The following is a 56,674-nucleotide window of genomic DNA, read 5'->3' as shown; positions in this document are numbered from 1 at the left end:
TGGGGCTGGAATAATAGAGTCTATAGAAGAAAAACAGGTATTAGGAGAAAGAAAAAAATACTATATTATAAACATGATTATATCTCAGATAGAGATAAGTATTCCTATTGACAATATATGTAAATTAGGGATAAGATATATTATAGACGAAAATCAAGTTGACGAAATAATATCTATATTAAAACATGAAAATATAGACATAGAAGAAAAGTGGAACAAAAGATATAGAGATAACATGGATAAAATAAAAACAGGAGACATATATGAAATTGCTATAGTTGTAAGAGATTTGATAGCTCAGGATAGAAAAAAGGGTTTATCAGCAGGGGAAAAGAAAATGCTAAGTGAGGCAAAAGACATGATATCTAGTGAGTTATCATTAGTTTTAGATAAAGATACTCAAGAGATTAAGAATTTAATAGAAATGTGGGTAAATATTGATTAAATAAAAAAATATGGATAATAATACTATTAGAGGGGGTGAAATAATGATAAATAAAATGATTAAAGCGTTAATGTCTTTGGTGGGAATAACTATTGGTGTTGCAATATATTTTTATTCGCTTAATATATTCCCGCAGTTATTGTTATGGCCAGGTATATACAAAGTTTTAGCTGCAGCACTTTCAGGTATTATAACAGGACTTATATTTTATTTAATTTCTCCATGGATTTTGCAGGAGGGTAGGAACTTAGCAAATTGGGTAGATGGTGAATTATCAAAAATACCACCTATAGAGATACTTATAGGATCTATAGGACTTACGATAGGGTTAATTATAGCATATTTGATAAGTCAGCTTCTTATTCAGATTCCAGTTCCAATAGTTGGATCGATTATTTCTATAATAGTATATATCTTTATGGGATATATAGGAGTTCATGTAGCTTTGAAAAACAGAGAAGAACTATTTAATATAGGTTCACTTCTCAAAATATCAAATCCAAAAGATAAGTCATCAAAGAAAGTAACTAAACCATCACCAAAAGTTTTAGATACAAGTGTAATAATAGATGGAAGAATAGCTGACATATGTAAAACGGGATTTGTTGAAGGAAAACTTGTAATTCCTAATTTCGTGCTAGAAGAATTAAGACATATAGCAGATTCGGCAGATGATTTAAAGAGAGTTAGAGGAAGAAGAGGACTTGATATTTTAAATAAAATACAAAAAGAAATAGATATTGAGGTAGAGATATACGAAAAAGACTTTGAGGATATCGCTGAAGTTGATAGTAAGCTTCTTAAATTAGCACAATTAATAGAAGGTAAAGTAGTAACAAATGATTATAATCTAAACAAAGTAGCTCAGTTCCATGGAGTAGAAGTTTTAAACATAAACGAGCTTGCTAATGCGATAAAACCAGTAGTTATACCTGGAGAAGAAATGATAGTTCAAATAATAAAAGACGGTAAAGAGTTAGGTCAGGGAGTAGCTTACCTAGATGATGGAACTATGATTGTAGTAGATGGTGGAAGAAAATATATAGGAGATACTATAGATGTATTAGTAACTTCTGTTCTTCAAACTGCTGCAGGAAGAATGATATTTGCAAGACCTAAGATGGCCACAGAAAAATCTATCTAAGAACTGTTGATATTTTTATCAACAGTTCTTTTTTTATAATGAATAGGAAATTATAAACTTTTTGAGTTGGGGATAATTTATAATTTCCGTTATGAATTTCAAAAAAGTCTACCTTTAAAATCTTTCAAAGAAAGACTTTTTTGAAAATTTTCAGTATAATATTAAATAAAAATTGAAATAAGTAACATTATGGTGTAAAATTACACTATAATGTTAATAGGTACTGGAGTGATTAGATGAATAAAGAGGAAGTAATAAATATAATATCTAGGAAACTAAAGTTAATAAGAGCAGAGTATGATTATTCTCAAGATAAATTATCAGAACTTCTAGGAATATCAAAAAAGACACTAATACAGGTAGAGAAAGAAAGAAGTGAGCTATCTTGGACAGCGTGTATAGCTGTATGCACTTTGTTTAGGGATAGTGAAATACTGAAGATGAGTTTTGGAGAAGATCCTGTAAAATTCATACAAATAGTAGCACTAGGAAAGTTATATTTTCCTAAAAATAAAACTATGGGAGGTAAAGTATGGTGGAAAGAAATAAAATCTATGAATGGATTTAAGATTCAACAGAACATAATAAGTTCTCACTACAGAATAGTAGATGATAAAAACAACAGATGGTACAGCTCTTTTGACAAAGACTATATAGATAAGAAATTCGAAATTCTTATAAATGAAAATTAAAAGGGGTGAAATTATGAAAAAAAGAATAGTAAGTAAAAGTCAGTTTAATTTTTTAGAAGATGAACTTGAGTTTCATAAGAAACAAAATATAATAACTTCAGATCAAAAAAATGAAATACTTAGCCAGTATGCACTAGCACGCATTAATTTTGTAAAGATAGTACTTGTTATAGGAGCTATACTTGTAGGTCTTGGAGTTCTTAGTTTTATAGCTAGTAACTGGGATAAAATAAATAAAATAAGCAAATTCCTGATAATAATAGGAATGTATATAGGAGTTAATGGAGCTAGCTTTAAACTGCTAAAAGAATATCCTAAAACAAGCAAAAGTTTATTGTACTTAGGAATAATGATATATGGTGCTGGTATATTCTTAGTGGGTCAAATTTTTAATTATGGTGGAGATTTTCCAAATGCATTTTTATTGTGGGGAATAGGTATACTTCCATGTGCACTGCTTTTTAAAGAAGAGATCATATTTATATTCTCTCACATATTATTCTTAGTGTATTTAAATGGACATTTTAATTTTTATGATATACCGTATTTGATAATTCTAATAATTCCTTTGATGTATTATCTAAATATATACTTTGACAATTTCAAAATAGGTACGTTTTTTAATAACCTTATACTATTAAACTCAATCCTATACTTTTTGAAAAAATACAATGTAGATGATTTGTATGTAACATGGATATTTTTCGGAGTTGGAACATACATGTACTATGGCAATATAAGATTAAATAGATTTATATTTAAACTACAAGGAATTATAGTACTTGGAATAAGTGGTCTTGCTCTAACTAGTCCATATATATGGTCAAGATTTGATATATTTTCGAATGGAAAAGCTATAAGTATAGCATTTGCTATTGTATTTGTAGGATTTATGCTAACACTAGCTAAAAGTGGAAGTTTACTATCTATAGTATTTATATGTGCTACAATACTTAGATACTATTTTGATACATTATACGACTTTTTACCTAAATCCATATTCTTCATAATTGGAGGGGTTATTCTTTTAGCTTTTGGAAATTATTTTGAGAGAATGAGAAAAAAGGGAGGAGATTTAGTTGAGTAATATTAAAAGATATATTTTAGTGGGTATTTTACCTATAATAATACTAGTTTCCATGACTATAACTCCTCTTAATACGTATCTAAATGGAGTAGAAATAGTAATAGAAACTATGCCTTATGATCCTAGAGATGTGTTTAGAGGGGATCATGTTGTACTAAATTATAAAATAAATGAAGTAGATTTAGATAAGCTTCCAGCAGAATTTAGAAATATAGATGACATTAACTGGCATACGATGAGAAATAAAAAACTTTATACTGTCTTAGTAAAAAAAGGTGATTTTTATGAAGTTGATTATGTAACATTCGAAAAGCCCAAGAATAAGTTATTTTTAAATGCTAGATATCAATATCCTATATGGAATTATGAAGATACAAAGGATAAACCTGAGCTTAAAGGTGCTTTTCTAAGTTATAATCTAGATAAATATTTTGTTCCAGAAAATACTGGGAGAAGACTTGAAGATTTATCTGTTAGAGGCAAATTGAAAGCAAAAGTGAAAGTATTAAATGGATATTCTCTTTTGGTTGATATATTTTAGTAGTATAATTACAAAGAGGTGGTTATATGAATAGTGCTATAATAGTTGCAGCAGGAAAAGGAAAAAGAATGAATAAAGATATAAATAAGCAGTATATAAAGCTAATGGATAAGGAGATAATCTATTACACTATATCAGCCTTTGACAACAATACTAATATAAATGAGATAATAGTTGTTATATCAAAAGATGAAGAAGAATATTTTAAAAGTAATATCCTGAATAAATATAAATTTAGTAAAAATATAAAGATAGCTTACGGTGGAAAAGAAAGGCAAGATTCTGTATATAATGGACTAAAACTCTTAAGTGATAACTCTGAGATTGTATTAATTCATGATGGTGCAAGGCCATTTATAAGTGATAATATAATAAATGATGTTATACGAGAAACAAAAGATAAAAAAGCAGTAGTTGTTGGAGTTCCTGTCAAAGATACTATAAAGATAGTAGATGAAAATGAGTACGTAAAAGACACTCCTCATAGAAATCTTTTGTGGTCTGTTCAAACTCCGCAGTCATTTCATGTCAATATAATAAAAGAAGCATATAACAATGCATATAAGGATAATTACTACGGAACAGATGATTCTATGATTGTAGAAAGATATGGATATAAAGTTAAGATGTTGTTTGGAAGTTACGAAAATATAAAAATAACTACAGGGGAAGATTTATATATTGGAGAAGAGATACTAAGGAGAAGGTGATAAAGTGAGAGTAGGAATCGGATATGATGTTCATAAATTAGTTGAAGGAAGAGAGTTATATATAGGTGGAGTTAAAATTCCTTATGAGAAAGGACTTCTAGGACATTCAGATGCAGATGTATTACTTCACGCTATAAAAGATGCACTACTTGGAGCTGCATCTTTAGGAGATATAGGCAGGCATTTTCCTGATACTGATATGAAATATAAAGGTGTTAGTAGTTTATTTTTGCTAGAAGAAGTTAATAATAAGTTGAAGAATAAAGGATATAAATGCAACAATATAGACTGTATAATAGTTGCGCAAGAGCCTAAAATGGCACCTCATATAGAACAAATGAGAAAGAATATAGCTAAAGCATTGGAAATACATGTAGATGATGTAAATGTTAAAGCAACCACTACGGAAAAGTTAGGGTTTGAGGGAAGAAAAGAAGGGATATCAGCACATGCAATAGTTTCTATTGACAAAATATAGTTTTTGATTTAAAATATGTTAAAAATTTATAAATAAAATGCTATGAAGAGAAATAGTAAAAATGTAAGGCTTTACAGAGAGGAAACTAATGGTGGGAGGTTTCTAAGTTGAGCATTTTGAACCAGTCTCGGAGCTTAAAGACTGAAATTGTAGTATGTCTTTACGGTTAAAGCCGTTATATTTTTGAGTGAGCAGTTTGCTTATTAGAGTGGTACCGCGGAAGTTTAGCCTTTCGTCTCTAGATATAGAGATGAAAGGCTTTTTATATTATATAAAGCAAATATTAAGGAGATGAAAGTATGGGAAAAAAGGAAAAGCAATTTGTTGAAGAAATTACGCCTATGGAAGTAGACTTTCCACAATGGTATACAGATGTAATACTAAAAACTGATTTAGTTGACTATTCTCCAGTTAAAGGATTTATGGTAATAAAGCCATATGGATACGCTATATGGGAAAATATACAATCTTATCTAGATGCTAAGTTTAAAGAAACTGGACACAAGAACTGTTATTTCCCTCTTTTAATTCCAGAAAGCTTATTAAATAAAGAAGCGGAGCATGTTGAAGGGTTCGCACCTGAAGTTGCTTGGGTAACTCATGGTGGAAAAAATGAACTTTCTGAAAGGCTTTGCGTAAGACCTACTTCAGAAACAATAATATGCTCTATGTATTCTAAATGGCTAAAATCTTACAGAGATTTACCTTATTTATATAATCAATGGTGTTCAGTTGTAAGATGGGAAAAAAGTACAAGACCGTTTTTGAGAACGTCAGAGTTTTTATGGCAAGAAGGTCATACTCTTCATGAAACTTATGAAGAAGCTCAAGAGGAAACTCTACAAATGCTTAATATATACAAAGAAATGTGTGAAAACTTACTAGCTATTCCAGTAGTTACTGGAAGAAAGAGCGATAGAGAAAAGTTCGCTGGGGCTGAAGCGACGTACACAATAGAAGCTTTAATGCATGATGGTAAAGCACTGCAATCAGGAACTAGTCATTTCTTAGGACAGCATTTTACTAAAGCATTTGAAATACAATACTCAGACAGAGAAGGAAACTTAGCTAATCCATATCATACATCTTGGGGAGTATCAACAAGACTTATAGGTGGACTTATAATGGTTCATGGAGATAACAGAGGATTAGTTCTTCCACCAAGAGTTGCTCCAACTCAAGTTGTAATAGTTCCGATAGCAGCTCATAAAGGAAATGTTATGGATAAAGTTGATGAAATATATAAAGATCTAAAAACTTCAATAAGAGTGGAAGTTGACGATAGACCTAACTATTCTCCAGGATGGAAGTTTAATGAATGGGAAATGAAAGGTGTTCCTCTAAGAATAGAAATAGGTCCTAAAGATATAGAAAATAATCAAGTAGTAATATTTAGAAGAGATACATTAGAAAAACAACAAGTTTCTATGGATAACTTAAAAGAAACTATAGAAGATTTATTAAATAATATCCACAATACACTATTTACGAAAGCTCTTGAAATGAGAGAAAAGAAAACATATGCAGTAAGCAATTTAGATGAATTTAAAAAGATATTAGATGAAACACCAGGATTTATAAAAGCTATGTGGTGTGGAGATGAAAAATGTGAAGAAAAAATAAAAGAAGAAACAGGAGCTACAATAAGATGTATGCCATTTGAGCAAGAAAATATTTCAGATAAATGCTTATGCTGTGATAAAGAAGCAGGTAAAATGGTTTATTTCGCTAGAGCTTACTAAAAAATAAAGGCAGTTCATTAGAACTGCCTTAATTATAAGGTGATAAATATGAAATTAAGTGATATATATTTAAAAACTTATAAAGAGTGTCCTTTAAGTACTGATTTTGATAGTTTAAAGCTATTATATAGAAGTGGAATACTTAAATATTTAGAAGATGGAGGTTATTTATACACAATAATTGGGAATCTATTCTTTGATAAGTTAAAGGAGTTTATTAAAGGAGAATTTAAAGAGTTTAGCAACATAAGTATAAGTGGAAATTATGAAAAAGCTCAAAACTCACTAAACAACGAAATAAAGTCGTATAAAGAACTACCTCTAAATATAGGCTATAGATACACACAGGAAAATGAATACTACAAATTCAAAGATGGATTATTAAATCCTAAGATAGATAATATAATCAAATTTATAAAAATAAGTAGTAGTGAAGATGTGTATAAAGAAAAACAAAATATAGACCATAGAATAGAAAGCATTTTGAATAGTCTTAATATAAATTACTTAAACAATAAAGAAGATAATGGCAACAAATACTTTTATCAAACTAATTATCCACTAAAAGATATACTTTTATGTGAAAACTGTGGATATAATAACTATAAACATGAAGCAAAAACTCAATCAGAGAAGGACTTATCCACAGATGAGATTAAAGATATTGAATATATATATACTCCTAATGTAAGTAGTATAGAGGATTTGGAGAGTTTTTTAGAAATATCACCTAAGAAGTTGATAAAGACTTTAATCTTTAAATGTGAAGATAAAATTGTAGCTGTACTTCTAAGAGGAGATAGAACTATAAACATAAATTCACTATCGAAGTTCCTGAAAGTACCAAAAGAAAAAATAAGTATGGCAAGTGAAGAAGATGTGAAAGCTGCAACTAATGCAGAAGTTGGATTTGCAGGGCCTATAGGTATTAAAGTAGATAATGTACTTGCCGATGAAGAAGTTTTGTATATAAAAAATGGAGTTGTAGGAGCAAACAAAACTGATTACCACATAAAGAATGTAAACTACAATAAAGATTTTAAAGTAGATAATGTGGATAATTTTAAATTATCATGTGAAAATGATAAGTGCATTAAATGTGAAGGAAAGCTCAAAACTGTAAATGGAACTAATTTTATAGATGTACAGATTACACCTACAGATTATACTTATTTGAATTCTCAAGGAAAAGAAGAAAAAATATATAATTTAGAAATTAAATTTTATATAGACAGATTAATTTCTATAATTGTTGAAGAAAATAAAGATGAAAAAGGTATAAAATGGCCTAAAACAGTATCTCCATTTGATTATGAAATAATAATAGGAAATATTAAAAGTGAAAATGAATATAAATGGGGAATGAATATATACGAAATCTTAAAAAACAAAGGATACAATGTATTGATAGATGATAGAAAAGAAAGAATAGGATTTAAGTTTAAAGATTGTGAACTTATAGGTATTCCTGATGTAATAGTAGTAGGAAAAGATATAGAAAATGAAATGGTAGAAATAAGAAGTAGAATAGATGATAGTAATATAAAAGAAAATATAAGGGCATTGACATCTGTTGAATAAACAAGCTGTTTGTAATATAATCATAAAGATAAATTTACACTAGGAGGTTATTTGATGAGCGTTAGAGTTAGATTTGCACCAAGTCCTACTGGATTTGTACATATCGGTAGTTTAAGAACGGCTTTATACAATTACCTATTTGCTAAAAAAATGGGTGGAAAATACATACTAAGAGTTGAAGATACTGATCAAAGCAGATTAGTAGAGGGAGCTATAGAAGGAATGCTTGAAGCTATGGAATGGGCAGGTATCAAGCATGATGAAGGAGTATTCCTAGATGAGAATAAAAATGTATACCAAGGTGGAGAATATGGACCTTATATACAATCTCAAAGGTTAGATATATATAAAAGATACATGGAAGATTTATTAGAGAAAGGACATGCATATCACTGCTTCTGTTCTAAAGAGAGATTAGATAAGGTTAGAGAAATACAAAAATCAGAAGGAAAAATACCTAGATATGATGGATTTTGTAAAGGACTTTCAAAAGAAGAAGTACAAGAAAAAATACAGTCTGGAGAATCTTATGTAATAAGACTTAAGCTTCCTACTAATACTGAAATAAAATTTAATGATATTGTAAGAGGACTTGTTTCAATGAATACAGATGATTTAGATGATCAAGTTCTTATGAAATCAGATGGATTCCCTACATATCACTTTGCAGTTGTAGTAGATGATCACCTAATGGGAATAACTCATGTAATAAGAGGAGAAGAATGGCTACCATCAACTCCTAAACATGTATATCTATACGAAGCATTCGGATGGGAAGCTCCTACATTTGTCCATCTTCCTAACATACTTAATGCTGAAAGAAAGAAATTAAGTAAAAGACATGGAGATGTAGCTGTAGAAGACTTTAAGAAAAAAGGATATTTACCGGAAGGACTTGTAAACTATGTATCTCTTGTAGGATGGTCTCCTGAAAGTAATGAAGAAATATTTACATTAAAAGAACTAGAAGAAGCATTTTCTCTTGAGAGAGTATCAAAAAGTGGAGGAGTATTTGATACTGATAAACTAAACTGGGTAAACCAACACTATATAAAAGAGTGTGATAATGATGTTTTAACAGATCTTGCTATACCGTTTTTAATAGAAGCTGGATATATAAAACAAGATGATGCTAAAGAAAAATATGAATGGATAAAAGAAATGGTATCTATTCTAAAAGAAGGACTTCAGTATGTTAAGCAAATTACAGAAAAAGTTAATATATTCTTTGGAGATACTGTAGAACTTGAAGACGATGAATGTAGAGAATTCTTAAAGCTTGAGCATATACCAACTTTAATAGACGCTCTAGAAGAAAAGATATCTAAAGAAGAAATAACTGTAGATGGAATAAAGAAAATATTTAAGGAAATACAAAAAGAACATGGAATAAAAGGAAAGAACTTATTCATGGGAACTAGAATAATTTTAACAGGTCAAATGCATGGACCTGAAATTCCTCAAGTAATGCAATTACTAGGAAAAGAAGTAGTATTAAAGAGAATAAGATATGTAAAAGAGAATATATTATAAAAGCCTGCTTAAAGCAGGCTTTTATAATATATACTTGAGAAACTCCTATTCTTAATAGGATTTTTATCATTTTGATAAAAAAACATTGACAAAATAGAATTAAAATATTATTCTATATAATATAATTCTGATAAGAATACTATGATATGGAGGTTTTGTCATGATATATAAAAATATAGGAGAACTTATAGGAAATACACCTATTGTAAAACTTAATAATATAGTTAATGAAAATATGGCTAATATATACGTAAAACTTGAGTTTTTTAATCCTGGAGGATCAGTAAAGGACAGAATAGCCTTAAATATGATAGAAAAAATGGAAGCAAGAGGAGAATTAAAGCCTGGAGATACGATAGTAGAACCTACTAGTGGAAATACAGGTATAGGAATTTCTATGGTTGCATCTTACAAAGGATATAATGTTATACTTGTAATGCCAGAAACTATGAGCATAGAGAGAAGAAAAATATTAGCTGGATATGGAGCTAAGTTAGTATTAACAGATGGAGCTAAGGGTATGAAAGGAGCTATAGATAAAGCTAACGAATTAGTTAGAGAAAATGAAACTTATGTAATGTTAAGTCAATTTGAAAATATCGATAACCCTGATGCTCACAGAAATACAACTGCAAAGGAGATTTTAAGCGACTTTGGAAGTGATATAGATGTATTTGTAGCAGGAGTTGGAACAGGAGGAACGATAACGGGAGTTGGAGAAGTCTTAAAAAGAGAAATACCAAATCTAAAGGTAGTAGCTGTTGAGCCATCTTTATCACCTGTTTTATCAGGAGGATCTCCTGGACCTCATAAAATACAAGGGATAGGGGCAGGATTTATTCCGAATATCCTAAACAAAGAAATAATAGATGAAATTGTTCAGATTACAAATGAAGAAGCATTCCAAACATCAAGAGAAGTAGCTATAAAAGAGGGTTTATTCTTAGGAATTTCATCAGGAGCTGCTATAACAGCTGCAATTAAGCTTGCAAAGCAAATAGGTAAAGATAAGCATATAGTTGTTATTGCACCTGATAATGGAGAAAGATATTTGAGTATGGATTTATATTAAAAAGAAACTCCTGTGCAGAATAAAAATTTTTAGGAAAAAAAGGAATTTTCTGAAAAGTGTATAATAATATATATTATAGCTAAAATGATTAGAAATAACATGAATATTGAATGGACACAAAGGGTATAATATATATCGGTTTTATTTTGCAGAGGAGGTCCAATAAGGTGAATAAAGAGTTAGAAGAAATCAAATTAGAACTAAAATCTATATGCGAAGACTTCACGAACATTCTAAAGAAATTAGAATCAGAAAATATAATAACGCCAGAAGAATATCAAATTTATTCTTCAAAGAAAATAGAATTTTTGAGTAATTAAAGTTGAGGCCCTGAACTATAATATTATAGTTCGGGGCTTTAAATTTTATTATCATTATGATATATTAAATCATATAATCCATATAAATATACTAGGATTTTAAAAAGGAGATGGAATGTATGAGAATAATGGATGATATTAATACTATCAAAAAAAATGATCCAGCAGCTAGAAATACTCTTGAAATTATACTAAATTACCCTGGACTTCATGCTATAATAATGCATAGAATAGCTCATTTTCTTTTCACTTACTTCTATTCTAGCTCCTAGTTCTAGCTCTTCTATGTTTTGCTTTGAAAGTTTTCCATAGTCATCAAATTTTTTAGTATCAAAGTATACATCTCCATTTACTTCATATGCAATTCCTTTGCTTTCTAAGTCTTTTATGAATTCAATTATTTCATTTATGTTTTCTGTAACTCTTGGAGGTACTGGAAAAGATACAGGAAAAAGACATCCGACAATAGGAAATAATGTTATAATATCAGCAGGTACGAAAATATTAGGCCCTATATATATAGGTGATAATTCTAAAATAGGGGCTAATGCAGTGGTACTTAAAGATATAGATGCTAACTGCACGGCTGTTGGAATTCCAGCTAGGATAGTCAAAAGGGATGGTATCAAAGTAGACGAAAAAATATAAAGAGGTGATACTGTGAAGCTTTACAACACTTTAACTAGACAAAAAGAAGAATTTATACCAATAGAAGAAGGAAAAGTAAAAATGTACGTATGTGGACCTACTGTATATAATTACTTTCACATAGGTAATGCAAGACCTTTTATAATGTTTGATACACTAAGAAGATATCTTGAGTATAGAGGATATGAAGTAACATACGTTCAAAATTTCACTGATGTTGATGATAAAATAATAAATAAAGCAAATGAAGAAGGCATTACTTCTCAAGAAGTTGCTGACAAATATATAAAAGAATATTTTGTAGATGCAGATGCTTTAGGAATAAAAAGAGCTACTGTACATCCAAGGGTTACAGAAAACATAAATGAAATAATTGAATTCATAAAAGACTTAGAAAGCAAAGGAATTGCATATGAAGTAAATGGAGATGTATACTTTGATACTAAAAAATTTGATGACTATGGAAAACTTTCAAAGCAAAACATAGAAGAGCTAGAACTAGGAGCTAGAATAGAAGTAAGTGAAAAGAAAAATAATCCTATGGACTTTGTGCTTTGGAAATCAAAAAAGGAAGGAGAACCTGGTTGGGATAGCCCTTGGGGAGAAGGAAGACCAGGATGGCACATTGAATGTTCTGTTATGGCATCAAGATACTTAGGAGAAACTATAGATATTCATGCAGGAGGCCAGGACTTAACTTTCCCACACCACGAAAATGAAATAGCTCAAAGTGAAGCTAAAAGTGGAAAACCATTTGCAAGATATTGGATCCATAATGGGTATATAAATATAAATAATGAGAAAATGTCAAAATCTAAAGGTAATTTCTTTACTGTTAGAGATATATCTAAAGAGTTTGATTTAGAAGTTGTAAGATTCTTTATGCTTTCTGCACACTACAAAAATCCAGTCAACTTTAGTGATGAAATGCTTAAGCAGTCAGAATCTGGACTTGAAAGGCTTTACAATGCAAAAGATAGATTAGAATTTTTAATTCAAAACGGAAATGGAAGCTTGAAAGAAGAAGAAAAACAATTAAAAGAAAAATTAAATGAATTTAAACAAAAATTCATAGAAAATATGGATGATGACTTAAACACTGCTGATGCTATAAGTGTTATATTTGAACTTGTTAGATTCATAAACACTAATATAGATGAAAATAGCTCTTTAGAAATAGCACAAAGTGCATATGAAATGTTTAAAGAGTTAACAGGGGTTTTAAACATAGTTAATAAAGTGAAGAATAACATAATAGATGAAGAGATAGAAAAAATGATAGAGCAAAGGCAAATAGCTAAGAAGGAAAAGAACTTCAAATTAGCTGATGAAATAAGAGATAAGCTAAAAGAAATGGGAATAATTCTAGAAGATACAAGACAGGGAGTTAAATGGAGAAGAATATAGATGGAAATTAATAACGCAGGGATGAGACAGCCTTTAGTATTAGCTTATATGGGAGATTGCATATATGAACTTTATGTAAGAGAATATTTAATAAATAAATATCAAAATATAAAAGTTAATGATCTTCATAAGAAAGCCATAAATTTTGTAAAAGCAAAATCTCAGGCTATGGCTATAATTAATATTGAAAGTGAATTAACTGAAAAAGAAAAGTCTATAGTGAAAAGAGCTAGAAATCAAAAATCCAATACAGTGCCTAAAAATGCAGATATAATAGATTATAAATATGCTACTGCCTTTGAGGCACTTATAGGATATTTACACTTAAATAAAGAAAATGAAAGAATGGAACATATAATTAATAAAGCTATAGAAATAATAGATAATGGGATGTAATAAGTACATCCTATTTTTTTGTGGTATAATTAAAGAATAATAAAATTTTAGGAGGATATAAGATGAAAGTTGAATTAATTGAATATACACCAAACCCTGAGAAAGTAATAGCTATGGCTGCAAAACTTTGCTACTCTCCCGTTGGCGTTGATGAGATAGAAAAAAACCTGACAGATGAAAAAATAGAAAAGTTCTTGAATATGCTAATAGGGATAGGTCATGAAAGTCCTATAGAACATATAAACTTTACATTTGCTGTAGAAGGAATATCAAGAAGCTGTTCACATCAAATAGTAAGACATAGAATAGCCTCTTATTCTCAGCAAAGTCAAAGATATGTAAAACTTGATCAGTTTGAGTACATAATACCACCTGAAATACAGTGTATACCTGAAGCTAAAGAAAAATTTATACAAGCTATGGAAAACGATCAAAAGGTATACGATGATTTAGTCAAAGTACTTTCTCAAAAGCACTATGATAATTTCATAAAAGAAGGGAAAACTGAAAAAGAAGCCAAGCTTCTTTCACAAAAAAAAGCAATAGAAGATGCAAGATATGTATTTCCTAATGCTTGTGAAACTAAAATGGTATTTACAATGAATGCAAGAAGTTTATTTAACTTCTTTAAACATAGATGCTGTCAAAGGGCTCAGTGGGAGATAAGAGAATTATCTATAGAAATGCTAAGAAAAGTAAGGCAAGTTGCACCAGTGATTTTCAAAAATATAGGACCAAACTGCATCAATGGTTCATGTCCTGAAGGAAATATGACTTGTGGAAAAATAAAAGAAGTAAGAGAAATCTTCAAAAACATATAAGAGGTGATTTTGTGATTAAAATAGAAGGAAGAAATCCTGTTATAGAAGCATTAAAAAGTGACAGATATATAGATAAAATAATGATAGCTAGTGGAGCTAAGGAAGGATCTATAAATAAAATAATAAGAATGGCAAAAGATAAAGGAATAATAGTCCAAGAAGTAGACAGAAAAAAGCTAGATGAAATTAGTGAAAGTCATTCTCATCAAGGTGTTATAGCAATAGGGAGTGACTACAAATATTATGAGCTTGACGAATTGCTAGAAATACCAAGACAAAAAGGTGAAGACCCATTTTTTATAATACTAGACGAAATAACAGATCCTCACAACCTAGGATCTATAATGAGAAGTGCTGATGCTGTAGGAGCCCATGGAATAATAGTACCTAAAAGAAGATCTGCATCAATTACACCTGTAGTTGCCAAGGCTTCAGCAGGAGCAGTTGAATATATGCCTATATGCAAAGTAACTAATATAGTAAATGCAATAAATAAACTAAAAGAAAATGGGATATGGACAGTTGCTTCTGACATGGATGGAGACACTTATTACGAAAAGAATCTAAAGGGACCTTTAGCACTTGTTGTAGGAAGCGAAGGATTCGGAATATCAAGACTTGTTAAAGAAAATTGCGACTTTACAGTAAAGATACCCATGGTAGGGAATGTATCTTCTTTAAATGCTTCTGTTGCATGTTCTATCTTAGCATATGAGATATTTAGACAAAGAATAGAGAGTAAATAAAATGAACAAAAAGCAGTATCTTATTGTAGATGGATATAATGTAATAAATGCATGGGAAGACTTAAAAAATATGAGTATTGAAAATCTAGAAATGGCTAGAGATAAACTGATAGATATTATGACTGAGTATGGATCATTTAAAGGATACATAGTAATAGTTGTATTTGATGCATATCTAGTTAAAGGAATTAGGATAAATGACAAGAAAATTAAGGATAGAGGAATTAAAGTTGTCTACACAAAGGAAAATGAAACTGCAGACACATATATAGAAAAATTGATAAATGATATAGGAAAAAAACATATTATAAAGGTAGCTACTAGTGACTGGGCTCAGCAACAAATAGTTCTAGGAAGTGGTGCTACTAGACTATCTGCTAGGGAACTGAAACTTGAGGTAGATATAGCTAAGAAAAAAATAGCTAAGAAAGTTGAGGAAAGCAAAATACAAAAAAATACATTAGATTCCATTCTAGATCAAAGTACTTTGTCGAAACTTGAGAAAATACGCAGAAACCATTGAAATTAGTTGACTATAGGCATTTTATTAAATATAATATCTATAGTCAAATCTTATTATGTCGTTTGTTATTGTGGGGGGATTACAATGTTACATGCTAAAGAAAAATATGTACATACATATGAAGATGAAGAACTTGAGGTTGAGGAAATTGTTATCAAAGCCAAACACGGAGACTCTTATGCTTTAGACTACCTTATGAAAAAGTACAAGAATTTTGTAAGGTCAAAAGCTAAGTCCTATTTTTTAGTTGGGGCAGATAAAGAAGATATAATGCAAGAGGGGATGATAGGACTATATAAAGCTATAAGAGATTACGATGAAGAGAAAACATCTTCTTTTAGGGCGTTTGCCGAGCTTTGCATAACTAGACAAATAATAACAGCAATAAAAACAGCGACAAGACAAAAACACATACCTCTTAATTCTTATGTATCTTTAAACAAACCTATATATGATGATGAATCAGATAGGACTCTTTTAGACATAATAACTAGTGGTATTGTTACAGATCCAGAAGAACTTTTAATAAGTAGGGAAGAGATAAAGAATATAGAATCTAAGATGAATGAAATACTTAGCAGTCTTGAACTTGAAGTTTTGGACTTATATCTTAAAGGTAAATCGTATCAACAGATAGCAAAAGGATTAAATAGACATGTTAAATCTATAGACAACGCACTTCAAAGAGTTAAGAGAAAGCTTGAAAAATACCTAGAAAGTAGAAACGGGTAAAACGTATTGACTTTATTTTTTATGAGTAGTAAAATTAATTTGCAGTTTTAAGTGCCCATGTGGCTCAGTCGGTAGAGCGTCGCCTTGGTAAGGCGGAGGTCGGCGGTTCGAGTCCGCTCGTGGGCTCCAGAATTTATGTTTTCTAATACTCATATATAAAGAGGAGGCTCTAAAATGGCAAAAGCTAAATTTGAAAGAACTAAACCACACGTTAACATCGGAACAATAGGACACGTTGACCACGGAAAAACTACATTAACAGCTGCTATAACAAAGACATTACATGCAAGATATGGGCTTGGAGAAGCAGTAGACTTTGCAAACATAGATAAAGCTCCAGAAGAAAGAGAAAGAGGAATCACAATATCAACAGCACACGTTGAGTACGAAACACCAAACAGACACTACGCTCACGTTGACTGCCCAGGACATGCTGACTACGTTAAGAACATGATAACAGGAGCAGCACAAATGGACGGAGCAATATTAGTTTGTTCTGCAGCAGATGGTCCAATGCCTCAAACAAGAGAGCATATACTATTATCAAGACAAGTTGGTGTACCATACATTGTAGTATTCCTAAACAAATGTGATATGGTAGACGATGAAGAATTATTAGAGCTTGTTGAAATGGAAGTAAGAGACTTATTAAATCAATATGAGTTCCCAGGAGATGACACTCCAATAGTAAGAGGATCAGCTCTTCAAGCATTAAATGATCCAATGGGACCATGGGGAGATAAAATAGTAGAATTATTCGAGCAAATAGATGCATACATTCCAGAGCCAGAAAGAGATGTAGACAAAACTTTCTTAATGCCAGTAGAAGACGTATTCTCAATCACAGGAAGAGGAACAGTTGCTACAGGAAGAGTAGAAAGAGGAGTATTAAAAGTACAAGACGAAGTTGAATTAGTAGGACTTGCTGAAGAAACTAGAAAAATAGTTTGTACAGGAGTAGAAATGTTCAGAAAGTTATTAGACCAAGCGCAAGCTGGAGATAACATAGGAGCATTATTAAGAGGAGTACAAAGAGACGAAATCGAAAGAGGACAAGTACTTGCAAAGCCAGGAACAATAAAGCCTCACACTAAGTTTACAGCAGAAGTATACGTATTAAAGAAAGAAGAAGGTGGAAGACATACTCCATTCTTTGATGGATACAGACCACAATTCTACTTCAGAACAACAGACGTTACAGGAGCTATCAAGTTACCAGAAGGAACAGAAATGATAATGCCTGGAGATAACATCACAATAACAGTTGAACTTATAACTCCAATAGCAATCGAAGAAGGATTAAGATTCGCTATCCGTGAAGGTGGAAGAACAGTAGGAGCAGGAGTAGTTGCTACTATAATAGAATAATATACTGAAAGAGAAGGAGTATTCCTTCTCTTTTTTAGATAATATAATTTACGATAATTATCTTTAATGAATCAAAAAAGATTTGACATAAAGGATGAAATGTGGTAGATTTTATAAGGTGATGTTTATAATACAGGCAATCTATGTATAGGAATAGATTAATTAAAATATTATGCTATAGATATCTAGGAGGTGTAGCAATGAGAGTAAAAGTAACTTTAGCTTGTAGCGAATGTAAGCAAAGAAATTACAATACAACTAAGAATAAAAAGAACAATCCAGACAGAATAGAATTAAGCAAATACTGCAGATTCTGCAAAAAGCACACAGCTCATAAAGAAACGAAATAGTTTATAAAGGATGTGAAGCAATAATGTCTGTCCAAGTTAATGTTAACAAAGAAAATGCTAAGTCTCTTGGCAAATTCTTAATTAGTACAAAGAGTGAACTGAAAAAGGTTCATTGGCCTAACAAAAAGGAATTGACAAATTATACGACAGTAGTCCTTGCTTCATGTCTAGTGATGGCTTTGTTAATATGGGCTATTGATTCAGGAATAGGATATCTATTAAAGCTCATACTAAGATAGAAAGATCCTAAAGGGGGTATGCGCCATCATGTCAGAATTAGAAAAAGCTAAGTGGTATGTAGTACATACATACTCAGGACATGAAAATAAGGTTAAGGCCACTATAGAAAAAGCGGTCAAAACAAGAGGTATGGAAGACTATATTTTAGAACTTAGTGTTCCTACTGAAGATGTAGTTGAAATAAAAAATGGAAAAAAGAAAACTAGACAAAGAAAGATATTCCCCGGATACGTTCTTGTAAAGATGATAATTACAGATGAATCTTGGTATGTAGTTAGAAATACAAAAGGAGTAACGGGATTTGTCGGCCCAGGCTCTAAACCAATACCATTATCAGATGAAGAAGTTAAAGCTATGGGTGTTGAAAATGCTATTCCAGAAATAGATATAGAAGTAGGAGAAGTTGTTACTATAAAATCCGGATCTTTTGAAGGATTTATGGGAACGGTTCAAGAAATCAACATGGACAAACAAAGCATGAAGGTTCTTATATCTATGTTCGGTAGAGAAACACCGGTAGAAATAGCGTTTGATCAAGTTGAGAAATATAGTTAAAAACAAGCTATATTTTAAATAAATATTTTGAAAATATAAGGAGGTGCAATGAAATGGCTAAAAAAATAATAGGACAAGTTAAACTTCAAATACCTGCAGGAAAAGCTACACCAGCACCACCAGTAGGTCCAGCATTAGGACAACACGGTGTTAATATAATGGGATTCTGTAAAGAATTCAATGCTAAAACAGCAGATCAAGCTGGTTTAATAATTCCGGTAGTTATATCAGTTTATCAAGATAGATCATTCTCATTCATAACTAAGACTCCACCTGCTGCAGTTTTAATCAAAAAAGCATGCGGAATAGAGTCAGGTTCAGGAGAACCAAACAAAAAGAAGGTATCTAAAATATCTTCAGCTAAAATAAGAGAAATAGCAGAAATGAAAATGCCAGACTTAAATGCTGCGTCAATAGAGTCTGCTATAAGCATGATAGCTGGTACAGCTAGAAGTATGGGTGTAGTTGTAGAAGACTAATTTACCTAAATAAGTGGGAGGTACCACTAACCGCTAATACCACAAGGAGGAATGTAAAATGGCTAAAAAAGGAAAAAAATATATAGAAGCTTCAAAATTAGTTGATAGAGCTAGATTATATGATGCTTCAGAAGCGTTAGAAGTTGTTACTAAAATCGCTAGCGCTAAGTTTGATGAAACAGTAGAAGCTCACATTAAATTAGGTGTTGACTCAAGACATGCAGATCAACAAGTAAGAGGAGCAGTTGTTCTTCCTCACGGAACAGGAAAAACTAAAAGAGTTTTAGTTTTTGCTAAAGGTGAAAAAGCTAAAGAAGCTGAAGTAGCAGGAGCAGACTTTGTAGGAGCAGAAGAATTAGTAAGCAAAATACAAGGTGAAAACTGGTTTGAATTTGATGTTGTAGTAGCTACACCAGACATGATGGGACTAGTTGGAAGACTAGGTAGAGTATTAGGACCTAAGGGATTAATGCCAAACCCAAAATCAGGAACAGTTACATTTGATGTTGCTAGAGCTATCGAAGAAATCAAAGCTGGTAAAGTTGAATATAGATTAGATAAAACAAATATAATTCACGTACCAATAGGAAAAGTTTCTTTCGGAAAAGAAAAATTAGCTGACAACTTCGCAACTTTAATGGAAGCTGTAATAAAAGCTAAACCAGCGGCAGCTAAAGGACAATACTTAAAGAGTATTACTGTAGCTAGCACAATGGGACCTGGAGTAAAAATAAATCCTGTTAAAGTTAATGAATAAAAATGTTGACAAAATGTCATTTGTTATGTATAATAAATGATGTTGCTAAAAATGAATTATTTTGCCGTAGACAGTAGGCGCAGTAAGCTTAAATTTGCCTACCGAGGTTTTCTATAGATTATGGAAAATAGAGCCTTTGTATGTCTATGTGGATATGCAAAGGCTTTTGATTTAACGGCGAAAAACACGAAATAGGTGAAGGAGGTGGACACCTAGATGTCTAAGGCGATTCAATTAAAAGAGCAAGTTGTTGCTGAAATAACTGACAAACTGCAAAAAGCTGCTTCGGCTATAGTTGTTGATTACAGAGGACTAAAAGTTGAAGAAGTTACAGAACTTAGAAAACAGTTCAGAGAAGCTGGAGTAGAGTACAAAGTGTACAAAAACACTTTAGTTAGAAGAGCTGCTAAAGAAGTAGGAATAAGTGAATTAAACGATGAATTATTAGTTGGACCAAATGCTATAGCTTTCGGATATGACGATCCAGTAGCACCAGCTAGAATAATAAGTGAATTCATGAAAACTCATCCAAAATTAGAGTTAAAAATGGGTATAGTTGAAGGAGAATTCTACGACAAATCAAAAGTTGAAGAATTATCTAAAATACCATCAAGAGAAGCTCTTATTGCTAAGTTACTTGGTAGCTTAAAAGCTCCTATGTCAAACTTTGCATACATGTTAGATGCATTAATCAAAAAGCATGAAGAGGGACAAGCTTAGTCCTAAATAAATTAAATCAAAAAAATATCGGAGGTGCACAAAAATGACAATAGAACAAATATTAGAAGCTATTGAAAATATGAAAGTTTTAGAATTAAACGAATTAGTTAAAGCTGCTGAAGAGAAATTCGGAGTATCTGCTTCTGCTCCTGTAATGGTAGCTGGAGCTGCTGCTGGAGCTGCTGCTGCTGAAGAGAAAACTGAGTTTGATGTAGTATTAGCAAGCGCAGGATCTTCAAAAGTAGGAGTTATCAAAGTAGTTAGAGAATTAACTGGACTTGGATTAAAAGAAGCTAAGGAATTAGTAGACGGAGCTCCTAAAACATTAAAAGAAGGAGTTTCTAAAGAAGAAGCTGACCAAATGAAAGAAAAATTAGAAGCTGCTGGAGCATCAGTAGAAGTAAAATAGTTTAAAATAGAAAAAGGTGTCTTTCGTAAAAGGCACCTTTTTTTTCACAAAACTGTCTTGACCTATTGACAAACATGTGATAAAATTATTGAATGCGTTAGAGTGGAAAAATATGTGTTTTTCAGGTTTATTTTATTATGAGAGGTGAAAATTTAATGCCACATCCTGTCGAAATAGGTAAAAGAACTAGAATAAGCTTTTCTAAAATCAAGGAAATAGCAGAATTACCTAATCTTATAGAACTTCAGCTAGATTCCTATAAGTGGTTTTTAGATGAAGGGTTAAAGGAAGTCTTTGAAGATATTTCGCCTATAGAAGACTACACAGGTAATCTTATCTTAGAATTCGTAGACTATTCACTAGATGAAAAACCAAAATATGAAGTAGAAGAATGTAAGGAAAGAGATGCTACATACTCAGCTCCTTTAAAAGTAAAAGTAAGACTTATAAATAAAGAGACCGGAGAAGTTAAGGAACAAGAAGTCTTTATGGGAGATTTCCCACTGATGACAGAAAAAGGAACCTTCGTTATCAATGGTGCAGAAAGAGTAATAGTAAGCCAATTAGTAAGATCTCCAGGAGTATATTATGCTCAAACTATAGACAAATCAGGTAATAAATTAATTTCTGCCACTGTTATTCCTAATAGAGGAGCATGGCTAGAATATGAAACTGACTCAAACAACATTGTATCTGTAAGAGTTGATAGAACTAGAAAACAACCTGTAACAACGCTTTTAAGAGCATTAGGTTTTGGAACAGATGCACAAATCATAGATCTTTTAGGAGAAGATGAAAGACTTCTCTCTACTCTAGAAAAAGATAATACCAAAACAACTGAAGAAGGATTAATTGAAATATACAAGAAATTAAGACCAGGTGAACCTCCTACTGTTGAAAGTGCATCATCTTTATTAAATTCACTATTTTTTGATGCAAAAAGGTATGACCTTGCAAGAGTAGGTAGATATAAATTTAATAAAAAGCTATCTTTACATCACAGAATAATGAATAAAGTAGCTGCAGAAGATATAGTTAACCTTGAAACAGGTGAAGTGTTTGTAAAACAAGGTGAAAAAATAAGTCTTGATAAAGCTATAGAGATTCAAAACTCTGGTATAAAAGTAGTTAATGTATACTCAGAAGATGAAAAGGTAGTTAAGGTTATAGGAAACAACTTTGTAGATATCAAAGCTCACATAGATTTTAATATAGATGACTTAAACATAAGAGAGAAAGTGTACTATCCAGTGCTAAAAGAGATACTAGATAGTTACGATGATGAAGAAGAAATAAAAGAAGCAATAAAAGACAGAATGAGAGAACTTATTCCAAAGCATATAATACTAGATGACATAATAGCTTCTATAAGTTATCAATTCAACCTATTAAATGGAGTAGGTTATACAGATGACATAGACCATCTTGGTAATAGAAGAGTAAGATCTGTTGGAGAATTACTTCAAAACCAATTCAGAATAGGTCTTTCTAGAATGGAAAGAGTTATAAAAGAAAGAATGACAATACAAGATGTTGAAGTAGCTACTCCGCAGGCGTTAATGAACATAAGACCTGTTGCAGCATCTATAAAAGAGTTCTTTGGAAGTTCTCAGTTATCTCAGTTCATGGATCAAACAAATCCACTTTCTGAATTAACTCACAAAAGAAGATTATCAGCATTAGGACCTGGTGGTCTTTCACGTGAAAGAGCAGGGTTTGAGGTTCGTGAGGTTCACCATTCTCATTATGGAAGGATGTGTCCTATAGAGACGCCTGAGGGACCAAACATCGGACTTATAAACTCATTAAGTTCGTATGCAAAAATAAATGAATATGGATTTATTGAATCTCCTTACAGAAAAGTTGAGAAAGAAACGGGAATTGTTACAAAAGAAATACACTACTTGACAGCAGATGAGGAAGATCTTTATATAAGAGCACAGGCTAATGAGCCGTTAGATGAAGAAGGAAGATTCGTAAATAAAAGAGTAACTTGTAGAGCTAAAAATGGTGCTATACAAATTACTCCTGTACATTTAGTAGACTATATGGACGTTTCACCTAAGCAGGTAGTTTCTATAGCTACAGCAATGATACCTTTCCTTGAAAATGACGACGCCAACCGTGCACTTATGGGATCGAACATGCAACGTCAAGCAGTTCCACTAGTTAGAAGAGAAGCTCCTATAATAGGAACAGGTGCTGAATATAGAGCAGCTAAGGATTCTGGTGCTGTTGTAGTTGCTAGAAATTCAGGTATAGCTGAAAAAGTAACTGCTGACGAAATTGTAATCAAAAGAGAAGATGGAAATAAAGATAGATACAAGCTTCTTAAATTCAAAAGATCTAACCAAGGAACTTGTATAAATCAAACTCCTATAATAAATAGAGGAGATATAATTCAAAAAGGAGACGTAATAGCAGACGGTCCATCTACAGATATGGGAGAAATAGCTCTTGGAAGAAACTGTCTTATAGCATTCATGACGTGGGAAGGATATAACTACGAGGATGCTATACTGATAAATGAAAGATTAGTTAGGGAAGATAGATTATCTACTATACACATAGAAGAATATGAATCAGAAGCAAGAGATACAAAGCTTGGACCAGAGGAAATAACAAGAGATATTCCAAATGTAGGAGAAGATGCTATTAGAGATCTAGACGAAAGAGGAATAATAAGAATAGGGGCAGAAGTTGAATCTGGAGATATACTAGTAGGTAAGGTTACTCCAAAAGGAGAGACAGAACTTACAGCTGAAGAAAGATTACTTCGTGCTATATTCGGAGAAAAAGCTAGAGAAGTTAGAGATACATCTTTAAGAGTTCCACATGGAGAGTCTGGAATAATAGTAGATGTTAAAGTGTTTACAAGAGAAAATGGCGATGAACTTTCACCAGGAGTTAATGAACTTGTAAGAGTATATATCGCTAAGAAGAGAAAAATAAATGTTGGAGATAAAATGGCTGGTCGTCACGGTAATAAAGGTGTTATATCTAGAGTATTACCTGAAGAAGATATGCCATTTATGGCGGATGGTACACCAATAGAAATAGTACTAAATCCTCTAGGAGTTCCTTCACGTATGAACATAGGACAGGTTCTTGAAGTTCACCTAGGACTTGCGGCAAAAGCACTTGGATGGCATGTTGCTACATCTGTATTTGATGGAGCTAGAGAAAGCGACATAAGGAAAGCTTTAACAGAAGCAGGTTATCCAGAAAATGGAAAACTTACACTTTGTGATGGAAGAACAGGAGAAGCATTTGACAATGATGTAACTGTTGGATACATGTATATGTTAAAACTTCACCACTTAGTAGATGACAAGATACATGCAAGAAGTACAGGACCATACTCTTTAGTTACTCAACAACCACTAGGTGGAAAAGCACAATTTGGTGGTCAAAGATTTGGAGAGATGGAGGTTTGGGCACTAGAAGCATATGGTGCATCTCATACACTTCAAGAAATATTAACAGTTAAATCAGATGATGTTATAGGACGTGTTAAAACTTACGAAGCTATAATAAAAGGTGAAAACATTCCTGAACCTGGAATACCAGAATCATTCAAAGTTTTAATAAAAGAATTACAGAGTTTATGCCTTGATGTAAAAGTTCTAACTGAAGAAGATGAAGAAATAGAAGTAAAAGAATCTACTGAAGATGATGAACTAATGGATAACTTTGAATATATTCCAAGCGATGATGATATCGAAGATATAGAAGACTTGCATGAAGTTGAAGAAGACATAGAAGAAGATTTCGATATAGAATTTGACGAGAGTGCGTTAGATGAAAGTTTTGAAGAAGATGAAGATGATTTAGATTTTTAATACAACTTTAATAAATTCATATAAGAAGGGAGAGAGACTCCTTGTTTGAACTAAACAATTTTGAATCTATAAAAATTGGATTAGCATCTCCAGAAAAAATCAGACAATGGTCTAAAGGTGAAGTTAAAAAACCTGAGACTATAAACTACCGTACTTTAAAACCAGAAAAAGATGGACTATTCTGTGAGAGAATATTCGGCCCAACAAAAGATTGGGAGTGTAATTGTGGTAAATATAGAAGAGTTAGATACAAAGGTGTAGTTTGCGATAGATGTGGAGTTGAAGTTACAAAATCAAAAGTTAGAAGAGAGAGAATGGCGCATATAGAACTTGCTGCGCCAGTATCTCACATTTGGTACTTCAAAGGAATACCAAGTAGAATGGGACTTATACTAGATATGTCTCCAAGATCTTTAGAAAAAGTACTTTACTTTGCATCTTATATAGTAATAGATCCAGGAGATACAGGATTAAGTGAAAAACAACTCTTAACTGAAAAAGAATATAGAGATTCAATTGAAAAGTATGGCAATACATTCAAAGCAGGAATGGGTGCTGAAGCTATAAAGGAAATACTTTCAAACCTTGATCTTGAAGAACTATCAAAAGAGTTAAAAAGCAAGCTTAAAGATAGCACTGGACAAAAAAGAATAAGAACTATAAGAAGATTAGAGGTAGTAGAAGCATTTAGACAATCAAACAATAAAGCTGAATGGATGATACTAGATGTTATACCAGTAATTCCTCCAGATCTTCGTCCAATGGTGCAACTAGATGGAGGAAGATTTGCTACATCAGACCTTAATGATTTATATAGAAGAGTAATAAATAGAAATAACAGATTAAAGAAACTTTTAGAACTTGGAGCACCAGATATAATAGTTAGAAATGAAAAAAGAATGCTTCAGGAAGCTGTTGATGCACTTATAGATAATGGAAGAAGAGGAAGACCTGTTACGGGTCCTGGAAACAGACCTTTAAAATCATTATCCGACATGCTAAAAGGAAAACAAGGACGTTTCCGTCAAAACTTACTTGGTAAGCGTGTAGACTACTCAGGACGTTCGGTTATAGTAGTTGGACCAGAACTTAAATTCTATCAATGTGGTCTACCTAAGAAAATGGCACTAGAGCTTTTCAAACCATTTGTTATGAATCAATTAGTAGAAAGAGGATTTGCTCACAATATAAAGAATGCTAAGAAAATGGTTGAAAAGGTAAAACCAGAAGTTTGGGGAGTTTTAGAGGAAGTTATAAAAGGACACCCAGTATTACTAAACCGTGCCCCTACTCTGCATAGATTAGGTATACAGGCGTTTGAGCCAGTTTTAGTAGAAGGTAAAGCAATAAAACTTCACCCTCTTGTATGTACAGCGTATAATGCTGACTTCGATGGAGACCAAATGGCAGTCCATGTACCTTTATCAGTAGAAGCTCAGGCTGAAGCTAGATTCCTAATGTTATCTACAAATAACATACTTGCTCCTAAAGACGGTGCACCTATAACTACACCTACTCAGGATATGATATTAGGAAGTTATTACTTAACTATAGATATACCTGGAGAAAAGGGAGAAGGATCTATATTCAAAGATTACAGCGAGATGCTACTTGCATATCAAAACGGAGTTGTAGGCCTTCATGCTAAAGTAAAAGTTAGAAAGAAACTTAGCCCTGAAGATAAAGGACAGTTAGTTGAAAGTACAGTTGGAAGATTTATATTCAATGAGAATATACCGCAAGATTTAGGTTATGTTGATAGAAATAAAGATAAGTATGCACTTGAAGTAGACTTCTTAGTTGATAAAAAGCAATTAGGTAAAATAATAGACAAGTGCTTTAGAAGACATGGAAATACAATCACAGCTATAATGCTAGATAATATAAAAGAATTAGGATTTAAGTTCTCTACAAAAGGAGCTATAACAATAGCTGTTGCAGATATGGATATACCAAAAGAAAAGTATGAGTTAATATCTAAAGCAGAAGAACAAGTAGAAAAGTATGAAAGAGCATTTAGAAGAGGATTAATATCTGACGATGAAAGATATGAAAAAGTTATTCAAATATGGACAGAGACAACAGAAAATGTAACTGATGCCTTAATGAAAGGTCTTGGAAGATTAAACAATGTATTCATAATGGCTCATTCAGGAGCGAGAGGTAGTAAAAACCAGATAAGACAGCTTGGTGGAATGCGTGGTCTTATGGCCAATGCAGCTGGTAAAACAGTTGAAATACCAGTTAAGTCTAACTTCCGTGAAGGACTTTCAGTACTTGAATACTTCATATCATCACACGGTGCTAGAAAAGGTCTAGCCGATACTGCTCTTCGTACAGCTGACTCAGGATACCTTACAAGAAGACTTGTTGATGTCAGTCAAGATGTTATAGTTAGAGAAGTTGATTGTGGAACAAATGAAGCATTAACAGTTGCAGCATTTAAAGATGGAAATGAAGTTATAGAGGAACTATACGAAAGAATAGTAGGAAGATATACACTTGAAGATATAATTCATCCACAAACTGGAGAAGTTTTAGCTCCTGCAGATACAATGATTACTGAAGATGATGCTGAAAGAATTATTGCATCTGGACTTGAAAAAGTTAAGATAAGAACAGTTCTTAACTGTAAAACTTCTCATGGAGTATGCTCTAAGTGTTATGGAAGAAACCTAGCTACAGGTAAAGAAGTTAACATAGGAGAAGCTGTAGGGATAATAGCAGCTCAATCTATAGGTGAGCCGGGAACTCAGCTTACGATGCGTACATTCCATACAGGAGGAGTTGCAGGAGGAGATATAACTCAAGGTCTTCCGAGGGTAGAGGAGCTATTTGAGGCTAGAAAGCCAAAAGGATTAGCTGTAATATCAGAAATATCAGGAAGAGTTGAAGTTGACGAAACAGGAAGAAAGAAAGAAGTTAACGTAATTCCTGAAAATGGAGAAACTATGACTTATGCAATACCGTATGGATCAAGACTAAAAGTTAAGAATGGAATGTATATAGAAGCAGGAGATCCACTTACGGAAGGATCTATAAATCCACATGACATACTAGGTGTTAAAGGTGTACTAGGAGTTCAGGATTATATAGTTAAGGAAGTACAAAGGGTTTATAGAATGCAGGGTGTTGACATAAATGATAAACACGTAGAAGTAATAGTTAGACAGATGCTTGCAAAAGTTAAAATAGAAGAATCGGGTGACACTCCTTTATTATCTGGAAGTCTTGTAGACATACTAGAATTTAATAGAGAGAATGAAAAAGCCATAGAAAACGGTGGAAATCCTGCTGTGGCTAAGAGGGTTCTTCTAGGTATAACAAAAGCATCGCTTGCTACAGAATCATTCTTATCTGCTGCATCGTTCCAAGAAACAACAAGAGTATTAACTGAAGCTGCTATAAAAGGAAAAGAAGATGAACTTATAGGACTAAAAGAGAATGTAATCATCGGAAAATTAATTCCAGCAGGTACAGGAATGAAGAGATATAAAAATATAGCAGTGGAAAAAGCGGAATAAACTTACAAAATAAGCTTTAACAAACATCTATTGACACTTAATAGTGTATAGTATAAAATATAAAAGTGTGTAATTTTAACAAAAGTTGACTTTTGAACATTCGGGGGATTTTCCCCCTTGTGTTTAATAAGGAGGAAACTTTATGAATCTAGAAGAATTAAAAACTTCTAAAAAAGTAGTAGGCACCAAACAAACAACAAGAGCCTTAAAAGAAGACAAAGTTGAAACAGTATTCATAGCACAAGACGCAGAAAAACATATTGTAAGAAATGTAGAGGAAATGTCAAAACAAAAAAACATAAATATAATTTATGTTGACTCAGTTAAAAAGCTTGGCAAAGCCTGCTCTATAGATGTGGGAACTGCTATAGCTGGAATATTAAAAAAATAAAAGCCAAAATTTTGGAAGGAGGTGCACGTAGTGCCAACAATTAATCAATTAGTTCGTAAAGGAAGACAAGCGGTTGAATCTAAATCTACTGCTCCAGCATTACAAAAAGGTTTCAACTCATTAAACAAGAGAAGTATAGATATGAGTTCGCCACAAAAAAGAGGTGTATGTACTTCTGTTAAGACTGTAACTCCTAAAAAACCTAACTCAGCTTTAAGAAAAGTTGCCAGAGTTAGACTTACTAATGGTATAGAAGTTACTGCATACATTCCTGGAGAAGGACACAACTTACAAGAGCACAGTGTTGTTCTTATAAGAGGAGGAAGAGTTAAAGACCTTCCAGGGGTAAGATACCACATAGTAAGAGGTTCTTTAGATACTGCAGGAGTAGATAAGAGAATGCAAGCAAGATCTAAATATGGTGCTAAGAGACCTAAGGCTGCTAAAAAATAATTAATTAATGGTTCGGTGCTTTAAATATATATATATTTAGGCATCACGGCAATGTAAATTGTCGAGTACCGATGATCTAAAAAATGATTAAGGAGGGAAGTAAAATGCCAAGAAAAGGAAATGTTCCAAAAAGAGAAGTTTTACCAGATCCTATGTATGGAAGTAAAGTTGTTACTAAATTAATAAACAACTTAATGATAGATGGTAAAAAAGGAAAAGCTCAAAATATAGTTTATAGTGCTTTTGAACTTATAAAAGAAAGAAGCGGAGAAGACGCTTTAGAAGTGTTCGAAAAAGCTATGAACAACATAATGCCGGTATTAGAAGTTAAGGCTAGACGTGTAGGAGGAGCTAACTACCAAGTTCCTGTAGAAGTAAGAGCAGACAGAAGAGAAACTTTAGGATTAAGATGGTTAGTTAACTATTCTAGAGCTCGTGGAGAAAAAGGAATGGTAGAAAAATTAGCTAAAGAAATAATGGATGCAGCTAACAACACAGGAGCATCTGTTAAGAAGAAAGAAGATACTCATAAGATGGCAGAAGCTAATAAAGCATTTGCTCACTATAGATGGTAAGATAGAGAAACTGATGTCTAACATCAGAAAGGAGAGAGTACATTGCCAAGAAAATTTCCTTTAGAGAGAACAAGAAATATAGGTATAATGGCTCATATAGATGCAGGTAAAACTACTACTACTGAAAGAATTCTGTTCTACACAGGTGTTAGCCACAAAATAGGCGAAACACACGAAGGTGGAGCAACTATGGACTGGATGGAGCAAGAGAAGGAAAGAGGTATAACAATAACTTCTGCTGCTACAACTTGTCAATGGAATAATAACAGAATTAACATTATAGATACTCCAGGACACGTAGACTTCACTGTAGAAGTTGAAAGATCTTTACGTGTACTAGACGGAGCGGTTGCTGTTTTCTGTGCAAAGGGTGGAGTTGAACCTCAATCAGAAAATGTATGGAGACAAGCTGACAAATATAGAGTTCCTAGAATAGCATTTGTAAACAAAATGGATATATTAGGAGCAGATTTCTATAATGTTGTTCAAATGATGAAAGATAGATTAGGAGCTAATGCTGTTCCGGTACAGCTTCCTATAGGAAAAGAAGAAACATTCGAAGGTATAATAGACCTTATAGAAATGAATGCTAGAATGTACAGAGATGACTTAGGTCAAAACATAGAAATAGTTGACATTCCAGAAGATATGATGGATTTAGCTCAGGAGTGGAGAGAAAAATTAGTTGAAGCTGCAGCTGAAACTGACGAAGAGTTAATGATGAGATATCTAGATGGAGAAGAGTTAACTAAAGAAGAAATTAAAGCAGCTATAAGAAAAGCTGTTATAGCTTGTGAAATGAACCCAGTATTCTGTGGAAGTGCTTACAAGAATAAAGGAGTTCAGCTTATGCTTGATGGAGTTGTTGACTACATGCCAGCTCCAACAGATATACCAGCTATAAAAGGTATACTTCCAAATGGAGAAGAAGCTGAAAGACATTCTTGCGATGAAGAGCCATTCTCTGCATTAGCATTCAAAATAATGGCTGACCCATTTGTTGGTAAACTTGCTTTCTTCAGAGTTTATTCAGGAGTGTTAAATTCTGGATCTTACGTACTAAATGCTACTAAGAATAAGAAAGAAAGAATTGGACGTATACTACAAATGCATGCTAACTCAAGAGAAGAGATAGGAGAGGTTTACGCAGGAGATATAGCTGCTGCTGTAGGTCTTAAAGATACTACAACTGGAGATACTTTATGTGATCCAGCTCATCCTATAATTCTTGAGTCAATGGAATTCCCAGAGCCAGTTATATCTGTTGCTATAGAGCCAAAATCTAAGGCAGCTCAAGAAAAGATGGGTATTGCTCTTCAAAGACTTGCTGAAGAGGATCCAACTTTCAGAGTTCGTACTGATGAAGAAACTGGACAAACAATAATAGCAGGTATGGGAGAACTTCACCTTGAAATAATCGTTGACAGATTACTAAGAGAGTTCAAAGTAGAAGCAAATGTTGGAGCACCACAAGTTGCGTACAGAGAAACTATCACTAAAGCTGTTGACGTTGAACACAAATACTCTAAGCAATCTGGAGGTAGAGGACAATACGGTCACGTTAAGATCAGAGTTATGCCTCAAGAACCAGGTGCAGGATATGAGTTTGTTAACAAAGTTGTTGGAGGAGCTATACCTAAAGAGTACATTGGACCAGTTGATGCAGGTATCCAAGGTGCTATGGAAGCTGGTATTGTCGCAGGATATCCAGTTGTTGACGTTAAAGTTGAGTTATACGATGGATCTTACCATGAGGTTGACTCTTCAGAAATGGCGTTCAAAGTTGCTGCTTCTATGGCATTTAAAGATGCTATGAAGAAAGCTGACGCTTGTCTTTTAGAGCCATACTTCAAAGTTGAAGTAGTTACTCCAGAAGACTACATGGGAGACGTAATGGGAGACCTTAACTCAAGACGTGGTAGAATAGAAGGTATGGAAGCTAGAATGGGAGCTCAAGTAATAAGAGCATTTGTTCCACTATCTGAAATGTTCGGATATGCTACTACATTAAGATCTATGTCTCAAGGACGTGCAACATACACAATGATCTTCGATCACTACGAGCAAGTTCCAGCAGGAGTTGCTAAGAAGATAACAGAAAATAAATAATTAATTATAAATATGGTAGGGCGCTAGCCCTATCATACATAACAAATCTTAGAATTAATAAAATTTAAGGAGGGTTCAAAATGGCAAAAGCTAAATTTGAAAGAACTAAACCACACGTTAACATCGGAACAATAGGACACGTTGACCACGGAAAAACTACATTAACAGCTGCTATAACAAAGACATTACATGCAAGATATGGGCTTGGAGAAGCAGTAGACTTTGCAAACATAGATAAAGCTCCAGAAGAAAGAGAAAGAGGAATCACAATATCAACAGCACACGTTGAGTACGAAACACCAAACAGACACTACGCTCACGTTGACTGCCCAGGACATGCTGACTACGTTAAGAACATGATAACAGGAGCAGCACAAATGGACGGAGCAATATTAGTTTGTTCTGCAGCAGATGGTCCAATGCCTCAAACAAGAGAGCATATACTATTATCAAGACAAGTTGGTGTACCATACATTGTAGTATTCCTAAACAAATGTGATATGGTAGACGATGAAGAATTATTAGAGCTTGTTGAAATGGAAGTAAGAGACTTATTAAATCAATATGAGTTCCCAGGAGATGACACTCCAATAGTAAGAGGATCAGCTCTTCAAGCATTAAATGATCCAATGGGACCATGGGGAGATAAAATAGTAGAATTATTCGAGCAAATAGATGCATACATTCCAGAGCCAGAAAGAGATGTAGACAAAACTTTCTTAATGCCAGTAGAAGACGTATTCTCAAGCACAGGAAGAGGAACAGTTGCTACAGGAAGAGTAGAAAGAGGAGTATTAAAAGTACAAGACGAAGTTGAATTAGTAGGACTTGCTGAAGAAACTAGAAAAATAGTTTGTACAGGAGTAGAAATGTTCAGAAAGTTATTAGACCAAGCGCAAGCTGGAGATAACATAGGAGCATTATTAAGAGGAGTACAAAGAGACGAAATCGAAAGAGGACAAGTACTTGCAAAGCCAGGAACAATAAAGCCTCACACTAAGTTTACAGCAGAAGTATACGTATTAAAGAAAGAAGAAGGTGGAAGACATACTCCATTCTTTGATGGATACAGACCACAATTCTACTTCAGAACAACAGACGTTACAGGAGCTATCAAGTTACCAGAAGGAACAGAAATGATAATGCCTGGAGATAACATCACAATAACAGTTGAACTTATAACTCCAATAGCAATCGAAGAAGGATTAAGATTCGCTATCCGTGAAGGTGGAAGAACAGTAGGAGCAGGAGTAGTTGCTACTATAATAGAATAATATACTGAAAGAGAAGGAGTATTCCTTCTCTTTTTTTCAAAAAAATTACAATGAAATTTGCGACAAAAAAAGCTTGAAATATGATGAGATTTGATATAAACTATAATAGTGTGTTTGCAGAGTGCGATGAAATAAAAGGTTGCTGGTATACCAGGTAATTTTTATCGAGTATGTTCGTATCTTAGAATCGGGCGACGTGATACCGTGTATTAATGTTTCTGTTTTACAAAATGCAACACACCCGGAACAGTTTATCGGTGTCAAGTCGTACGTAAACAATATAACGTGCGATGAAGGAGGGAAATAAAATGGCTAGTAATGAAAAAATAAGAATAAGATTAAAATCATATGATCACAAAATACTAGATCAATCAGCTGAAAAAATAGTTGAAACAGCTAAAAAGACTGGAGCTAAAGTTTCAGGTCCAATACCACTACCAACTGAGAAACAAGTGGTAACTATATTAAGAGCAGTTCATAAATATAAGGACTCTAGAGAGCAGTTCGAAATAAGAACTCACAAAAGACTTATAGATATATCTAGTCCAACAGCAAAAACAGTTGATTCTTTAATGAGACTTGACTTACCTGCTGGTGTTGATATAGAAATCAAATTATAATAATTTAGATAGCTAAGATATGGATATAGATAAACCTTATCTTAGGATGATTGCTATATTGCAATCCGCTGTAAGATTATAGGAGGTGTCAAAGAATGAAAGGAATATTAGGAAAAAAATTAGGAATGACTCAAATTTTCGATGAAGAAGGTAGAGTTATACCGGTTACTGTTGTAGAAGCAGGTCCTATGGTTGTTACTCAAATCAAAACTAAAGAAGTTGATGGTTACAACGCTGTACAAGTTGGTTTTGGAGAAGTAAAACCAAAAAGCTTAAACAAGCCTGAAAAAGGACAATTTGAAAAAGCTGACTTAGCTTACAAAAAGTTCTTAAGAGAATTCAGAGTAGAAAACGCTACTGATTACACAGTAGGACAAGAAATATCAGTTGATGTATTCTCAGCTGGAGACAAAGTGGATGTTACAGGAACTTCTAAAGGTAAGGGATTCCAAGGTCCTATAAAAAGACATGGTAAGAGCAGAGGACCTATGAGTCACGGTTCTAGATACCACAGAGGACCAGGTTCTTTAGGAGCTGGAACTAGCCCAGGAAGAGTATTCAAAGGTAAAAAATTAGCAGGACACATGGGAGCTGTAAGAGTAACTATTCAAAACTTAGAAATAGTTAAAGTGGATGCTGAAAAGAACCTTATATTAGTAAAAGGTGCTATACCAGGACCTAAAAAGTCTTTAGTAACTATAAAAGAAACGGTTAAAAACGGATAGTTAATATCGAGGTAAGAAAGGAGGAAATAATATGCCAAAAGTAGCGGTATACAACATAAATGGTGAAGCGATTGATGAAATCATGTTATCGGAAAATGTGTTCGGAGTAGAAGTAAATGAGCACGTTTTATACGAAGTGGTAAAAAATCAATTAGCAAACAAAAGACAAGGTACTCAATCTGCTAAAACTAGAGCAGAAGTAAGAGGTGGAGGAAGAAAGCCTTGGAAGCAAAAAGGAACAGGAAGAGCTAGACATGGTAGCATAAGATCTCCACAATGGATAGGTGGAGGAGTAGTATTCGCTCCAAAACCAAGAGATTACAGATATACTTTACCTAAGAAGGTAAGACAACTTGCTATGAGAAGTGCTTTAACTGCTAAGGTTAATAGCGGAGAGATCATAGTTTTAGATTCTTTAAGCATGGATGCTCCAAAAACTAAAGAATTCGTTAAAATACTTAACAACTTAAAAGTAGAAAAGAAAGCTTTAGTTGTTTTAGCTGAAAAAGACGAAAACGTAATAAAATCAGCTAACAACATTCCAGGAGTAGAAACTGCTTTAACAAATACAATCAATGTATACGATATATTAAAACATGATATGTTCATAATAACTAAAGACGCTGTTAAAAAAGTGGAGGAGGTGTACGCGTAATGACTAATCCACATGATATAATCATAAAACCTGTTGTTACAGAGCAAAGTATGGCTGAAATGGCAGAGAAAAAATACACTTTCATAGTTGATAAAAAAGCTAACAAAACTGAGGTTAAAAAAGCTGTAGAAACTATATTCGGTGTAAAAGTGGAAAAAGTAAACACTCTAAACTACGATGGAAAATTAAAAAGAATGGGAAGACACGAAGGAAGAACATCTAGTTTCAAGAAAGCTGTTGTTAAATTAACTGCTGACAGCAAAGAAATAGAGTTTTTCCAAGGAGCATAATTAACAAACCTATAGAAAGAAGGAGGGAAACAGGATGGCAATTAAGAAGTTTAAACCGATTACTCCTAGTTTAAGACACATGACGGTTTTAGTTTCTGATGAAATAACAACTCAAGAGCCGGAGAAATCATTACTTGTTACATTAAAGAAAAATGCTGGTAGAAATGCTCAAGGTAAAATAACTGTTCGTCACCATGGTGGTGGAGCGAAGAGAAAATATAGAATAATAGATTTCAAAAGAAATAAAGATGGTGTACCTGCTAAGGTTGCTACTATCGAGTACGATCCAAACAGATCTGCTAATATAGCATTACTTCACTATGTAGATGGAGAGAAAAGATATATATTAGCTCCAAATGGATTAAAAGTTGGAACTATGGTAGTATCTGGAGAAGAAGCAGATATAAAAGTAGGAAATGCATTAAAATTAAAAGACATTCCTGTTGGTACATTAGTTCACAACATAGAAATGAAAGCAGGAAAAGGTGGTCAGTTAGTTAGATCTGCTGGAGCAGCAGCTCAATTAATGGCTAAAGAAGGAAAAAATGCTTTATTAAGATTACCATCTGGAGAAATGAGATACGTAAACGCAAACTGCAAAGCGACAATCGGTCAGGTTGGAAACTTAGAGCATGAAAATGTTACTATAGGTAAAGCTGGTAGAAAGAGACATATGGGTATAAGACCTACAGTTAGAGGATCTGTTATGAACCCTAATGACCATCCACACGGTGGTGGAGAAGGTAGAGCACCTATAGGAAGACCAACACCAGTTACTCCTTGGGGTAAACCAACTCTTGGACATAAGACTCGTAAGAAGAATAAAGCTTCTAATAAAATGATAGTATCAGGAAGAAAGAAATAGGTAATATCTAGGAGACTGGAAAGGAGGAAGAAACATGGGAAGATCAACTAAAAAAGGACCTTTTATTCACGCTGGACTTTTAAAGAAAATAGAAGAAATGAACGAAGCAAACGAAAAGAAAGTTATAAAAACTTGGTCGAGAGCATCAACTATATTTCCTCAAATGGTAGGACACACTATAGCTGTTCATGACGGAAGAAAACATGTACCTGTTTATGTAACTGAAGATATGGTTGGACATAAATTAGGTGAATTCGTTCCTACAAGAACTTTCAAAGGACACAAAGACGACGAGAAAACTTCTAAAAGAAGATAGTGATTTAAGGAAGGAGGTAATTAATGTGGAAGCTAAAGCAATTGCTAAATATGTACGTGTAACACCTAGAAAAGCAGGCCAAATAGCTGATCTTGTAAGAGGTAAGAATGTAAACGAAGCGTTAGCTATATTAAAATATACTCCAAGAGCAGCAGCTCCAATAGTAGCGAAAGTTATAAAATCTGCTGCAGCTAATGCAGAAAATAATCAAAACATGGACGTTGATAAGTTATATATAGCTGAAATATATGCTAATCAAGGACCTACTATGAAGAGATTCATGCCAAGAGCGATGGGTCGTGCTACTACAATAAGAAAGAGAACTAGCCATATAGGAGTAGTATTAAAAGAGAGATAAGGAGGGAAATAAATGGGACAAAAGGTTAATCCACACGGTCTTAGAGTTGGAGTAATTAAGGATTGGGACTCTAGATGGTTCGCTAACAAAAAAGAGTTCGCAAGCTTATTATTAGAAGATCACCAAATCCGTAAGGCTTTAAAAGCTAAACTAAACACTGCTGGAGTATCTAAAATTGAAATAGAAAGAGCGGCTAGCAAAGTTAAAATAAACTTATTTGTTGCAAAACCTGGAATGGTAATAGGAAAAGGTGGAGCAGGAATCGAAGCTTTAAAGAACGAAATGGAAAACATGACTAAGAAAAGTGTTGTAATAAACATAAACGAAGTAAAAAATCCAGAAAGAGATGCTCAATTAGTTGCTGAAAATATAGCATTAGCTATAGAAAGAAGGGTTGCTTTCAGAAGAGCTATGAAGCAAGGAATACAAAGAGCTATGAAAGCTGGAGCGAAAGGAATCAAGGTTGCAACTTCTGGTAGACTTGGTGGAGCTGAAATGGCTAGAACTGAAGGATACAGCGAAGGAAATGTACCACTTCAAACATTAAGAGCTGATATACAATACGGATTTGCAGAAGCTAACACTACTTACGGAAAAATAGGAGTTAAAGTGTGGATCTGTAACGGAGAAGTACTTCCAACTAGAAATGGAGCAACTCCAAGAGTAGAAGAGCCAAAGAAAAGAAACGATAGAAAAGATAACAAAAAGAACGATAGAAGAGATAACAGAAACTTTAGACCAAGAAGAGAAAAAAGAGAAGAGTAATATAGAGTTAAGGAAGGAGGAAGATACTCATGTTAATGCCTAAAAGAGTAAAACGTCGTAGAGTTCATAGAGGTAGAATGACAGGTCAAGCTCACAAAGGAAACAAAGTTACTTACGGAGAATTTGGACTTGTTGCTTTAGAGCCAGCTTGGATAACTTCTAACCAAATAGAAGCTGCCAGAATCGCTATGACTAGATATATAAAAAGAGGGGGTAAAGTTTGGATAAAGATATTCCCTCACAAGCCTGTAACTAGAAAACCAGCTGAGACTCGTATGGGTGCTGGTAAGGGTTCTCCAGAATACTGGGTAGCTGTAGTTAAACCGGGAAGAGTAATGTTCGAACTTGCTGGTGTACCAGAAGAAAAAGCTAGAGAAGCTATGAGACTTGCAATGCATAAACTCCCTGTAAAATGTAAGTTTGTAAAACGTGAGGAATTTGAAGTAAAGGGTGGTGAAGCTGATGAAAGCTAAAGATTTAAGAGATATGACAAGCCAGGAACTAGGTCAAAAGCTAAATGAATTAAAAGGTGAGTTATTTAACTTAAGATTCCAATTGGCTACAGGACAGCTTGAAAATACAGCTCAAGTTAAATTTGTTAAAAAGAATATAGCTAGAGTAAAAACCATCCTAAGAGAAAGAGAATTAAAGGAACTTAGAGCTTAATACAGAAGGGAGGCTTTAAAATGGAAAGAGGAAGAAGAAAAGTAAGAATCGGTCGTGTAGTAAGTGACAAAATGGAAAAAACAATAGTTGTTTCAGTAGAAGACTTCGTTCGTCACCCGTTATACTCAAAAGCGGTAAAAAGAACTAAGAAATACAAAGCTCACGACGAGAATAATATATGCAAGATAGGCGATAAGGTTAAAATAATGGAAACAAGACCATTATCGAAGGATAAAAACTGGAGATTAGTGGAAATCATAGAGAAAGCTGAGAAGTAAGAGCGAAGGGAGGTATTACTATGATACAACAAGAAACACGTTTAAAAGTTGCAGACAACTCAGGAGCTAAAGAATTATTATGCATACGTGTTTTAGGAGGAAGTAAAAGAAAAGCTGGTAATATAGGCGATGTTATAGTTGCTAGCGTAAAAAGTGCAACGCCTGGTGGAGTTGTAAAAAAAGGTAAAGTTGTTAAAGCTGTTATAGTTAGATCTAAGCAAGGTTTAAGACGTAAAGACGGTAGCTACGTACAATTCGATGAAAATGCTGCTGTTATAATAAAAGATGATAAAACTCCTGTAGGGACTCGTATCTTCGGACCTGTTGCAAGAGAATTAAGAGAAAAAGATTTCATGAAGATAGTTTCACTTGCACCAGAGGTATTATAATTAAGGAGGTGTACGAAATGCACGTTAAAAAAGGTGACACTGTTGTAGTTATAACGGGTAAAGATAAAGGTAAAAAAGGTAAAGTATTAAAAGCTATGCCTAAAACTCAAAGAGTTATAGTTGAAGGTGTTAACATGATAACAAAACACCAAAAACCAAACGCTAAAATTCAACAAGGCGGAATAATAAACAAAGAAGCGTCAATCCACGTTTCAAATGTTATGTTATTTGATGCTAAAGCAGGAAAAGGTGTAAGAGTTGGACACAAGTTCTTAGCTGACGGAACAAAAGTAAGAATATCTAAAAAGACCGGAGAAGAAATATAATTCAACGTAATATCGAAAGGAGGGACTAAAATGGCTTCAAGATTAACTGAAAAGTATAAAAATGAAGTTGTACCAGCTTTAATGGAGAAGTTTGGTTATAAAAACATAATGCAAGTGCCAAAGTTAGAGAAAATAGTAATAAACATGGGACTTGGAGATGCTAAGGATAATCCAAAAGGATTAGAGAAAGCAGTTGAAGAATTAACTATAATATGTGGTCAAAAACCTGTTGTTACTAAAGCTAAAAAATCAGTAGCAAACTTCAGATTAAGAGAAGGTATGCCTGTAGGAGCTAAAGTAACTTTAAGAGGAGATAAAATGTACCACTTTGCTGATAAATTAATGAACATATCTTTACCAAGGGTTAGAGATTTCGCAGGTGTAAAATCTAATTCATTTGATGGTAGAGGAAACTACTCTCTAGGGGTTAAAGAACAATTAATATTCCCTGAAATAGAGTACGATAAAGTAGATAAAGTTCGTGGTATGGATATAATATTCGTTACTACTGCAAACACTGACGAAGAAGCTCGTGAATTATTAAAGTTATTAGGAATGCCATTTAGTAAGTAAATAAGGAGGGACTCCAGTGGCTAGAAAAGCAATGGTTGTTAAACAACAGAGAAAACAAAAGTACAAAACGAGAGAATATACAAGATGTACTATATGTGGTAGACCACATTCTGTTTTAAGAAAGTTCGGTATTTGTCGTATATGCTTTAGAGAATTAGCTTACAAAGGACAAATACCTGGCGTTAAAAAATCAAGCTGGTAAGATAAACGGAAGGAGGGTTTAAGCGATGACAATGACAGATCCAATTGCAGATATGCTAACTCGTGTAAGAAATGCAAACATGGTTAAGCACGAAACAGTTGACATACCTGCTTCAAACATAAAAAAAGAAATAGCTAGAATTCTTTTAGAAGAAGGATTTATAAAAGGATATGACGTTATAGAAGATGGAAAGCAAGGTATAATAAGAATCCAATTAAAGTACGGAAAAGCTGGTGAAAGAGTTATAACTGGTATAAAGAGAATATCAAAACCAGGAATGAGAGTTTATGCGGCTAAAGATGAGATACCGAAAGTTTTAAACGGATTAGGAGTATCTATAATATCTACTTCTAAAGGTATATTAACAGATAAACAAGCAAGAAAAGAAAATACGGGTGGAGAAGTAATCTGCTACGTTTGGTAATAAATTATACAGATGTAAGGAGGTGTAGGCATGTCAAGAATAGGTGTAAAACCAATTGAAATAGCACAAGGTGTACAAGTTAACGTAGACGCAAATAACAATGTAGTAGTAAAAGGTCCAAAAGGAGAACTAAGCAAGCAATTTGCATCTGACATAAAAATAAACGTTGAAGGAAATGTTATAACTGTTGAAAGACCAACAAATAACAAAAGACATAGATCTTTACACGGTTTAACAAGAACTTTAATTGCAAACATGATAGAAGGTGTAACTAAAGGGTACGAGAAAAAACTAGAACTTGTTGGTGTAGGATACAGAGCACAAAAACAAGGTAAAAAATTAGTTATGAGTTTAGGATTCTCTCATCCAGTTGAAATGGAAGATCCAGAAGGAATAACTGTAGAGGTTCCGAGTCAAACTGAGATACTAGTTAAAGGTATAGATAAGCAATTAGTAGGAAACTACGCTGCTAAGATAAGAGCTTGGAGAGAGCCAGAGCCATACAAAGGTAAAGGTATTAAGTACGCTGGAGAAGTTATAAGACGTAAGGAAGGTAAAACAGGTAAGAAATAGAAAGGAGTGAATATAAGTGTTCAATAAGGCGAGCAAAAACGAAACTAGGCTGAAAAGACATAGAAGAGTTCGTAAGAAAGTTTCTGGAACAGCTGAAAGACCTAGATTAAATGTTTTCAGAAGTAACAGCAACATTTATGCACAAATAATAGATGATGTAAACAGAACTACATTAGTTGCTGCTTCAAGCTTAGAAAGCGAAATAAAAGATCAAGTAAAAGCTACAGGAAATAAAGAAGCTGCTAAACTTGTAGGAAAACTTGTTGCTAAGAAAGCATTAGAAAAAGGAATAGATAAAGTTATATTTGACCGTGGTGGATATTTATATCATGGTAGAGTTAAAGAATTAGCTGAAGGAGCTAGAGAAGGCGGATTAAACTTTTAATAAGAAGGAGGGAAATAAATGCTTCGTAAGCCTATAGATGCAAGACAACTTGACCTAAAAGAAAAAGTTGTTGAGATAAGACGTGTTACTAAAGTTGTTAAAGGCGGTAGAACATTTAGATTTTCAGCTTTAGTAGTTGTTGGAGATGAAAACGGACATGTTGGAATAGGTACTGGTAAAGCTATGGAAGTACCAGATGCAATAAAAAAAGCTGTTGAAGATGCAAAGAAAAACTTAATATACGTACCAATGGTTGGAACAACAATTCCTCATCAAGTAAAAGGTCAGTTCGGTGCGGGTAACATTTTAATAATGCCAGCTCAAGAAGGTACAGGGGTTATCGCAGGAGGTCCTGTTCGTTCAGTACTTGAATTAGCTGGATTAAAAGACGTTAGAGCTAAGTCTCTTGGAACTAACAACTCAAGAAACATGGTAAATGCTACTATGGAAGGTCTAAAAAATCTAAGAACTGCTGAGCAAATAGCTAAACTTAGAGGTAGAAAGGTAGAAGATCTTCTAGGTTAGGAGGGAATATAATGGCTAATTTAAAGATAAAGCTTGTAAGAAGCGTAATAGGAACTAATCCTAATCAAAGAAAAACTATAGAAGCTCTTGGTCTTAAAAAGAGAGAACAAGTAGTGGAGAAACCAGACAATCCTCAAATAAGAGGTATGATCAACAAAGTAAGTCACTTAGTAGAAGTAATAGAAGGTTAATTTCATAGGATAAGGAGGTGTACTCATGAAGTTACATGAATTAAGACCTGCCGAAGGTGCTGTTCAAGAAAGAAAAAGACTAGGAAGAGGTACTGCAACTGGTCAAGGTAAAACTTCAGGACGTGGACAAAAAGGACAAGGAGCTCGTTCAGGTGGTGGAGTAAGACCAGGATTTGAAGGTGGACAAATGCCTTTATACAGAAGACTTCCTAAGAGAGGATTCAACAATCCATTCAAGAAAGTTTATTCATTAGTGAACGTTGAAAAATTAAACATATTTGAAGATGGTGCTGAGGTAACTCCAGAAATCTTAAGAGATATGGGAATCATAAGAAAGATTGAGAAAGATGGAGTTAAGATATTAGGTGAAGGTAACTTAGAGAGAAAGTTAAATATAAAAGCTCATAAGTTTACTCAATCAGCTACTGATAAAATAGAAGCTGCTGGAGGAAAGGCAGAGGTGATCTAAGGTGCTAACTACCTTAAGAAACGCTTGGAAAATTCCTGATTTAAAGAAAAGGGTTTTGTATACTTTGCTTATGCTTGTAGTATTTAGAGTAGGATCGTCTATACCTGTACCTGGAATTGATATAAGTATCATAAAGAAGGTAGTAGACCAAGCAGGTCTTCTTTCCTTCTATGATATGTTTGCTGGTGGAGCATTTAGCAACTTTACAATATTTGCACTTAGTATAACACCATATATTACTGCATCTATTGTTATACAGCTTTTAACTATTGCAATTCCAAGCCTAGAGGAACTATCTAAGTCAGGAGAAGATGGAAGAAAGAAAATCACTTCTTATACAAGATTTGTGACTATTGCTCTTGCACTTCTTCAGTCTACAGCTATAAGTGTAGGATTATTTAGTAATGCTTTAATATCTAAAGATGCTTTTTCTGTAATAGTTGTAGTTTCAACCTTAACTGCAGGTACGGCATTCTTGATGTGGTTAGGTGAGCAAATCACTGAAAAAGGCATAGGTAATGGAATCTCATTGATAATATTTGTAGGGATTATATCCAGACTACCAGGAGCAGTAATTAATACGTACAGACTTTTAAGAGAGGGTCAATTAAACGTAATACAACTAATAGTATTTGCTATTATAGGAATAGCTATAATAGTTTCTGTAATAGCTATAACTCAGGCTACTAGAAAGATATCTGTTCAGTATGCTAAGAGAGTTGTAGGAAGAAAAATGTATGGAGGTCAAAGTACTCATATACCAATGAAGGTTAATCAAGCAGGAGTTATACCTGTAATATTCGCCTCATCTATGCTAGTATTCCCTCAAACATTGTCGTTTTTCTTCAAAGGTGGTTATGAAAACTTTGTCAACAAGTGGTTGTCGCCATCAGGAAATCCTGGATTTTGGATATACATTACATTAGAAGCGATATTAATAATATTCTTCGCTTACTTTTACACTGCAATTACATTTAATACAAGTGAGATAGCGGATAGCATGAAAAATAATGGAGGATTTATTCCTGGAATAAGACCAGGAAAGCCGACAGAAGACTATTTAAATAGAGTTCTTACAAGATTAACTCTAGCAGGAGCTTTATTCTTAGCTTTGATTGCTGTATTACCGATGCTAGTATTTAGGTTCACTACTATTCCATTCAGTTTAGGAGGAACAGCGCTACTTATAGTAGTAGGTGTTGCACTAGAGACGATGAAGCAAATAGAAGCAAAAATGCTTACTAGACATTACCAAGGTTTCTTAAAATAAAAAACTTAACCCCAGGAGATGATCAAATGAGACTTATATTACTCGGACCTCCTGGAGCTGGAAAAGGAACACAAGCTTCAGGAATAGTTGAGAAGTACAAAGTACCTCATATATCTACAGGAGATATATTTAGAAAGAATATTAAAGAAGGAACTGAACTTGGAAGAAAAGCCAAGGAATATATGGATAAAGGGCTACTAGTTCCGGATGAGCTTGTTGTTGAAATAGTTAAATCAAGACTTATTGAAGAAGACTGCAAAGCCGGATTTTTACTAGATGGATTTCCAAGAACTGTAGTTCAAGCTAAAGCCTTAGATTCAGTACTAGATGGAATGAATATGAGTCTAGACAAAGTTATCAATATAGAAGTAGATACGGATATACTTATAAGTAGAGCGGTAGGAAGAAGAATCTGTAAAGATTGTGGAGCTACATTCCATATAGAGTTCAACCCTTCAAAAGCTGAAAACAAATGTGACGTTTGCGGAGGAGAATTATATCAAAGAGCAGATGACAACGAGGAAACAGTATCTAAGAGAATTCAAGTTTACTTAAATGAAACTAAACCTTTAGCAGAATATTACTGTGAAAAAGGTATACTTCTTAATGTAAATGGAGAACAATCAATAGATAAGGTTTTTGATGACATTGTTGATGCCTTAGGAAGTGTAGAATAATGATAATAATAAAATCTGCTAGCGAAATTCAGTTAATGAGAGAAGCAGGTCAGATAGTGGCAAAAACTCATGAAGTATTAAAAGAGTTTATAAGACCAGGGATTACAACAAAAGAACTAGATGAAATAGCAGAAAGCACTATAAGAAAATACAATGCTGAACCTTCTTTTAAGGGATATAGTGGATATCCAGGATCTATATGTGCTTCAATAAATGAAGAAGTTGTTCATGGAATACCAGGAACTAGAGTACTTAAAGAAGGAGATATAGTAAGTATTGATGTAGGAGCTTTTTACAAAGGATATCATGGTGATTCAGCAAAAACCTATGGGGTTGGAATAATATCTGAAGAAGATAGAAAACTTATAGAAGTGACTCGCGATAGCTTTTATGAGGGAATAAAATTTGCAAGGCTAGGATATAGATTATCTGATATATCTAATGCTATACAAAACCACGTGGAAAAAAACGGATTTTCTATAGTTAGAGACTTTGTAGGACACGGAATTGGATCAAATCTCCATGAAGATCCTCAGATACCTAATTATGGACCAAAAGGCAAAGGACCAAGACTTCAAGAAGGAATGGTTTTAGCCATAGAACCAATGGTTAATGCTGGATCATACCATGTAAAAATACTAAAAGATGGATGGACCTCTGTTACAGTAGATGGTAGAAAGTCAGCTCATTATGAGCATACCATAGCTATAACTGGAGATGAGCCTTTGATATTAACGGCTCCTTAACCCAGTAGCAAAGAGGTGAAATTAGTGGATACTAACGATATAAATATAGGTCAAGTAGTTGTATCTAAAGCTGGAAGAGACAAAGGAAGGCCTTTCTTTGTACTCAAGATAGTAAATGAAGAATATGTTCTTGTTGCAGATGGAGATTTAAGAAAACTAGAAAATCCTAAGCTAAAGAAAATAAAACACTTGATCAAATTAAAAAAGATATCACAAGATCTTAAAGATGCAATTTCAGAAAATGAGAAGATTAACAATGCTTTTTTAAGAAGTGAGCTGAAGCGATTAAGTCTTTAGACTTGATTTGCAGATTGGAGGTTTGGTTAGTTAATGGCCAAAAAAGATGTTATAGAGCTAGAAGGTACGGTTGTAGAAGCTCTACCAAATGCTATGTTTAAAGTTAAACTTGAAAATGGACATGAGATATTGTGTCATATATCAGGAAAACTTAGAATGAATTTTATTAGAATACTTGAAGGTGACAAAGTAAATGTTGAACTTTCACCATATGATTTAGCAAGAGGAAGGATTACTTGGCGCAAAAAGTAGTCTAAGGAGGGATATTAATGAAAGTTAGACCATCTGTGAAGCCCATATGTGAAAAGTGCAAAATAATCAAAAGAAAAGGAAAAGTAATGGTTATTTGCGAAAATCCAAAGCACAAACAAAAGCAAGGCTAATATAGGGCTAGTAATTTAATGTTTAATATATTATAATATTAAATTGTGGTAAAATAGAGAGCTTAAAATTAAAAAAAACTAAGCCTTCGGAATTTAATTATATAACTTTTTAAAAGCTTTTGTTAACTTACAGTTTAGGAGGTGTAAAAGCATGGCAAGAATAGCCGGAGTAGATTTACCAAGAGACAAAAGAGTAGTAATAGGCTTAACTTATATATTTGGTATAGGTAAAAGTACTTCTCAAGAAATATTAAAGAAAGTAAACATAAATCCTGACATAAGAATAAAGGATTTAACAGAAGATGAAGTAAATGCTTTAAGAAAAGCAATAGATGCTGAGTACTTAGTAGAGGGAGATCTTAGAAGAGAAATATCTCTAAACATAAAAAGACTAAGAGATATCAAGTGCTACAGAGGAATTCGTCACATGAGAGGACTTCCACTAAGAGGTCAAAGAACTAAGACTAACGCTAGAACTAGAAAAGGACCAAGAAAGACTGTATCTCGTAAGAAGAAAAAATAGTTTCTAAGTAAGGAGGGAAGATAAATGGCTAAACCTAAAAATAAAGCAACTCGTGTTAAAAGAAGAGAGCGTAAAAATATAGAACGTGGTCATGTTCACATTCAATCAACATTCAACAACACTATAGTTACTATAACTGATGTTCAAGGTAATGCAATTTCTTGGGCAAGTGCTGGACAGTTAGGATTTAAAGGTTCAAGAAAGTCTACTCCATTTGCAGCACAAGTTGCATCTGAGACTTCTGCAAAAGCTGCTATGGAGCATGGATTAAAAACTGTAGAAGTTTTTGTTAAAGGACCAGGTTCAGGTCGTGAAGCAGCTATAAGATCGCTTCAAGTGGCAGGACTTGAAGTTACTACAATAAAAGATGTTACTCCAGTGCCACACAATGGTTGTAGACCACCAAAGAGAAGAAGAGTGTAATTTAACAGTAGGAGGTGTATTGAAGCATGGCAAGATATACAGGTGCAGTATGTAGACTTTGCCGTAGAGAAGGAATGAAATTATTCCTTAAAGGAGATAGATGCTATACAGACAAATGTGCTGTAAACAAAAGAAACTATGCTCCTGGACAACACGGACAAAATAGAAAAAAATTATCTAACTATGGTACTCAGTTAAGAGAGAAACAAAAAGTTAAGAGAATATACGGAGTTTTAGAAACTCAATTCAGAAACCTTTATGAAAAAGCAGAGAAAATGCAAGGAATAACAGGTGAAAACTTACTTAGCTTATTAGAGAGAAGATTAGACAATGTTGTTTACAGAATGGGACTTGCTTCTTCAAGAAAAGAAGCTAGACAATTAGTTACACATGGTCACTTCACTTTAAATGGAAAGAAAGTAGATATACCATCTTTAATAGTTAACCTAGGAGATGTTATAACAGTTAAAGATAGATCAAAATCTTCAACTAAATTCAAAGGGTTAGCTGAAGACACTAGCAAAACATCACCAAGATGGATAGAAATGAACCTAGAAAATATGACAGGTAAAATAGTTGCACTTCCAACAAGAGAAGACATAGATCTTCACATAGAAGAGCATCAAATAGTAGAGCTTTACTCTAAATAATAGACCTAGTTTTGTCATAGAATTAGTTGCCCTCAGTGCATTAATAAACTTTAAGGAGGGTTTTATTAATGATCGAAATAGAAAAGCCGAAAATAGAAATTTTGGAAATAAGCGAAGACAACAAATATGGAAAGTTTGTTATAGAGCCTCTAGAAAGAGGCTATGGAATAACTTTAGGGAATGCTTTAAGAAGAGTTTTATTATCTTCTCTTCCAGGTGTAGCTGTTAAATCTATAAAAATAGATGGAATTTTACATGAATTCTCAACTATACCAGGAGTAAAGGAAGATGTTACAGAAATAATACTTTCTTTAAAAGAACTATCAGCTAAGATAGATGGAGAAGGTCCTAGAACCCTTAAAATAGAAGCTCAAGGTGAAGGTGTAATAACAGGAAAAGACATATTATGCCCACCTGATGTTGAAATACTAAGCAAAGATTTACACATTGCAACTTTAGATAAAGATGCTAAAGTGTACATGGAGATAAACATTGATGAGGGAAGAGGCTACGTTTCAGCTGAAAATAATAAATCTTATGATATGCCTATAGGGGTAATACCAGTTGATTCAATATACACTCCTGTAGAGAAAGTTAGTTACAAAATCGAAAATACAAGAGTAGGGCAAGTAACTGACTATGATAAGCTAATATTTGAAGTTTGGACAAATGGAAGCGTTAATCCTCAAGAAGGAATATCTCTAGGAGCTAAGATTTTAGTTGAACATCTTAACTTATTCATAAACCTTACAGAGCATGTAAGCAATGTAGAAATTATGGTTGAAAAAGAAGAAGACAAAAAAGAAAAAGTTCTAGAAATGACTATTGAAGAACTTGATCTTTCTGTTAGATCTTACAACTGTTTAAAAAGAGCGGGTATAAATACAGTTGAAGAATTGAGCAGCAAAAGTGAAGAAGAGATGATGAAAGTAAGAAATCTTGGTAAAAAATCCCTAGAAGAAGTTATTCAGAAATTAGAAGAATTAGGCTTAGATCTTAAGCCATCTGAAGAATAGGAAGCAGAAAAGGAGGGATAGGCATGGCTGTATATCGTAAACTTGGTCGTGTAACTGCTCATAGAAATATGATGCTTAGAAACTTAGTTACAGACTTACTAAGAAGCGGTAGAATAGAAACTACTACAACAAGAGCTAAAGAAACTCGTAGAATGGCTGAGAAGATGATAACTCTAGGTAAAAGAGGAGATCTTCACGCTAGACGTCAAGTTTTAGCATATGTATTAGATGAAAGTGTTGTTACTAGATTATTCGAAGAAATAGCTCCTAAATACACAGAGAGAAATGGTGGATACACTAGAATCCTTAAAGTTGGACCTAGAAAAGGTGACGGAGCAGAAATGTCTATAATTGAATTAGTATAAAACTTACGGGGAATTAGGCGAATAGCTTAGTTCCCTTTTTACTTATACATTTTCACTTTCAAAAATGCTTCTGTTTTTATATAATATTGTAGTAATCACCTTACAAATAGATTAAGAGAGGTATTTTTATGGACAATATAATAAAAGTAGAAGATGTTGTATACGAATATTTGCAAGAAGAAACAAATCTAAAAGCATTAGATGGAGTAAATCTAGACATAAAAAAAGGTGAATTCGTCGTTATAATAGGACATAATGGATCTGGAAAGTCTACACTATCTAAGCACTTGAATGCAATACTAAAGCCAGTGCATGGAAACGTTATAGTAGCTGGAATGAATACGAAAGACGAAGATAAGATATGGCAAATAAGACAAAACGCTGGAATGATATTTCAAAATCCAGATAACCAAATAGTAGGAACAGTGGTAGAAGAAGATGTAGCATTTGGACCAGAGAATCTAGGTATAAATCCTGATGAAATAAAAAAGAGAGTAGAAACTTCATTAAAGTCTGTTAATATGTACGAATTTAGAAACAAGGCACCTCATTTACTATCAGGAGGTCAGAAACAAAGAGTAGCAATAGCTGGAATTATAGCTATGAAACCAGACTGCATAATACTAGATGAACCAACAGCTATGCTAGATCCTAGTGGAAGAAAAGAAGTAATAAATACAATAAAGAAGCTTAACAAGGAAGAAAATATAACAATAGTTCATATAACTCACTTTATGGAAGAAGCAATAGATGCAGATAGAATAATAGTAATGGAGAAAGGAAAAATAGTACTTGAGGGAAAGCCAAAAGATGTATTTACTCAGGTAGATAAATTAAAAAAACTAAGATTAGATGTTCCATATATGACAGAGCTTGCGTATGAACTTAGAAAATCTGGACTGAAAATAAAAGAAGACATATTAAGTGTGGATGAGATGGTGATGAGCTTATGTCAATATTAATAGAAAATCTAAGGCATATATACAACCCTAACAGTCCATTTGAGAGTTTAGCATTAGACAATGTTAATCTTGAAATAAAAAGTGGAGAACTAGTTGGACTTATAGGGCACACAGGTTCAGGAAAATCGACATTGATACAACATCTAAATGGACTACTAAAACCTACTAGCGGAAAAATATTTATTGATAACATAGATATAACAGATAGTAATATAAGTTTAGTAGATATTAGAAAAAAAGTAGGAGTTGTATTTCAATACCCTGAATATCAGTTATTTGAAGAAACTGTATATAAAGATGTAGCTTTTGGTCCTTCTAACTTAGGGCTAGATGAAGATGAAATTAAAAAAAGGGTAATAGAATCTATAAAACTAGTCGGATTAGATTATGAAGATATAAAAGATAGATCTCCCTTTGAACTTTCTGGTGGACAAAAAAGAAGAGTTGCTATAGCTGGAGTATTAGCTATGAAACCTAAAATATTAGTACTAGATGAGCCAACAGCAGGACTTGATCCTAAAGGTAGAGATGAGATACTGATGCAAATCAAAAAGTTACACGAGAAACAAGATTTAACTATAATACTTTCATCTCATAGCATGGAAGACATGGCAAAAGTGGCTACAAAGTTAATAGTAATGGCAGAGGGGAAAATAGAAATAGAAGGACATCCTAAAAAGGTGTTTATGGAATGTGATAAGCTTAGAAATATAGGGTTAGATGTTCCTTTAGTATCTCAGCTTATCAAAAAACTAAGAGAGCAAGGATTTGATATAAGAGAAGATATAATTACTATAAAAGAAGCTAAAGAGGAGATAATAAAGTATATAAGGAGTAAAAAAATATGATAAAAGATATAACCATAGGTCAGTATTATCCTACAAACTCTACAGTTCATAAGTTAGATCCAAGAGTTAAAATACTAGGAACATTTATGTTTATGGCTTCTTTATTTATTATAGAAAGCTTTTATCTTTATTTACTTGTTCTTGCATTTTTAGGGTCTATACTAAAACTATCTAAAATACCAGTACGGTACATTTTAAAAGGTCTTAGGCCTCTTATGTTCATACTATTATTTACTCTATTAATAAATGCATTTATGACACCTGGAAAAATAATTTACTCTATAGGACCTGCAAGTATATCTCAAGAAGGTTTAAGACAGGGTATATTTATGGCAGTTAGGTTGATTTTCTTAATAACTGGAACGTCGATACTTACACTGGCTACGTCTCCTATAGAACTTACAGATGGAATAGAAAAATTACTCAATCCATTTAAGAAAATAGGAGTTCCTGCACATGAACTAGCTATGATGATGACAATAGCATTAAGATTTATACCTACATTATTAGATGAAACAGATAAGATAATGAAAGCACAGATGGCTAGAGGAGCTGATTTTGAAAGCAAGAATATTTTAAATAGAGCAAAAAACTTAATTCCACTTTTAGTACCTCTTTTCATAAGTGCGTTTAGAAGAGCAGATGAACTTGCTATGGCAATGGAAGCTAGATGCTACAGAGGTGGAGAAAATAGAAGCAAGATGAAACAGATAAGATTCACAAGAAAAGACTATATCGCATTTGCTACTATTTTGACATATCTTGTTTTAATAATATTATTTTAAGTTCAGGTGATTGTATGAGAAATATAAAGCTTACAATAGAGTATGAAGGAACAAATTATGCAGGGTGGCAAAGGCAAAAGAATGGTATATCTATACAAGAAGTAATAGAAAACGCTATTTTAAAGGTAACAGGAGAAATAGTTAATCTAACATCATCAGGAAGAACTGATAGTGGAGTTCATGCACTTGGACAAGTAGCAAACTTCACAACGAGTAGCGCTATACCAGCAGAAAAATTTGCAGGAGCGATAAATTCTAAATTACCTGAAGATATCTGTATAATATCTTCTCAAGAAGTTTGTATGGATTTTCATTCAAGATATTCTGCAAAAAAGAAAGTATATAGATATGTAATATTGAATAGTAGATATAAAAGGCCTATATATAGAAATTTCTCTTACAATATAAATTATGACTTAGATATGGGTAAAGTAAAAGATCAAGCAAAGCAATTAATAGGAACACATGACTTTGTAGGATTTATGAGTAGTGGATCATCTGTCAAAACTACAGTAAGAACAATATACGATATTAGTATTAAGGAAGAAGAAGATTTAATAATTATAGAAGTAGAAGGAAATGGATTTTTATATAATATGGTTAGAATAATAGCCGGAACATTAATTGATATAGGAAGAGGAAGAATAAAAGAAGACCTGAAAACTATAATAGAATCTAAAGATAGAAATAGAGCAGGACACACAGCCCCAGCTAAAGGTTTGTTTTTGAAAAAAGTATATTATTAGCTTGACACACCCGGCTCTATGTATTAAACTATATTAGAATGCGTATGTTGATAAGTCCACTAGCCCCGGACTTTATATACACGGTGAAAAATAAATTTAAACGCTTAAGCAAGGAGGGAAAGCAATGAAATCATATATAGCAAAACCAACTGAGACTCAAAGAAAATGGTATATTGTTGATGCTGAAGGAAAAACTTTAGGTCGTTTAGCTAGTGAAATTGCAAAAATATTAAGAGGAAAGCACAAACCTACTTTTACTCCACACGTAGATGGAGGAGACTTCGTTGTTGTTGTTAATGCAGCGAAAGTTAAATTAACTGGAAAGAAATTAGATCAAAAATTATACAGATATCATACTGGATATGTAGGAAACTTAGTAGAAATACCATACAGAAGACTTTTAGCAGAAAAGCCAGAAGAAGTTATCATGCATGCAGTAAATGGAATGTTATCTAAAAACAAATTAAGAAAAAGAATGATGACAAGATTAAGAGTATTTGCAGGTGCTGAGCATACTCATCAATCACAACAACCAGAAGTATTAGATATATAATTCGGTATTTATATTGAAAGGAGGATATACCCATGGCAAAAGTTCAATATTACGGAACTGGTAGAAGAAAAAGTTCGATAGCATGTGTTAGATTAATCCCAGGAGAAGGAAATGTAGTAATAAATGGAAGATCTTTAGATGAGTACTTCAACTATGAAACTCTAAAAAGAGAGGTTATGCAACCTCTAGTACTTACAGAAACAGCTGGAAAGTATGATGTTATAGTTAAAGTACAAGGTGGCGGATTTACAGGACAAGCAGGTGCTGTAAGACACGGTATCTCTAGAGCTTTACTTAAAGCTGATGCAGAACTTAGACCTACTTTAAAGAAAGCTGGATTCTTAACAAGAGACCCAAGAATGAAAGAAAGAAAGAAATACGGTTTAAAAGCAGCAAGAAGAGCTCCACAATTCTCAAAGAGATAATATCCAATTCAAAAGACTCTGGAATATTCCAGGGTCTTTTTTCATATATTCATAACAGCTGATAAAAATATTGCCATATCAGTTGTGTGTGAATGTTTATCTTGGGGGGAGCTAGATGGTAGTATTTTTAAATAAAAAGTATTTACTATTATTACTTATAGTACTTGTGTTACTAGGAATTATATTGTTCATAGATGATAATACATCAAATGTAAGCATAAATATGCCTGTAACAAATAAGGTAATAATACTAGATGCTGGACATGGAGAATTAGACACAGGAGCTGTAGGAGATAATAATACATTTGAAAAAGATATAAATTTGCAAATAGTTTTAAAACTTAGAACATTATTAGAAGAAAGTGGAGCGCTGGTTATATTAACAAGAGAAAAAGACGAAAGATTATATGAAAAAGCTCAAACCATAAGAGAAAAATATTTAGAAGATTTGAGAAACAGAAAAGCATTAATAAAGGAATCGAAAGCGGATTTACTTATATCGATACACTTGAATAGTTTCCCACAAAAAAAGTATTATGGAGCTCAGGTTTTTTATCCAAAATCAGATAAACAAAGTAAAGAGATAGCTCAGTTTATACAAGAAGAACTTAGAAGAGTCTTAGATAAAAATAATAAGAGAAGTATAAAACCAAGAGATAATATATATCTACTCGAAAATAATTCAATACCATCAATTCTTATTGAATGTGGATTTTTATCTAATGATAAAGAAGAGGAGTTGCTAAAATCAGGAAGCTATCAGGATAAGATAGCATGGGCTATATATATAGGAATACAAAAATACTTTAGCATCGCAGATTAACTGAATATATCAAACTATAAATATCCATACTAATATGGATATTTTATTTTGTAGATAAATATCAAACGTTAACTGAAAAGTAAAAAAAAATTTAAAAAAAATTAATTAGGCAATTGTTTTCTTCGACAAAATGTGATAATATATAAAAGCTGAGATGAAAACGTTATGAAAACACACAAATATAATAAAAAATACAAAAGGAGAGAAGAAGATGGAAAGATTTATTAGCTTTGTAGGTATATTTGTCTTATTAGCAATCTGTTACTTAGTATCGGAAAACAGAAAAAAAATTGATCTTAAGCTAGTAGGAATAGGAGTATTAATGCAAGTTATATTCGCATTAATAATTCTAAAAACTAAGATAGGTCAAGCAGTATTCCAGACATTATCAGAATTAATAACTAAATTACTAGGTTTCGCGGGAAGTGGAGCAGAGTTTCTATTTGGAAACTTAATGGATATAGGAAGCTTCGGATTTATATTTGTATTCCAAGTATTACCAACTATAATATTCTTCTCGGCGTTCATGGCAGTTTTATATCATTTAGGAGTTATGCAGTTTATAATTAAGAACATAGCAGGAGTTATGGCTAAGTTTATGGGAACTTCAGGAGCTGAATCTTTATCAGCTGCAGCTAATATATTCGTAGGACAAACAGAAGCACCACTTGTTATAAAACCATACATTGAGAAAATGACAAGATCAGAGCTTTCAGCTGTAATGGTAGGAGGTATGGCTACTGTTGCTGGTGGAGTTATGGCAGGATATGTTGGAATGGGAGTAAACGCTGGACACTTACTAGCTGCTTCTATAATGTCTGCACCTGCTGCATTAGTAGCTTCTAAGATAATGGTTCCAGAAACAGAAGAACCAGTTACGAAAGGTGAAATTAAATTTGAAATAGAAAAGATAGACGCAAATATAATAGATGCTGCTGCTAGAGGAGCATCAGAAGGATTACAACTTGCATTAAACGTTGCAGCTATGCTTTTAGCATTCGTTTCTTTAATAGCTATGTTAAATGCTGGATTTGAAGCAGTAGGAAATCTTGTAGGAATACAAGGATTAACTTTAGAAAATATATTAGGATATGTATTTGCACCGCTTGCATTTGTTATGGGTGTTCCAGCTCAAGATATGGTTGCGGCAGGTTCTTTACTTGGACAAAAAACAGTTATAAACGAGTTTGTTGCTTACGCTCAATTATCTCAACACATAGCTGATGGAACATTACTTCCAAGAACGATAACAATATTAACTTATGCATTATGTGGATTTGCTAACTTTGGTTCTATAGCAGTTCAATTAGGAGGTATCGGATCATTAGCTCCAAGCAGAAGAAAAGATTTAGCTGAATTAGGAATAAAATCTTTAATAGGTGGTACTGTTGCTGCATTCTTAACAGCAACAATAGCAGGTATATTAGTATAGGCTTCATTTTTAAAGGCAGGTATTTTAAAATACCTGCCTTTATTATTTTGATACAAGAAAAGTATGAACTGCTTTCATAGAACTTAATAATAAAATAATGTTAAATCATATATCGTTTAAACAGAAAAATAATTTTAAAAACATGTTGACAATAGATTTTAAAAATGATATATTACTATACGTGGTCAACGAACAGAACATGCGGGTGTAGCTCAGTGGTAGAGTTCCGGCCTTCCAAGCCGGCTGCGAGGGTTCGATCCCCTTCACCCGCTCCAAAAAAAGTTTTTCAAAAAAAGTGTTGACTCACTTAAAGAAAGCTGATATAGTATTACTTGTCGCTAAGACAAGAAAGAACATTGAAAATTAAACAGCAGACGAATAGTAATTCAATTAACCATAAAGTCAGCTCATATGAGCCAAATTATTTTTGAGAGTTTGATCCTGGCTCAGGATGAACGCTGGCGGCGTGCCTAACACATGCAAGTCGAGCG

The 56,674-nt window shown here is 33.1% G+C and carries 73 protein-coding genes, 2 tRNA genes, 1 rRNA gene, 2 pseudogenes and 2 other annotated features (1 of these 80 cut by a window edge); of the genes and pseudogenes, 77 read left to right on the top strand and 1 reads right to left on the bottom strand.

The genetic code is table 11. From position 1 onward, the window contains the following. From CLOTH_RS09405 to CLOTH_RS10635, 12 genes are all read left to right on the top strand, one after another. Positions 1-445, top strand: partial view of a CarD family transcriptional regulator gene (locus CLOTH_RS09405; RefSeq protein WP_079413428.1) — the 3' portion only. The gene continues 38 nt to the left of window position 1, outside the view; 445 of the gene's 483 nt are visible here — the last part of the coding sequence; its start codon lies off the left edge, out of view; the stop codon is at positions 443-445. A gap of 43 nt (positions 446-488) precedes the next feature. Beyond that, the gene (locus CLOTH_RS09400) at positions 489-1,589 is read left to right on the top strand and encodes a PIN/TRAM domain-containing protein (RefSeq protein ID WP_079413426.1); all 1,101 of its coding nucleotides are present in this window, start codon (positions 489-491) and stop codon (positions 1,587-1,589) included. 236 nt (positions 1,590-1,825) lie between these two features. Next, a complete protein-coding gene (locus tag CLOTH_RS09395; protein WP_079413424.1) occupies positions 1,826-2,281 on the top strand; it encodes a helix-turn-helix transcriptional regulator in 456 nt (151 codons plus the stop codon). Between the two features lie 13 nt (positions 2,282-2,294). Next, on the top strand, positions 2,295-3,368 hold the full coding sequence (locus CLOTH_RS09390; RefSeq protein ID WP_158080501.1) for a DUF2157 domain-containing protein: 1,074 nt from the start codon (positions 2,295-2,297) through the stop codon (positions 3,366-3,368). After that, entirely contained in the window at positions 3,361-3,909 is a 549-nt protein-coding gene (locus tag CLOTH_RS09385; protein ID WP_079413420.1) for a GDYXXLXY domain-containing protein, read from the top strand. The genes CLOTH_RS09390 and CLOTH_RS09385 overlap by 8 nt, the downstream gene beginning before the upstream one ends. Positions 3,910-3,935: 26 nt before the next feature. Further along, a complete protein-coding gene (gene ispD, locus CLOTH_RS09380; protein ID WP_079413418.1) occupies positions 3,936-4,619 on the top strand; it encodes a 2-C-methyl-D-erythritol 4-phosphate cytidylyltransferase in 684 nt (227 codons plus the stop codon). Between the two features lie 4 nt (positions 4,620-4,623). Beyond that, entirely contained in the window at positions 4,624-5,097 is a 474-nt protein-coding gene (gene ispF / locus CLOTH_RS09375; protein WP_079413416.1) for a 2-C-methyl-D-erythritol 2,4-cyclodiphosphate synthase, read from the top strand. A gap of 33 nt (positions 5,098-5,130) precedes the next feature. Then, positions 5,131-5,340: a binding site (T-box leader), on the top strand. Between the two features lie 56 nt (positions 5,341-5,396). After that, positions 5,397-6,839, top strand: coding sequence for a proline--tRNA ligase (gene proS, locus CLOTH_RS09370; RefSeq protein WP_079413414.1), 1,443 nt, complete (start codon positions 5,397-5,399; stop codon positions 6,837-6,839). Between the two features lie 48 nt (positions 6,840-6,887). Beyond that, positions 6,888-8,420: a YbaK/EbsC family protein gene (locus tag CLOTH_RS09365; protein WP_079413412.1), complete on the top strand. Its 1,533-nt coding sequence runs from the start codon at positions 6,888-6,890 to the stop codon at positions 8,418-8,420. A 54-nt stretch (positions 8,421-8,474) separates the two neighbouring features. Then, the gene (gene gltX / locus CLOTH_RS09360) at positions 8,475-9,953 is read left to right on the top strand and encodes a glutamate--tRNA ligase (RefSeq protein ID WP_079413410.1); all 1,479 of its coding nucleotides are present in this window, start codon (positions 8,475-8,477) and stop codon (positions 9,951-9,953) included. Positions 9,954-10,113: 160 nt separating this feature from the next. Further along, a complete protein-coding gene (gene cysK / locus CLOTH_RS09355) occupies positions 10,114-11,025 on the top strand; it encodes a cysteine synthase A (RefSeq protein ID WP_079413408.1) in 912 nt (303 codons plus the stop codon). Positions 11,026-11,192: 167 nt separating this feature from the next. Then, positions 11,193-11,345, top strand: coding sequence for a hypothetical protein (locus CLOTH_RS10635; RefSeq protein WP_158080500.1), 153 nt, complete (start codon positions 11,193-11,195; stop codon positions 11,343-11,345). 239 nt (positions 11,346-11,584) lie between these two features. On the opposite strand, the pseudogene CLOTH_RS10885 reads toward CLOTH_RS10635, so the two are convergent. Beyond that, positions 11,585-11,779: pseudogene (locus tag CLOTH_RS10885) on the bottom strand (cysteine--tRNA ligase); the annotation flags it as partial. On the opposite strand from CLOTH_RS10885, the pseudogene CLOTH_RS10880 reads away from it, so the two are divergent. The 65 genes and pseudogenes from CLOTH_RS10880 to CLOTH_RS09025 form a co-directional block, all read left to right on the top strand. Continuing rightward, positions 11,766-11,993, top strand: a pseudogene (locus tag CLOTH_RS10880) (serine O-acetyltransferase); the annotation flags it as partial. The pseudogenes CLOTH_RS10885 and CLOTH_RS10880 sit on opposite strands and share 14 nt — an antisense overlap. 12 nt (positions 11,994-12,005) lie before the next feature. Beyond that, on the top strand, positions 12,006-13,400 hold the full coding sequence (cysS, locus tag CLOTH_RS09340) for a cysteine--tRNA ligase (protein WP_079413404.1): 1,395 nt from the start codon (positions 12,006-12,008) through the stop codon (positions 13,398-13,400). Further along, entirely contained in the window at positions 13,401-13,796 is a 396-nt protein-coding gene (locus CLOTH_RS09335; RefSeq protein ID WP_079413402.1) for a Mini-ribonuclease 3, read from the top strand. A gap of 62 nt (positions 13,797-13,858) precedes the next feature. Next, a complete protein-coding gene (gene thyX, locus CLOTH_RS09330) occupies positions 13,859-14,617 on the top strand; it encodes an FAD-dependent thymidylate synthase (RefSeq protein ID WP_079413400.1) in 759 nt (252 codons plus the stop codon). A gap of 11 nt (positions 14,618-14,628) precedes the next feature. Continuing rightward, on the top strand, positions 14,629-15,363 hold the full coding sequence (gene rlmB, locus CLOTH_RS09325; protein ID WP_079413438.1) for a 23S rRNA (guanosine(2251)-2'-O)-methyltransferase RlmB: 735 nt from the start codon (positions 14,629-14,631) through the stop codon (positions 15,361-15,363). Position 15,364: 1 nt separating this feature from the next. Further along, a complete protein-coding gene (locus CLOTH_RS09320) occupies positions 15,365-15,886 on the top strand; it encodes an NYN domain-containing protein (RefSeq protein ID WP_079413398.1) in 522 nt (173 codons plus the stop codon). Between the two features lie 84 nt (positions 15,887-15,970). Then, positions 15,971-16,618 carry an RNA polymerase sporulation sigma factor SigH gene (gene sigH, locus CLOTH_RS09315; RefSeq protein WP_079413396.1) on the top strand — a complete coding sequence of 216 codons (648 nt, stop codon included), beginning with the start codon at positions 15,971-15,973 and terminating at the stop codon, positions 16,616-16,618. Between the two features lie 53 nt (positions 16,619-16,671). After that, positions 16,672-16,747 (top strand) — tRNA-Thr (locus CLOTH_RS09310). A 45-nt stretch (positions 16,748-16,792) separates the two neighbouring features. Continuing rightward, on the top strand, positions 16,793-17,986 hold the full coding sequence (tuf, locus tag CLOTH_RS09305; RefSeq protein ID WP_079413394.1) for an elongation factor Tu: 1,194 nt from the start codon (positions 16,793-16,795) through the stop codon (positions 17,984-17,986). Between the two features lie 200 nt (positions 17,987-18,186). After that, positions 18,187-18,336 carry a 50S ribosomal protein L33 gene (gene rpmG, locus CLOTH_RS09300; RefSeq protein ID WP_079413392.1) on the top strand — a complete coding sequence of 50 codons (150 nt, stop codon included), beginning with the start codon at positions 18,187-18,189 and terminating at the stop codon, positions 18,334-18,336. 23 nt (positions 18,337-18,359) lie between these two features. Then, positions 18,360-18,575, top strand: coding sequence for a preprotein translocase subunit SecE (secE, locus tag CLOTH_RS09295; RefSeq protein WP_079413390.1), 216 nt, complete (start codon positions 18,360-18,362; stop codon positions 18,573-18,575). 28 nt (positions 18,576-18,603) lie between these two features. Further along, positions 18,604-19,131, top strand: coding sequence for a transcription termination/antitermination protein NusG (gene nusG, locus CLOTH_RS09290; protein ID WP_079413388.1), 528 nt, complete (start codon positions 18,604-18,606; stop codon positions 19,129-19,131). Between the two features lie 53 nt (positions 19,132-19,184). Continuing rightward, a complete protein-coding gene (rplK, locus tag CLOTH_RS09285; protein WP_079413386.1) occupies positions 19,185-19,610 on the top strand; it encodes a 50S ribosomal protein L11 in 426 nt (141 codons plus the stop codon). A 58-nt stretch (positions 19,611-19,668) separates the two neighbouring features. Continuing rightward, a complete protein-coding gene (gene rplA / locus CLOTH_RS09280) occupies positions 19,669-20,367 on the top strand; it encodes a 50S ribosomal protein L1 (RefSeq protein ID WP_079413384.1) in 699 nt (232 codons plus the stop codon). A 46-nt stretch (positions 20,368-20,413) separates the two neighbouring features. After that, positions 20,414-20,546: a sequence feature (ribosomal protein L10 leader region), on the top strand. Between the two features lie 37 nt (positions 20,547-20,583). After that, on the top strand, positions 20,584-21,087 hold the full coding sequence (gene rplJ, locus CLOTH_RS09275; RefSeq protein WP_079413382.1) for a 50S ribosomal protein L10: 504 nt from the start codon (positions 20,584-20,586) through the stop codon (positions 21,085-21,087). A gap of 43 nt (positions 21,088-21,130) precedes the next feature. Continuing rightward, positions 21,131-21,496, top strand: coding sequence for a 50S ribosomal protein L7/L12 (gene rplL, locus CLOTH_RS09270; protein ID WP_079413380.1), 366 nt, complete (start codon positions 21,131-21,133; stop codon positions 21,494-21,496). 155 nt (positions 21,497-21,651) lie between these two features. Then, the gene (rpoB, locus tag CLOTH_RS09265; protein WP_079413377.1) at positions 21,652-25,338 is read left to right on the top strand and encodes a DNA-directed RNA polymerase subunit beta; all 3,687 of its coding nucleotides are present in this window, start codon (positions 21,652-21,654) and stop codon (positions 25,336-25,338) included. 41 nt (positions 25,339-25,379) lie between these two features. Continuing rightward, positions 25,380-28,862 (top strand): DNA-directed RNA polymerase subunit beta', encoded by a 3,483-nt coding sequence (gene rpoC, locus CLOTH_RS09260; protein WP_079413375.1) that lies wholly within the window; start codon positions 25,380-25,382, stop codon positions 28,860-28,862. Between the two features lie 142 nt (positions 28,863-29,004). Next, positions 29,005-29,253: a ribosomal L7Ae/L30e/S12e/Gadd45 family protein gene (locus CLOTH_RS09255; RefSeq protein ID WP_079413373.1), complete on the top strand. Its 249-nt coding sequence runs from the start codon at positions 29,005-29,007 to the stop codon at positions 29,251-29,253. A gap of 30 nt (positions 29,254-29,283) precedes the next feature. Further along, complete coding sequence (rpsL, locus tag CLOTH_RS09250) at positions 29,284-29,706, top strand: 30S ribosomal protein S12 (RefSeq protein ID WP_079413371.1); 423 nt, start codon at positions 29,284-29,286, stop codon at positions 29,704-29,706. A 104-nt stretch (positions 29,707-29,810) separates the two neighbouring features. Next, entirely contained in the window at positions 29,811-30,281 is a 471-nt protein-coding gene (gene rpsG, locus CLOTH_RS09245; protein WP_079413369.1) for a 30S ribosomal protein S7, read from the top strand. A 42-nt stretch (positions 30,282-30,323) separates the two neighbouring features. Beyond that, positions 30,324-32,390 (top strand): elongation factor G, encoded by a 2,067-nt coding sequence (gene fusA / locus CLOTH_RS09240; RefSeq protein WP_079413367.1) that lies wholly within the window; start codon positions 30,324-30,326, stop codon positions 32,388-32,390. Between the two features lie 80 nt (positions 32,391-32,470). Continuing rightward, complete coding sequence (tuf, locus tag CLOTH_RS09235) at positions 32,471-33,664, top strand: elongation factor Tu (protein WP_079413365.1); 1,194 nt, start codon at positions 32,471-32,473, stop codon at positions 33,662-33,664. Positions 33,665-33,972: 308 nt separating this feature from the next. Next, positions 33,973-34,284, top strand: a complete 312-nt coding sequence (gene rpsJ / locus CLOTH_RS09230) for a 30S ribosomal protein S10 (RefSeq protein ID WP_066067326.1) — start codon at positions 33,973-33,975, stop codon at positions 34,282-34,284. Positions 34,285-34,379: 95 nt separating this feature from the next. Next, positions 34,380-35,009 carry a 50S ribosomal protein L3 gene (gene rplC / locus CLOTH_RS09225; protein WP_079413363.1) on the top strand — a complete coding sequence of 210 codons (630 nt, stop codon included), beginning with the start codon at positions 34,380-34,382 and terminating at the stop codon, positions 35,007-35,009. Between the two features lie 31 nt (positions 35,010-35,040). Beyond that, a complete protein-coding gene (rplD, locus tag CLOTH_RS09220; RefSeq protein WP_079413361.1) occupies positions 35,041-35,664 on the top strand; it encodes a 50S ribosomal protein L4 in 624 nt (207 codons plus the stop codon). Continuing rightward, positions 35,664-35,954 (top strand): 50S ribosomal protein L23, encoded by a 291-nt coding sequence (gene rplW / locus CLOTH_RS09215; RefSeq protein WP_079413359.1) that lies wholly within the window; start codon positions 35,664-35,666, stop codon positions 35,952-35,954. Before rplD ends, rplW begins: the two co-directional genes overlap by 1 nt. Before the next feature lie 34 nt (positions 35,955-35,988). Beyond that, positions 35,989-36,819, top strand: a complete 831-nt coding sequence (rplB, locus tag CLOTH_RS09210) for a 50S ribosomal protein L2 (RefSeq protein WP_079413357.1) — start codon at positions 35,989-35,991, stop codon at positions 36,817-36,819. A 34-nt stretch (positions 36,820-36,853) separates the two neighbouring features. Continuing rightward, positions 36,854-37,135: a 30S ribosomal protein S19 gene (gene rpsS / locus CLOTH_RS09205; RefSeq protein WP_079413355.1), complete on the top strand. Its 282-nt coding sequence runs from the start codon at positions 36,854-36,856 to the stop codon at positions 37,133-37,135. A gap of 25 nt (positions 37,136-37,160) precedes the next feature. Then, entirely contained in the window at positions 37,161-37,493 is a 333-nt protein-coding gene (gene rplV, locus CLOTH_RS09200) for a 50S ribosomal protein L22 (protein ID WP_079413353.1), read from the top strand. Between the two features lie 12 nt (positions 37,494-37,505). Beyond that, positions 37,506-38,258: a 30S ribosomal protein S3 gene (rpsC, locus tag CLOTH_RS09195; RefSeq protein ID WP_079413351.1), complete on the top strand. Its 753-nt coding sequence runs from the start codon at positions 37,506-37,508 to the stop codon at positions 38,256-38,258. 29 nt (positions 38,259-38,287) lie between these two features. Next, positions 38,288-38,731, top strand: coding sequence for a 50S ribosomal protein L16 (rplP, locus tag CLOTH_RS09190; protein WP_079413349.1), 444 nt, complete (start codon positions 38,288-38,290; stop codon positions 38,729-38,731). Beyond that, positions 38,721-38,924, top strand: a complete 204-nt coding sequence (gene rpmC, locus CLOTH_RS09185; RefSeq protein ID WP_079413347.1) for a 50S ribosomal protein L29 — start codon at positions 38,721-38,723, stop codon at positions 38,922-38,924. Before rplP ends, rpmC begins: the two co-directional genes overlap by 11 nt. Positions 38,925-38,944: 20 nt before the next feature. Next, positions 38,945-39,202, top strand: coding sequence for a 30S ribosomal protein S17 (gene rpsQ, locus CLOTH_RS09180; RefSeq protein WP_079413345.1), 258 nt, complete (start codon positions 38,945-38,947; stop codon positions 39,200-39,202). Positions 39,203-39,222: 20 nt separating this feature from the next. After that, positions 39,223-39,591 carry a 50S ribosomal protein L14 gene (gene rplN, locus CLOTH_RS09175; RefSeq protein WP_079413343.1) on the top strand — a complete coding sequence of 123 codons (369 nt, stop codon included), beginning with the start codon at positions 39,223-39,225 and terminating at the stop codon, positions 39,589-39,591. Between the two features lie 17 nt (positions 39,592-39,608). Then, complete coding sequence (rplX, locus tag CLOTH_RS09170; RefSeq protein ID WP_079413341.1) at positions 39,609-39,917, top strand: 50S ribosomal protein L24; 309 nt, start codon at positions 39,609-39,611, stop codon at positions 39,915-39,917. A 30-nt stretch (positions 39,918-39,947) separates the two neighbouring features. Next, positions 39,948-40,490 (top strand): 50S ribosomal protein L5, encoded by a 543-nt coding sequence (rplE, locus tag CLOTH_RS09165; RefSeq protein WP_079413339.1) that lies wholly within the window; start codon positions 39,948-39,950, stop codon positions 40,488-40,490. 16 nt (positions 40,491-40,506) lie between these two features. Continuing rightward, on the top strand, positions 40,507-40,692 hold the full coding sequence (locus tag CLOTH_RS09160) for a type Z 30S ribosomal protein S14 (protein WP_079413337.1): 186 nt from the start codon (positions 40,507-40,509) through the stop codon (positions 40,690-40,692). A gap of 25 nt (positions 40,693-40,717) precedes the next feature. After that, positions 40,718-41,116 carry a 30S ribosomal protein S8 gene (gene rpsH / locus CLOTH_RS09155; protein WP_079413335.1) on the top strand — a complete coding sequence of 133 codons (399 nt, stop codon included), beginning with the start codon at positions 40,718-40,720 and terminating at the stop codon, positions 41,114-41,116. 30 nt (positions 41,117-41,146) lie between these two features. Beyond that, positions 41,147-41,689 (top strand): 50S ribosomal protein L6, encoded by a 543-nt coding sequence (gene rplF / locus CLOTH_RS09150; RefSeq protein ID WP_079413333.1) that lies wholly within the window; start codon positions 41,147-41,149, stop codon positions 41,687-41,689. Between the two features lie 16 nt (positions 41,690-41,705). Then, positions 41,706-42,074: a 50S ribosomal protein L18 gene (rplR, locus tag CLOTH_RS09145; RefSeq protein WP_079413332.1), complete on the top strand. Its 369-nt coding sequence runs from the start codon at positions 41,706-41,708 to the stop codon at positions 42,072-42,074. Positions 42,075-42,092: 18 nt separating this feature from the next. Beyond that, positions 42,093-42,599 (top strand): 30S ribosomal protein S5, encoded by a 507-nt coding sequence (gene rpsE, locus CLOTH_RS09140; protein WP_079413331.1) that lies wholly within the window; start codon positions 42,093-42,095, stop codon positions 42,597-42,599. Between the two features lie 11 nt (positions 42,600-42,610). After that, positions 42,611-42,790 (top strand): 50S ribosomal protein L30, encoded by a 180-nt coding sequence (gene rpmD, locus CLOTH_RS09135; protein WP_079413330.1) that lies wholly within the window; start codon positions 42,611-42,613, stop codon positions 42,788-42,790. 25 nt (positions 42,791-42,815) lie between these two features. Continuing rightward, on the top strand, positions 42,816-43,259 hold the full coding sequence (gene rplO, locus CLOTH_RS09130; protein WP_079413329.1) for a 50S ribosomal protein L15: 444 nt from the start codon (positions 42,816-42,818) through the stop codon (positions 43,257-43,259). A 1-nt stretch (position 43,260) separates the two neighbouring features. Beyond that, the gene (secY, locus tag CLOTH_RS09125; RefSeq protein WP_079413327.1) at positions 43,261-44,529 is read left to right on the top strand and encodes a preprotein translocase subunit SecY; all 1,269 of its coding nucleotides are present in this window, start codon (positions 43,261-43,263) and stop codon (positions 44,527-44,529) included. A gap of 26 nt (positions 44,530-44,555) precedes the next feature. Beyond that, complete coding sequence (locus tag CLOTH_RS09120) at positions 44,556-45,206, top strand: adenylate kinase (protein ID WP_079413325.1); 651 nt, start codon at positions 44,556-44,558, stop codon at positions 45,204-45,206. Continuing rightward, a complete protein-coding gene (map, locus tag CLOTH_RS09115) occupies positions 45,206-45,952 on the top strand; it encodes a type I methionyl aminopeptidase (protein ID WP_079413323.1) in 747 nt (248 codons plus the stop codon). The genes CLOTH_RS09120 and map overlap by 1 nt, the downstream gene beginning before the upstream one ends. 24 nt (positions 45,953-45,976) lie before the next feature. Beyond that, a complete protein-coding gene (locus tag CLOTH_RS09110; protein WP_079413321.1) occupies positions 45,977-46,249 on the top strand; it encodes a KOW domain-containing RNA-binding protein in 273 nt (90 codons plus the stop codon). 33 nt (positions 46,250-46,282) lie between these two features. Beyond that, positions 46,283-46,501, top strand: coding sequence for a translation initiation factor IF-1 (gene infA / locus CLOTH_RS09105; protein WP_066067404.1), 219 nt, complete (start codon positions 46,283-46,285; stop codon positions 46,499-46,501). A 17-nt stretch (positions 46,502-46,518) separates the two neighbouring features. After that, positions 46,519-46,632 carry a 50S ribosomal protein L36 gene (gene rpmJ / locus CLOTH_RS09100; protein WP_008516283.1) on the top strand — a complete coding sequence of 38 codons (114 nt, stop codon included), beginning with the start codon at positions 46,519-46,521 and terminating at the stop codon, positions 46,630-46,632. Between the two features lie 151 nt (positions 46,633-46,783). Next, complete coding sequence (gene rpsM, locus CLOTH_RS09095) at positions 46,784-47,155, top strand: 30S ribosomal protein S13 (protein ID WP_079413319.1); 372 nt, start codon at positions 46,784-46,786, stop codon at positions 47,153-47,155. 24 nt (positions 47,156-47,179) lie between these two features. Next, positions 47,180-47,578 carry a 30S ribosomal protein S11 gene (gene rpsK / locus CLOTH_RS09090; RefSeq protein ID WP_079413317.1) on the top strand — a complete coding sequence of 133 codons (399 nt, stop codon included), beginning with the start codon at positions 47,180-47,182 and terminating at the stop codon, positions 47,576-47,578. A 26-nt stretch (positions 47,579-47,604) separates the two neighbouring features. Further along, on the top strand, positions 47,605-48,228 hold the full coding sequence (gene rpsD / locus CLOTH_RS09085) for a 30S ribosomal protein S4 (protein WP_079413315.1): 624 nt from the start codon (positions 47,605-47,607) through the stop codon (positions 48,226-48,228). Positions 48,229-48,296: 68 nt separating this feature from the next. Further along, on the top strand, positions 48,297-49,244 hold the full coding sequence (locus CLOTH_RS09080) for a DNA-directed RNA polymerase subunit alpha (RefSeq protein ID WP_079413313.1): 948 nt from the start codon (positions 48,297-48,299) through the stop codon (positions 49,242-49,244). 23 nt (positions 49,245-49,267) lie between these two features. Further along, positions 49,268-49,609 (top strand): 50S ribosomal protein L17, encoded by a 342-nt coding sequence (gene rplQ, locus CLOTH_RS09075; RefSeq protein WP_079413311.1) that lies wholly within the window; start codon positions 49,268-49,270, stop codon positions 49,607-49,609. 128 nt (positions 49,610-49,737) lie between these two features. Then, entirely contained in the window at positions 49,738-50,571 is an 834-nt protein-coding gene (locus CLOTH_RS09070; protein ID WP_079413309.1) for an energy-coupling factor transporter ATPase, read from the top strand. Next, positions 50,559-51,419: an energy-coupling factor transporter ATPase gene (locus CLOTH_RS09065; RefSeq protein WP_079413307.1), complete on the top strand. Its 861-nt coding sequence runs from the start codon at positions 50,559-50,561 to the stop codon at positions 51,417-51,419. Before CLOTH_RS09070 ends, CLOTH_RS09065 begins: the two co-directional genes overlap by 13 nt. Continuing rightward, entirely contained in the window at positions 51,416-52,204 is a 789-nt protein-coding gene (locus CLOTH_RS09060; RefSeq protein WP_079413304.1) for an energy-coupling factor transporter transmembrane component T family protein, read from the top strand. The genes CLOTH_RS09065 and CLOTH_RS09060 overlap by 4 nt, the downstream gene beginning before the upstream one ends. Before the next feature lie 14 nt (positions 52,205-52,218). After that, positions 52,219-52,950, top strand: a complete 732-nt coding sequence (gene truA / locus CLOTH_RS09055; RefSeq protein ID WP_079413302.1) for a tRNA pseudouridine(38-40) synthase TruA — start codon at positions 52,219-52,221, stop codon at positions 52,948-52,950. A 124-nt stretch (positions 52,951-53,074) separates the two neighbouring features. Then, positions 53,075-53,503, top strand: a complete 429-nt coding sequence (gene rplM / locus CLOTH_RS09050) for a 50S ribosomal protein L13 (protein ID WP_079413300.1) — start codon at positions 53,075-53,077, stop codon at positions 53,501-53,503. A 32-nt stretch (positions 53,504-53,535) separates the two neighbouring features. Continuing rightward, on the top strand, positions 53,536-53,928 hold the full coding sequence (gene rpsI, locus CLOTH_RS09045; protein WP_079413298.1) for a 30S ribosomal protein S9: 393 nt from the start codon (positions 53,536-53,538) through the stop codon (positions 53,926-53,928). 115 nt (positions 53,929-54,043) lie between these two features. After that, positions 54,044-54,751, top strand: a complete 708-nt coding sequence (gene cwlD / locus CLOTH_RS09040) for an N-acetylmuramoyl-L-alanine amidase CwlD (RefSeq protein WP_079413296.1) — start codon at positions 54,044-54,046, stop codon at positions 54,749-54,751. Between the two features lie 211 nt (positions 54,752-54,962). Further along, positions 54,963-56,183, top strand: a complete 1,221-nt coding sequence (locus CLOTH_RS09035) for a NupC/NupG family nucleoside CNT transporter (RefSeq protein WP_079413294.1) — start codon at positions 54,963-54,965, stop codon at positions 56,181-56,183. A 201-nt stretch (positions 56,184-56,384) separates the two neighbouring features. After that, positions 56,385-56,458, top strand: a tRNA-Gly gene (locus CLOTH_RS09030). Between the two features lie 148 nt (positions 56,459-56,606). Beyond that, positions 56,607-56,674, top strand: a 16S ribosomal RNA gene (locus tag CLOTH_RS09025); the annotation flags it as partial.

Source organism: Alkalithermobacter paradoxus, from assembly GCA_002029295.1.
Taxonomy (GTDB): domain Bacteria; phylum Bacillota; class Clostridia; order Peptostreptococcales; family Peptostreptococcaceae; genus Alkalithermobacter; species Alkalithermobacter paradoxus.
Note: the sequence above shows the minus strand (reverse complement) of the source record. Positions and strands in the feature narration are given on the sequence as shown.

Bases quoted from the DNA above. Each gene is read 5' to 3' on its own strand.
- CLOTH_RS09400 (WP_079413426.1), top strand. From the start codon at position 489: ATGATAAATAAAATGATTAAAGCGTTAATGTCTTTGGTGGGAATAACT.
- CLOTH_RS09395 (WP_079413424.1), top strand. From the start codon at position 1,826: ATGAATAAAGAGGAAGTAATAAATATAATATCTAGGAAACTAAAGTTA.
- CLOTH_RS09390 (WP_158080501.1), top strand. From the start codon at position 2,295: ATGAAAAAAAGAATAGTAAGTAAAAGTCAGTTTAATTTTTTAGAAGAT.
- ispD (WP_079413418.1), top strand. From the start codon at position 3,936: ATGAATAGTGCTATAATAGTTGCAGCAGGAAAAGGAAAAAGAATGAAT.
- proS (WP_079413414.1), top strand. From the start codon at position 5,397: ATGGGAAAAAAGGAAAAGCAATTTGTTGAAGAAATTACGCCTATGGAA.
- CLOTH_RS09365 (WP_079413412.1), top strand. From the start codon at position 6,888: ATGAAATTAAGTGATATATATTTAAAAACTTATAAAGAGTGTCCTTTA.
- gltX (WP_079413410.1), top strand. From the start codon at position 8,475: ATGAGCGTTAGAGTTAGATTTGCACCAAGTCCTACTGGATTTGTACAT.
- cysK (WP_079413408.1), top strand. From the start codon at position 10,114: ATGATATATAAAAATATAGGAGAACTTATAGGAAATACACCTATTGTA.
- CLOTH_RS09335 (WP_079413402.1), top strand. From the start codon at position 13,401: ATGGAAATTAATAACGCAGGGATGAGACAGCCTTTAGTATTAGCTTAT.
- thyX (WP_079413400.1), top strand. From the start codon at position 13,859: ATGAAAGTTGAATTAATTGAATATACACCAAACCCTGAGAAAGTAATA.
- CLOTH_RS09320 (WP_079413398.1), top strand. From the start codon at position 15,365: ATGAACAAAAAGCAGTATCTTATTGTAGATGGATATAATGTAATAAAT.
- sigH (WP_079413396.1), top strand. From the start codon at position 15,971: ATGTTACATGCTAAAGAAAAATATGTACATACATATGAAGATGAAGAA.
- tuf (WP_079413394.1), top strand. From the start codon at position 16,793: ATGGCAAAAGCTAAATTTGAAAGAACTAAACCACACGTTAACATCGGA.
- rpmG (WP_079413392.1), top strand. From the start codon at position 18,187: ATGAGAGTAAAAGTAACTTTAGCTTGTAGCGAATGTAAGCAAAGAAAT.
- secE (WP_079413390.1), top strand. From the start codon at position 18,360: ATGTCTGTCCAAGTTAATGTTAACAAAGAAAATGCTAAGTCTCTTGGC.
- nusG (WP_079413388.1), top strand. From the start codon at position 18,604: ATGTCAGAATTAGAAAAAGCTAAGTGGTATGTAGTACATACATACTCA.
- rplK (WP_079413386.1), top strand. From the start codon at position 19,185: ATGGCTAAAAAAATAATAGGACAAGTTAAACTTCAAATACCTGCAGGA.
- rplA (WP_079413384.1), top strand. From the start codon at position 19,669: ATGGCTAAAAAAGGAAAAAAATATATAGAAGCTTCAAAATTAGTTGAT.
- rplJ (WP_079413382.1), top strand. From the start codon at position 20,584: ATGTCTAAGGCGATTCAATTAAAAGAGCAAGTTGTTGCTGAAATAACT.
- rplL (WP_079413380.1), top strand. From the start codon at position 21,131: ATGACAATAGAACAAATATTAGAAGCTATTGAAAATATGAAAGTTTTA.
- rpoB (WP_079413377.1), top strand. From the start codon at position 21,652: ATGCCACATCCTGTCGAAATAGGTAAAAGAACTAGAATAAGCTTTTCT.
- CLOTH_RS09255 (WP_079413373.1), top strand. From the start codon at position 29,005: ATGAATCTAGAAGAATTAAAAACTTCTAAAAAAGTAGTAGGCACCAAA.
- rpsG (WP_079413369.1), top strand. From the start codon at position 29,811: ATGCCAAGAAAAGGAAATGTTCCAAAAAGAGAAGTTTTACCAGATCCT.
- tuf (WP_079413365.1), top strand. From the start codon at position 32,471: ATGGCAAAAGCTAAATTTGAAAGAACTAAACCACACGTTAACATCGGA.
- rpsJ (WP_066067326.1), top strand. From the start codon at position 33,973: ATGGCTAGTAATGAAAAAATAAGAATAAGATTAAAATCATATGATCAC.
- rplC (WP_079413363.1), top strand. From the start codon at position 34,380: ATGAAAGGAATATTAGGAAAAAAATTAGGAATGACTCAAATTTTCGAT.
- rplD (WP_079413361.1), top strand. From the start codon at position 35,041: ATGCCAAAAGTAGCGGTATACAACATAAATGGTGAAGCGATTGATGAA.
- rplW (WP_079413359.1), top strand. From the start codon at position 35,664: ATGACTAATCCACATGATATAATCATAAAACCTGTTGTTACAGAGCAA.
- rplB (WP_079413357.1), top strand. From the start codon at position 35,989: ATGGCAATTAAGAAGTTTAAACCGATTACTCCTAGTTTAAGACACATG.
- rpsS (WP_079413355.1), top strand. From the start codon at position 36,854: ATGGGAAGATCAACTAAAAAAGGACCTTTTATTCACGCTGGACTTTTA.
- rpsC (WP_079413351.1), top strand. From the start codon at position 37,506: ATGGGACAAAAGGTTAATCCACACGGTCTTAGAGTTGGAGTAATTAAG.
- rplP (WP_079413349.1), top strand. From the start codon at position 38,288: ATGTTAATGCCTAAAAGAGTAAAACGTCGTAGAGTTCATAGAGGTAGA.
- rpmC (WP_079413347.1), top strand. From the start codon at position 38,721: ATGAAAGCTAAAGATTTAAGAGATATGACAAGCCAGGAACTAGGTCAA.
- rpsQ (WP_079413345.1), top strand. From the start codon at position 38,945: ATGGAAAGAGGAAGAAGAAAAGTAAGAATCGGTCGTGTAGTAAGTGAC.
- rplN (WP_079413343.1), top strand. From the start codon at position 39,223: ATGATACAACAAGAAACACGTTTAAAAGTTGCAGACAACTCAGGAGCT.
- rplX (WP_079413341.1), top strand. From the start codon at position 39,609: ATGCACGTTAAAAAAGGTGACACTGTTGTAGTTATAACGGGTAAAGAT.
- rplE (WP_079413339.1), top strand. From the start codon at position 39,948: ATGGCTTCAAGATTAACTGAAAAGTATAAAAATGAAGTTGTACCAGCT.
- rpsH (WP_079413335.1), top strand. From the start codon at position 40,718: ATGACAATGACAGATCCAATTGCAGATATGCTAACTCGTGTAAGAAAT.
- rplF (WP_079413333.1), top strand. From the start codon at position 41,147: ATGTCAAGAATAGGTGTAAAACCAATTGAAATAGCACAAGGTGTACAA.
- rpsE (WP_079413331.1), top strand. From the start codon at position 42,093: ATGCTTCGTAAGCCTATAGATGCAAGACAACTTGACCTAAAAGAAAAA.
- rpmD (WP_079413330.1), top strand. From the start codon at position 42,611: ATGGCTAATTTAAAGATAAAGCTTGTAAGAAGCGTAATAGGAACTAAT.
- rplO (WP_079413329.1), top strand. From the start codon at position 42,816: ATGAAGTTACATGAATTAAGACCTGCCGAAGGTGCTGTTCAAGAAAGA.
- CLOTH_RS09120 (WP_079413325.1), top strand. From the start codon at position 44,556: ATGAGACTTATATTACTCGGACCTCCTGGAGCTGGAAAAGGAACACAA.
- map (WP_079413323.1), top strand. From the start codon at position 45,206: ATGATAATAATAAAATCTGCTAGCGAAATTCAGTTAATGAGAGAAGCA.
- infA (WP_066067404.1), top strand. From the start codon at position 46,283: ATGGCCAAAAAAGATGTTATAGAGCTAGAAGGTACGGTTGTAGAAGCT.
- rpmJ (WP_008516283.1), top strand. From the start codon at position 46,519: ATGAAAGTTAGACCATCTGTGAAGCCCATATGTGAAAAGTGCAAAATA.
- rpsM (WP_079413319.1), top strand. From the start codon at position 46,784: ATGGCAAGAATAGCCGGAGTAGATTTACCAAGAGACAAAAGAGTAGTA.
- rpsK (WP_079413317.1), top strand. From the start codon at position 47,180: ATGGCTAAACCTAAAAATAAAGCAACTCGTGTTAAAAGAAGAGAGCGT.
- rpsD (WP_079413315.1), top strand. From the start codon at position 47,605: ATGGCAAGATATACAGGTGCAGTATGTAGACTTTGCCGTAGAGAAGGA.
- CLOTH_RS09080 (WP_079413313.1), top strand. From the start codon at position 48,297: ATGATCGAAATAGAAAAGCCGAAAATAGAAATTTTGGAAATAAGCGAA.
- rplQ (WP_079413311.1), top strand. From the start codon at position 49,268: ATGGCTGTATATCGTAAACTTGGTCGTGTAACTGCTCATAGAAATATG.
- CLOTH_RS09070 (WP_079413309.1), top strand. From the start codon at position 49,738: ATGGACAATATAATAAAAGTAGAAGATGTTGTATACGAATATTTGCAA.
- CLOTH_RS09065 (WP_079413307.1), top strand. From the start codon at position 50,559: ATGTCAATATTAATAGAAAATCTAAGGCATATATACAACCCTAACAGT.
- CLOTH_RS09060 (WP_079413304.1), top strand. From the start codon at position 51,416: ATGATAAAAGATATAACCATAGGTCAGTATTATCCTACAAACTCTACA.
- truA (WP_079413302.1), top strand. From the start codon at position 52,219: ATGAGAAATATAAAGCTTACAATAGAGTATGAAGGAACAAATTATGCA.
- rplM (WP_079413300.1), top strand. From the start codon at position 53,075: ATGAAATCATATATAGCAAAACCAACTGAGACTCAAAGAAAATGGTAT.
- rpsI (WP_079413298.1), top strand. From the start codon at position 53,536: ATGGCAAAAGTTCAATATTACGGAACTGGTAGAAGAAAAAGTTCGATA.
- cwlD (WP_079413296.1), top strand. From the start codon at position 54,044: ATGGTAGTATTTTTAAATAAAAAGTATTTACTATTATTACTTATAGTA.
- CLOTH_RS09035 (WP_079413294.1), top strand. From the start codon at position 54,963: ATGGAAAGATTTATTAGCTTTGTAGGTATATTTGTCTTATTAGCAATC.